Genomic DNA, 55,986 nt, shown 5'->3' on the forward strand with positions numbered 1-55,986 from the left:
GATCCTACCTGTTATTCACTCCACCAGCCTTCCCAGTCCCTTGGCGCTCCCATATCTGCCAGAGACAGCGAGCATTCAGCATGCTGAGCAGGAAAGTTCACCAAGTGTTCCTGTAAGCGCCTGTGCCAATGGGTATTCGGGCAAATAGCCCTGGTCATGTGCCTTAAGATGCTCAGCAGCAGGAAGGGGCGAGCGATCAGCTGTGGCTGATCGTGAAAAGCGTCGCACCAGATTATGCTGCCTTTTTGGGGTAGTTTGGGTTGGTCGATGATATTGCGGTTCCAGAGCCGACTGTGGTGAGCGCAAAGGTTGCGCAGATAGTTCAGCGATCGCAACCAGCTTTGGAAAATTTGCCAATCATGTACGCCGTATTTATGGGCAATACGCTTTTGATCCGGGACTTTCATCATCGCGAAAAGGTGTGAAAGGGTGCCGAAATCCCAGGTTTCGACGGCCACCCAGATCGGCAATCGGAAGCTGTGCTTCTGCCGGTAATGTTTGACGAAGTCCTCTTTGGAGCGGTCTTCCATTCGCTTGGCATGCCCCTGCCAGCTTACGAAAGCTTCTTTACGCTCTTTACCTACAGGCTTGCGCGCAAAAGACTTATGGAATGTTTCCCGTTTCAGGTGTGCGAAAGTATCCTGTTCGCCTAGAACATAAGCAATGTCTACGCGCAGAGCGACTTCCACGCGCTCCAGCGCGTCGGTAAGGTGCAGGCGTAGCTTCTTATCAAAAAGGTAAAGCCGTATGGCATCGTTGAATTCAGTACCAGGCACGAATTGATCCGTGGCCTGGTTGACTGGTCGATGATGTTTATCATGACCGATCGTCTTGAACACGCGAAACGGATACCAATACGCGCTTAATCGGTAATAACCGACGCGCTCCAGATGCTCCAGCGCGGCAGCTTCATCGCTGACTTGTATACCGCGCTGTAATAATATATCCAACTGCTGGTGAAAGGATTTCCAGGGACGCTGATAAACCATCGGAAGACCATCCTTTGAACAACCGTTTGGACCTGCTGAGTTTGTACCACACTGGACTTGCCGGGCCGGGGCTTGAGCCGGTTGCAGAGATCCATGTATCTGTCGACTTTTTCGACAACTGTGTGTTTTGTGAAATCTCTGGAAAACGCTTCCTGTATTGCATTGTCAATCAGTTCTTCTGTTGACGATAAGGGCATTTCGGCCAACTTCACCTCTGGTGGTCATAATGACCCCTCATGTTGCTTGCAGGTGGAGAATCCTCGACTTGCGCGTGGATTCGTCCTGCGCCATCACTGGCTGCTTCTATCGCCAGATTACGCGAAACAGGGCAAAAACGCATGGATATGGCGGGGAAGCCATGACCCTGGCGGCAGGGCCTGTCGCCTATCAGCACCGTTTTGTGTTGGCTAACCCGGCCGGTTGGGCATAAAAAACCCGCCGTGGAAGGCGGGAAAACGTCAGTAGCTCCGGACAGGGCCATGACGTCGGGGGAGGCGCCGCCGGGGGGCCGGCGGCGCAGCGCAATCAGTTACGGATAATAAAGTCGAACGCGCCCAGCGCGGCGTTGGCGCCTTCGCCCATGGCGATGATGATCTGCTTGTAGGGCACCGTGGTGACGTCGCCGGCGGCGAAGATACCCGGTACCGAGGTCATGCCCTTGTCGTTGGTGATGATTTCGCCGTGGGGGCTGAGCTCTACCGGCGAGTCCTTCAGCCATTCGGTGTTGGGCACCAGGCCAATTTGTACGAAAATGCCCTCAAGCGCGACGTGGTGGTCCTCGTCGGTGGTGCGATCCTTGTAGGTCAGGCCGTTGGCGCGGCTGCCGTCGCCGGTGACTTCGGTGGTCTGGGCGTTGAGGATGATGTCCACGTTGTCCATGCTCTTGAGCTTTTTCTGCAGCACGGCGTCGGCGCGCATTTCATCCATGAACTCGAACAGCGTGACGTGGCCAACGATGCCGGCCAGGTCGATGGCCGCTTCCACGCCGGAGTTGCCGCCGCCGATCACCGCGACGTGCTTGCCCTTGAACAGCGGGCCGTCGCAGTGGGGGCAGTAGGCCACGCCCTTGTTGCGGTACTCGGCCTCGCCGGGTACGTTCATTTCTCGCCAGCGGGCGCCGGTGCCCAGCACCAGGGTCTTGCTCTGGAGCGTGGCGCCGGATTCGAAGGTGACTTCGTGTAGCCCGCCTTCGTTCTCGGCCGGGGTCAGCTTCACCGCGCGCTGCAGGTTCATGATGTCCACGTCGTAATCCTTGACGTGTTCTTCCATCGCGGTGACCAGCTTGGGCCCCTCGGTTTTGGTCACCGAAATAAAGTTCTCGATACCCAGGGTATCCACCACCTGGCCGCCGAAGCGTTCGGCGATGAGGCCGGTGCTGATGCCCTTGCGCGCCGCATAGATAGCTGCCGATGCGCCCGCCGGGCCGCCGCCGATCATCAGGGTGTCGAACGCGGCCTTGTCGTTGAGCTTCGCGGCTTCGCGCTCGGCTGCGCCGGTGTCGACCTTGCCGAGAATCTGTTCCAGGCTCATGCGGCCCTGGTCGAACGGCTCGCCGTTGAGATAGACGCTGGGCACCGACATGATCTCCAGCTCGTCGACCTCGGCCTTGTAGACGGCGCCGTCGATCGCTTCGTGGCGAATTCCGGGGTTGTTGATCGCCATCAGGTTGAGCGCCTGGACCACGTCCGGGCAGTTCTGGCACGACAGCGAGAAGTAGGTTTCAAACACCATCTCGCCGTCCAGCGCCCTGATCTGTTCCAGGGTTTCTTCCGAGGCCCTGGGCGGATGCCCGCCGACCTGCAAAAGCGCGAGGACCAGCGAGGTAAACTCGTGGCCGAGGGGAATGCCGGCAAATACCACGCCGGTATCCTCGCCGGGGCGATTGATGGCAAACGACGGTTGGCGCTTGGCTGTACCGTCGGTGGCCAGGGTGATTTTATCGCTCAGGCCGCTGATCTCTTCCAGCAGTTCGGCCAGTTCCCGTGACTTGTCGCCGTCACCGAGGGAGGCTTTTAGCTCGATCGGCTGAGTCACTTTTTCCAGATAGGCCTGTAGCTGCTGCTTCATGTTGGTGTCCAGCATGTCGATCGCTTCCTCGCAGTCGTTGACGGTGTATTAAAACAGGTACGGATACGTCGGGTTATCCGGGCTGGCCTCTGGGCCCGCGTTGGCAGCCGGGTCGGCGTGGCGTATGCCGGGGCGTATCAAGGGCATACGCGTCACGAAGGCACAGGGGTCAGCCCGCCCCGTATCAGGGGGGAGTCGCGTTGGCGGGGCAGGGCACCCGGGAGCCCCCGGGTGCCAGGGATGCCGGCCGGTTTAGATCTTGCCGACCAGGTCCAGCGACGGCGACAGAGTCTCTTCGCCTTCTTCCCACTTCGCCGGGCATACTTCGTTGGGGTTGGCGCGAACGTACTGTGCGGCCTTGACCTTGCGCAGCAGCTCTTCAGCGTTGCGGCCGATGTTGCCGGCGTTGAGCTCGACAATCTGGATCTTGCCGTCCGGATCGACGACGAAGGTGCCGCGCTCGGCAACGCCGTCTTCCTCGATCAGCACTTCAAAGTTGCGCGAGACGGTGTGCGTCGGGTCGGCGATCATCGGATACTGCAGCTTGCCAATGGTTTCGGAGCTGTCGTGCCACGCCTTGTGCGTGAAGTGGGTGTCGGTGGAAACGCTGTAGATTTCCACGCCCAGCTTCTTGAATTCGTCGTAGCGGTCGGCCAGGTCACCCAGCTCGGTGGGGCAGACAAAGGTGAAGTCGGCCGGATAGAAGAAGAAGATCGACCACTGGCCCTTGAGGCTTGCGTCGGTGACGTCGAGAAAGTCGCCGTTGTGGTAGGCGGTGGCGTTAAACGGTTTGACTTCGGTATTGATCAAGGACATTACGCTGTCTCCTGTTGGTGGGGATGTCTCGATAACGTGAGGCTACTTTAACCCCGCGCGCTCGATTAATAAAATTGAGAAAAGGCATTATTAATAATAGTGCAAGGCTATTTATGCCCGATATCCGGAATAGATCAGCTTGCAGGGGATGTCACGACTGGACTCAGAGGACATCGTCGTCGCTGCCGGTGCGTACGCTTTCCAGCTCGCCGCTGAAGGGCGAGACGTCCACGACAACCTGAATCGGCGCGCAGCACTGGTGGCAGTCTTCCCAGGTGGTATAGCTGCCCTGCGACGGGTCAATGTCGAACGTCAGCGGGCTGCCGCAGTAGGGGCAGTGAAAGTCGTATTCCATCAGCGCTGTATCGCTGTGCATAAGGCCTCCGTCGGCTGGCGCCAAAACCCGGGCTCGGGCAGCCATATTAAAACAAACGCATCGCCGGTTGTCGTCGGGCGGACACTGGCAACCGCAGTCGGGTACCATGCGGTATGTCAGCCACGACGAATCATGATGCGAGACGCTGTTGCCGTCATGGGCTGTTCCGCTTTCCCGTCCACGGCTTTTTTCCGTTTATCGTTGGAGCAAAACAATGCGACATATTCTCACACTCGCCGCTGCGGCCACGCTGGCACTACCGCTGGCTGCACAGGCAGCAACCCCCGACATTCAGCCCGGCCAGTGGACGTTTGTCAGCGTCACTACCGTCGAAGGCGATGTGGATGTCCCCGAGCGCAAGGACCGCGAGCGCCAATGCATTAGCGAAGACGACATCGAAAGCGCGGATTTCGGCTTTGTGGAGGAGCAGGAAGGCTGCGAGCTGCTGAATCAGGACATTCGCGCCGACGGTCTGGACTACCGCATGACCTGCACCGCCGATGGGGGCCAGGCCGACATCGACGGCGCCATGCAGTTCATGGGCGACACGATCAAGGGGGATGTCATGATTGATACCCAGTCGCCCGTGGGCAGGATGACCATGAAAACGCATATCGACGGCAACTATCAGGGCGAGTGCCAGAGCGACTAGCTATTCGCCCTGTTCGCGTCTGCTGTCGGGTTCCGGCGCCTGGTCTGCCAGCTCGGCGTCAAGGCGCTGCCTGACGGCGCCGGGGGAACCGCTGCGACGTGCCAGCAGATCGTAGGCCACGGGCACCACGAAGAGGGTGAACAACGTGGCCGCGCTGACGCCGGCGATAATCACCGTGCCGATCACCAGCCGCGAGTTGGCCCCCGGGCCGCTGGACAGCACCAGCGGCACCGCCCCGGCGACGGTAGTGACAGCGGTCATCAGAATGGGCCGCAAGCGGGTGACCGAGGCCTCGACCAGCGCGTCGCGAAAATCCGCGCCCTGGTCGCGCAGCTGGTTGATGAACTCGACAATCAGAATGCCGTTCTTGGTCGCCAGCCCCACCAGCATCACCAGCCCCACCTGACTGTAGATATTCAGCGTTTGCCCGGTGGCGTAGAGCGCCAGCAGCGCGCCGACGATCGCCAGCGGCACGCTGAGCATGATCACCAGCGGATGAATAAAGCTTTCAAACTGGGCGGCAAGCACCAGAAATACTACCAGTACCCCCATGCCCAGCAGGAAGATCGTCGCGCCGCCGGCTTCGCGGAAATCCCGGGAGGCGCCCTTGACGTCGGTTTGCACCGCGTCGGGCAGCTGTTCGGCCACGGTACGGTCGAGATAATCCAGCGCTTCCCCCAGCGAGTACCCCTCGGCCAGGTTGGCTTCCAGGGTGATGGAGCGCAGGCGATTATAGCGGCTAAGCGAGCCCGGCCCGGCGGCGTTGTCGAAGCTGACGAGGTTGGCCAGCGGAATCAGATCGCCGCTGCGCGCCGAGCGCACCTGGAGGCTTTCCAGGCTTTGCGGGTTGGAGCGCGCGTCGCGTTCGCCCTCGACAATAACGTCGTATTCCTCGCCGTTGTTGACGTAGCGCGTGACGCGGCGCCCGCCCAGCAGGGTCTGCAGCGTGCTGCCGATGTCGCTGACCGTGACCCCCAGCGCCGCCGCGCGGTCGTAGTCGATGCTTACCTTCAGCTGGGGCTGGGTTTCCTTGTAGTCGCTGTCCAGCCCCACCAGGCGGGGATTATCGTCGCGCACGTAGTCGATCAGCGTATCGCGCCAGCGGGCAATCTCGGCGTAGCTGCTGCCGCCGAGCACGTACTGCACGGGCTTGCCTGCGCTGCCGCCGAAGCCCTGGCTCATCACCGGAAAGGCGCGCACGCCGGGCAGTCCGCCGAGCCGGTCGCGCACGTCCTGCATGATTGGCTGGATGCCCCGGCGCTCGCCCCAGTCGGCCAGGTTGACGATAACAAAGCCGCTGTTGAAGTTTTCGATGTTGCCCCAGCCCATGGGCGCGCGTAGCTGCAGGCGCTGAATATCGCCCTGGTCGGTCAGCGGCATCAGCCGCGTTTCGATCTCGTTCATGTAGTCGAGCATGTAGTCAAACGTCGCGCCGGGCGGGCCGCTGACAATGATATAAAAGCTGCCGCGATCCTCGTCGGGGGTATATTCCCGGGGCAGCGTTTGCGCCAGCCAGGCGCTGGCCCCCAGCAGCAATACGAAAAGCGCTACCACCATGAACCGCAGGCGCAGAGCGACCCCGAGACAGCGGCGATAGGCGTGGCGGGCGGCGCCCAGCGCGCGGTGGACGCCCTGCGCCAGGCGACCGTCGTGCATGCCGGGGTGCAACACCTTCGAGGCCATCATGGGCGAAAGCGACAGCGCCAGAACGCTGGAGATCACCACCGCGGCGGCCAGCGTCAGGGCAAACTCGGAAAACAGCCGGCCGATATCGCCCTGCAAAAAGCCCAGGGGAACAAACACGGCCACCAGCACCAGGGTGGTGGCGATGACCGCAAAGGCGATCTGGCGTGCGCCGCGCCAGGCGGCCACCAGCGGCGTTTCGCCGTATTCCTGCATGCGCCGGTGGATGTTTTCCAGCACCACGATGGCGTCGTCCACCACCAGGCCGATGGCGAGTACCAGCGCCAGCAGGGTCAGCAGGTTGAGGGTAAAGCCCATGACCAGCAGCGCGCCAAAGCTGCCGATCAGCGCCACCGGCACGGTGACCGCCGGCACCAGGGTGGTGCGCAGGTTGCCCAGAAACAGGAAAATCACCGCCACCACCAGCGCGATGGAGATAAACAGCGTGATGGCGACTTCACGAATGGCGCCGGCAATAAACACCGAGCGGTCAAAGTTGACGTTGAGGGTCATGCCGTCGGGCAGGGTGTCCTGCAGCGAGGCCAGCGTATCCCGCGCGGCGTTGGCAATATCCAGCACGTTGGCGGTGGACTGCTTTTTCAGCCCCAGCCCCACCATCGGGTCGCCGTTGCTGCGGAAAATGGTGCGGTCTTCCACCGCGCCAACCTCGACCCGGGCCACGTCGCCCAGGCGGATCAGCTCGCCGGTGTCGGTCTCTTCCAGCACCAGGGCGCGAAAATCCGCCGGCGTGTTGAAGCTGCGCGGCAGGCGCACGATGAACTGGCGTTCTTTCGACTCGATGGCGCCGCCGGGCAGTTCGACGTTTTCCTCACGCAGGGTATCTTCCACGGCGTTGACCGTGAGCTGCCGGGCGGCCAGGGCATCGGCGTCGAGCCAGACGCGCATGGCGTACTCGCGCCCGCCGCCCACCTGCACCCGGGAGACGCCCGGCAGCACCGCCAGCGGGTCCTTGAGATAGCGATCGGCGTAGTCGGTCAGTTCGGCGGTGGTGTAATCGTCGCCGGTGAGGCCCATCCAGAGCACGGTGTCCGAGTTGGCGTCGGCTTTTTGCACTTCCGGCGGATCGGCTTCGTCGGGCAGGTTGTTCAACGCCCCGGAAATCCGGTCGCGGATGTCGTTGGCGGCCGAATCGATATCCCGCTCCAGGCTGAATTCGACGCTGATGCTGGAGCGCCCGTCGCTGCTCGACGACGACAGGGTTTCGATACCCTCTACGCCGGCGATGCGCTCTTCCAGATCCTGGGTAATGCGCGTTTCCACGATGCTCGCCGAGGCGCCGGGGTAGCGGGTATCAATGCTGACAATCGGCGGGTCGATGGAGGGGTATTCCTGCAGCGCCAGGCGGTCCAGCGACAGCACCCCGAAGGTAACGATCAGCGCGGCGATGACCGTGGCGAGGACCGGCCGCTCGACGGAGATATCGGAAAGCCGCATTTATTCGCCTCGTTCCTGTTCGCCTTCTTCGCCCTGACCTTTTTCTTTCTGGTCCTGTGCGTCCCGACCCTGGCGCAGAATGCTCTGCACGTCGGTGTCGTCATCGAGAATCCCCAGCAGCTCCGGCGTCTGGCCATCGCGCACGCTTTCGATGCCGTGGACGACGACCAGGTCGCCGCGTGACAGGCCGTCGAGGACTTCCACGTTGCCATCGCGCCGGGTGCCGAGCTCGACTCGGCGGCGTTCCACGCGGTTGTCGGCGTCTTCATCCAGCCGCCAGACATGATGGCGACGACTTTCCGACACGATGGCGGCTTCGGGGATGACCAGCGCCTGGCGGCTGGCCGCGTCGAGCTCGACCTGCATCAGCATGCCCGGGCGCAGGCGCTTGCCGGGGTTATCCAGCCGAGCGCGAACGGTGACGCTGCGCGAGACGGGATCAACGCGGGTATCAATGCTGGCGACCTTGCCGGTAAAGGTGCGCTCGGGGAAGGCGGCCGTGGTGGCACGCAGCGAGCTGCCCGGGGCGATGTGCGTCAGACGCACGGCGGGCAGGCTGACGTCCAGGCGCATGACGTCCAGCTTGTCCAGCGTCGCCAGCGTATCTCCCGGCGTGACCAGAGTGCCCACGCTGAGATTGCGCAGCCCCATGCGCCCGGAAAACGGCGCGCGGATGCGGTAGTTGGTCAGCCGTGCCTGTAACGCGGCGGCCTCGGCGTTGGCTTCATCCAGCTGCGCGCGGTTGTCTTCCACGTCGGCGCGGGGAGAGAGGTTGCGCTCCTGCAGCTGAGCGGTGCGGCGCAGGGCGTTTTCGGCCTTGCTGGCGGTGGCCCGGGCGGCGCGCAGCCGGGCGCGCTCTTCCTCGTCATCGAGCTGGAAAAGACGCTGACCGGCCTCGACGTCGTCGCCGTCGTCAAAGTCAATGGCGGTGATCACGTCGGTGACCGTGGCCGAAAGCGTCACGCTCTCGTCGGCCTTGAGCGTGCCCGGCGCGCGGATCGCATCCGACCAGAGCTGCTGGGTCACCCGGGCGCCGATCACCTGCGGGGCCGGCGCGCGGTCCTGCGCCAGCGCGGGCGCGGCGGCAAGCGCGAGCAGCAGAACGCTCAGCCGCGCCCGCCGGCGGATCATGGGCAGGGCGGCGAAAAGCCCTGAGGCTGTTAAACTGGCCGCTTTGTGCATACCGGAGCTGCCTTGTGAAAACCTATGATGTGGTGGTGATCGGCGCGGGCGCGGCCGGGCTGATGTGTGCCGCCCAGGCGGGCTACGCCGGCCGCCGCGTGCTGCTGCTGGACCATGCGAAAAAGGCCGGCAAAAAGATACTCATGTCCGGCGGCGGGCGCTGCAACTTTACCCATCTGGCCACCACGCCGCAGCACTTTTACTCGCGGAATCCGTCTTTCTGCATTTCCGCGCTGAAACGCTACCCGCCCGGCGAATTTGTCGAGCTGGTCGAACGCCACGGCGTCGAATATGTGGAAAAAACCCCGGGGCAGCTGTTTTGCGCCACCTCGGCCAGGGATATTGTGCGGGTGTTGCTGACCGAATGCGAGTGGGCCGGGGTCGACGTGCAGCTCGCAACCCGGGTCGAGCGCGTGGCGCGTCAGGGCGAGGGCATGCGCCTTATGACCTCGCTGGGCAGCATCGACGCGGGCAGCGTGGTGGTGGCGACCGGCGGGCTGTCGATTCCCACCATGGGCGCGACGGGGTTCGGCTACGACCTCGCCCGCGAGTTTGGCCTGGCGGTGCTGCCGACGGCGCCGGCGCTGGTGCCTTTTACCCTGGGCGAGCCGTGGAAGGCCCGGGCGGCCGCGCTCTCCGGTGTGAGTCTGGACGTCAGCGTGAACTGTAACGGACAGCGCTTCAGCGAGCCCATGCTGTTTACCCATCGCGGCCTCTCCGGCCCGGCGATACTGCAGATCTCCAGCGTCTGGCAGCCGGGGGCGGCACTGCAGATAAACCTGCTGCCCGGTGAAGACGCCGAGGCCGCGCTGCGCCAGGCGCGCCACAACACGCCCAAACGCCAGCTGTCGACCTGGCTGGGGGAGCGCTTCCCTCGGCGTCTGGCGCAGGCGCTGCTGGAGTGGTACGGCGAGGCCGGGACAACGATGCCGCTGGCGGAGTATTCCAACGCCGCCCTGGCCGCCTGGGCCGAGCGGTTGAATGCGTGGCGCATCACGCCCACGGGCACCGAAGGCTGGCGCACGGCGGAAGTAACGCTGGGCGGGATCGATACCCGGGCGATTTCATCGCGGGATTTCAGCGTCAACGGGATGCCCCAGCTGCGTTTTGTCGGCGAGGTGCTGGATGTGACCGGCGAGCTGGGCGGTTTCAATTTTCAGTGGGCCTGGGCGTCGGGCGTGGCCTGCGGGCAGGCCTGTTAACCCCGGCTAACGCCGTAGCCGGCGGTACAGCGCGTAGCCGGCCAGCGCCCCTCGGCCCAGCTGAAGCGCGGTGCGCGGGCGGCGCAGTAGCTGCCAGGCCGCGCCGCCGCCGGCGATCAGCAGCGGAGTTTTGTAGCGGACCAGCTGGCGCCAGCCGCGATCCAGGGTCGTCGTGCGGCGCTCGAGGCGCATACCCTCTACCATAAGCTCAAGACGCTGCTGCTCGAGCTGAGCCAGCAGCTCGCGCTTGCGCGCCGCACGCGACAGCTGGCTTCCGGCGTTATCGCTCATCGCGTTTCTGCTCCAGCAGCTCGCGGTCGGTCGCCAGCTGGCCCAGGGTATCTTTCAGCAGGGTGTGGCGCCTGGCCTGGCGAACCGCGATCAGCGCGAGCGTAACGCTTGCCAGCAGCAGAACGCCGGCGCTGGCGCCGATGGCTACCAGCCGGTAGCTGTCCCAGAACAGGGCAATGACCAGCGCCGTCAGCGTGGCCACGCCGAGCAGGAACAGCAGCAGGCTGGCACCGGCAAGAAGCACCAGCGTGAGCAGCCGGGCGCGTTCTTCCTCCAGCTCCAGCACCGCCAGGCGCAGGCGCGTTTCGCCGTTGGCCAGCAGCGTCCCGGCAACGCGCCTGAGGGCATGAAAAACACCCTGTCCGGGGCCGGCGGCCATTAGCGCCGCCCGAGCAGCATACCCACAACCACGCCAGCGGCAGCGCCGATGCCGATGCTGGTCCAGGGGTTGTCGCGCACGTAACGGTCGCAGCAGTCAGCCTGCTGGGTCAGCGATTCGCGCGTGTCGGTGTAAAGCTGCTCGCCTCTGGCTTCCAGGCGTTCGCGGGTATCCTTGAGACGCTTCTCGGCACGCTTGTGCAGGTCCTGCATTTCCGAGCTGGCGTCCTTGGCGGTGGCGTCCACCAGTTCTTCCACGGTATCGCTCAGGTGGCGCAGGTCGTCCTGCAGCTGCTCGGTCCGGGAACTCGAATCGGATGATGTACGGGGCATGATGGCCTCCTCTTGAGACGTGAATAACCGCGTATGGCTTGCGGCCACCAGCATAGCAGCTATGCCGCCCCACCACGAAAGGCAGCGCCGTCGGCCACCGACTGCCTAGCGCAGCAGGCCCGTGGGCGTAAAAAGCGGGTTCAGGCTGAATCCCAGGCTGAGTCGCTGCACCCGGTGATCGTAATCGATCAGGCTTTCGCCGTAGCCGTTGTAATACTGCACGTAGCCGCGCACGCCGTTGAACGCCGGCCAGCTGTAGTCCAGACGGGTGCCCGAATAGCCGGTGTCCGGGTTGCCCCGCAGCTGGATGGAAAACTCCTGGTCGTGGTCAAAGCGCCTGGCCAGACGGACATTGGCGTAGCCCATATAGCGGTGAATATCGGGATTGTCGTCCTCGCCGTCGGACTCGGGAAGCCGCCAGTAGGGCTGAAGGGTCAGCGCCCAGTCGCCGCGCTGCAGGGTGCTTTCCAGGTAGAGGCGGTTCCAGCTGCGCGACAGCGGCGCCGAGCGGCCGTTGGACTGGTGGTTGAGCGAAAGCCGGTTGCGGGTATTGATCCAGCCGAACAGGTTGCTGTCATTGGCAAAGTCGATAAACACTTCCGGCTCGTAGTTGGTTTCCCGAAAGGGCGACGAGGAATCGGTGTTGTAGGCCTGCCACCAGCTGCGCTGGGTATAGCCGAAATACAGATCGCCGTGGCCGTCCAGCAGCCCCTGGGCCAGCGCAAACTTGATGCTGAACTGGAGCTTGACCTCGGTATTGTCGGGTTCGCCGTCGGCATCGATATCGCCAAAGCGCGCGCGATCCGGGTTGCCGTTGTAGCTGACTGGCAGCAGGTAGTTGGTGCGATGCGCGGTCATGGCGAAGGGGTTGTGCTCGGAGGCGTCTTCCAGCTCTCGGCGCTCCCGGTTATCCTGGCGGGCTTTTTGCTCGGGCGGTGTTGGCGTCAGCGCGGCCGGATAGACCGAGGCGGCAAAATGCGGCCGGCGCTGCTTTTCCAGCCGGGCCAGCTCCCGTCCAAGCTCGGCCATCTCGCGGTGGATCGCGTTGATGCGCGACTCCAGCGCCGCCGGATCAGCCGGCTGTGCGGCGGCGGTGCCGGCGTGCGCGGCAGACAGCAGCATCAGGCAGACAGGCAGTACATAGCGGGTCGTCATGGTCATATCATCGTCGGTCGGCAGCGGCCGGGGGCACTCGGTGCCGGTTGAAGTTAAGCGGCGCTGGCTCAGGCAACAAAGCGCCGACGCTGTTTTATCACGCCGCGCGGGGAAGTCAATTCGCGCTCAATCATCCTGCCGCAGCGCGTGCAGTAGCCATTCGCGGTTGCCGTCGCCGCCGGTAATCGGGCTTGGCTGCCAGTGGCGGATAGCAAAACCGCTACGTTGGCAGGCGTTTTCCAGCCGGGTACGCACCGCGCTCTGGTAGCTCGGGTCGCGCACGATGCCGCGCTTGTCGAGCGCGTCGGCATCCAGTTCAAACTGCGGTTTGACCAGCGAGATCAGCTCGCTGCCCGCCGGCAGCAAGGCGGCAATGTCGGGCAGAATCAGTGTCTGTGAAATAAAGGCGACATCCATGACCGCCAGTGTCGGGGCGTGCCGCTCGACCTGTTCCGCCAGACGCTTGGATTCGGTCATGCGGCGCGCATTGATGCCTTCCAGGCAGGTAACTCGGCGGTCGTCGCGCAGCGCGTCGGCCAGCTGCCCGTGGCCCACCTCGATACCGATAACGTGGCGGGCGCCCAGGCGTAGCGCGCAGTCGCTGAACCCGCCGGTGGACTGCCCGATATCGAGCACGGCCCGGCCGTCGAGGCGTTTATCAAGCGTCGTGCATATCGCTTCCAGCTTGAGCCCCGCGCGGGAAACGTAACGCTCCTCGGGATCATCCTCCACGGCCAGCGGGGTTGCGTCGGCGAGCTTTTCGCCGGGCCTGAGCAGCACCTTGCCGGTGTCGGTGCGCCGCACGCGGCCGTTGCGGATCAGCCGCTGGGCGCGAGTCCGCGAGGCGGCAAGCTGACGGGCGACAACAAGCTGATCAAGACGTGGCATCGGGCGGACTCCGGCTATAAAACAGAAACGGAAAGGAAATGGAGGCTGAATAGGGCCTTGATAGAGGACTATCAGGGGGCACAGGGCGGTTGAAACGTGCAGTTTTGTTGAAACGTTGTCGTGAAACGCAGCGCGGCCCGGCTGGCGTGCCCCCTGGCGCTGAAAGCCGTGGTAACGGGCGTCGACGGCGGTAATTTTGCGCCAAAATAGCCGCGCCGGCCAGTCAGATGCCCGCCAAAGCGGATCGCTCACGGAGGCGGGCACCGGGGTGGGCGTATGGCTGTGTTAGGCTTGCGAGCTTTTATGCGGCCGCCTTCGCGATGGTGTGGCGGTGTCGGCCCGCGGGGTAACGGCGCCGGCCACCGCAGGGCCGGGGCCACAAATAGCTGCGTCGCGGCGGTTAATTCGGTAATCTAGGCGCCCGGCGTTTTCATCAGGATAAGTGACATGCAAGCAACGACGTTTCGTTTTCCCTGCCGGGCTGCGCTGCTGGGGCTGCTGATCGGGCTGGGTAGTGGCCAGGCCCTGGCGGAGTCCGGAGATGCCTGGGTGACCGAGGATCTGACGACCTATGTGCGCAGCGGCCCCACCGATGGCTATCGGATTGTCGGCACCCTGACGGCGGGTGAAAAAGTCCAGTCGCTGTCAAGCAAGGGCAACTATACCCGGGTCAAGAGCGAGTCCGGGGATACCGTCTGGATACTCAGCGAAGAACTCGAGGATACGCCCAGCGCCCGGGAAAAACTCCCGCAGCTGGAAGCCCGGGTGGCCGAGCTGACCGACGAGCTCGATAATATCAACGCCACCTGGGAAGAGCGGGTGGCGACCATGAAACAGAACCTGAAGAACCGCGCCGAGCGCATCGACGAGCTCGAAACGCGCAACGACGAGCTGGAAAGCGATGCCGAGACGCTGCGCAAGCAGTCCCGGGAGCTGAACGCGCGGCTTGATACCCAGGAAGAAGACTTGCTGATGCGCTACTTCACCTACGGCGGCGGCGTGGCCGGTGCCGGCCTGCTGGTGGGGCTGATCGTGCCGCATCTGCCGCGGCGGCGTAAAAAGCGCGACCGCTGGTTTCAGTAGCCCTGTTTCAGTAGCCCTGTTTGAGAGCTCTGGCTTTGTTTGAGAACTCTGGCTTTGTTTGAGAACTCTGGCTTTGTTTGAGAACTCTGGCTTTGTTTGAGAACTCTGGCTTTGTTTGAGAGCCAGGGCTTTCCATCACCCATCGTCACGGGACACCGACCATGACCAATCCGTGGATCCAGCGCTGGCGCGAGGGGCGCATCGGTTTTCACCGCACGACGCCGCACCCGGCACTGGAGCACTACTGGCCGACGCTGCAGGTGCCGCCGGCCGGCAAGGTTCTGGTGCCGCTGTGTGGCAAGAGCATGGACATGCGCTGGCTGGCGGATGTCGGGCATCCGGTGCTGGGGGTCGAGTTTGCCCCCGAAGCTATCGAGCAGTTCATGGCCGAGCGCCGCCAGGATGTTCTGCGCTACCGCCAGACCGGCTTTGATATTGCGCGTCAGGGCAGTATCGAGCTGTGGCAGGGCGATTTTTTTCACCTGCACATTCGCCAGGTCGTCGAAGTCGAGGCGTTTTACGACCGCGCCTCGCTGATTGCGCTGCCGCCTCCTACCCGACAGCGCTATGCCTTCCACCTGGCGCAGCTGGTGCCCCCCGGCGCTCGGGGGCTGCTGATCAGCATGACCCGCCGCAATGAAAGCGCCGGCCCGCCCTACAGTGTATCCCCCGACGAAGTCGAGGAACTCTTCTCGCCCAACTTCCGCCTGACGTATCTGCAACAGAGCCCGCCCGACGAGCGCGGCTTTATCGAGAGCGTCTGGGGGCTGGAGCGTCGCGGCCCGGCGGCTTAGCGGGCCAGCAGCGCGCTCATCTCGCCGTCGTTGAAAGCGCGATCCAACGCCTTGCCCAGCAGCTGGTTGAGCATCCGGGTGTTTTTGCCGCTGCCGGGTTTGAACGCGTAGTCCTGATGTCGCCGCGAAGTATAGGTGCCGGTGTAGGTAGCGCCGCCGTTTTGGGCGATGGTTTTCAGCACCCCTTCGAGCCGGGCCTCGTCGATCCCCGGGTTGGCGCCGTCGGCCTGCGCGTAGCTGAGGTTGGCAAGTTCCAGAATCAGCGTCGGGCGGCCTTCGGCTTCGTCATTGACCGGGGTAAAGCCCATGTCGCGCACCGCGCGTTCGGCTTCGCGCTGCAGCTGCGGGATCAGCACATGGCTGCTGACGGTAATCTGCGAGGTGGACATACCGCCGCCGCTGCGGTGGCCGATGACGTCGGTGTCGCGCCCGTCCTGAGCGAAGACCGCCACCTTTTCACCACTGCCCACCTGCGCCACCGGCGCGCTGCGCTGGGGCGTGAGCGTAAGATGCTGGGGGCTGGCGCAGCCGGCCAGCCATACCACCGCCAGCAATAGCGCGGTAGCGGGCAGAAAAAGGCGTCGCTGCATGGCGATCTCCCGTTGGCTGTTTTTGCTTGAATAGGGGGTAAACGTCGAGCCCCGATTCAAGCACGAAGCCTCTGTGCGTTCCAGTACCCGTATCAGGCAGCACGTCCGGTCGCCGGTGCGGCGGGCGCGCTGTCGGCAAAGCGGTGCCAGTGACGCGGATGGGCAAACAGGCGGCGGCCGCGATGCAGGTTGAGCCGCTCGAAATCGGCGTGGCGCACGGTCGCCAGCCAGGGGCCGGGCAGCCAGTCGGCCTCGAGCTCGACGCGCACCTCGGCGCCCACCGGGGAGACGGCGGTCACGGTGACCGGCAGATGGCTTGCGGTTTCGGGCTGTTCGGCCAGGCGTACCTCGTGGGGGCGCAGCAGCAGTTCCTCGCGGCCGTCGGGCAGGTCAACGGCCAGGCGGGCATCGCCGCAGGTGAGTATGCCGTTCTGCACGTCGCCTTCAAGATGATTCACATCGCCCAGAAACTCGAACACGAAGCGGTTTTGCGGCGCGCGGTAGAGGCGTTCCGGGGTGTCGATCTGCTCGATTTTGCCGTCGCTCATGACCACCACGCGGTCGGAAAGCTCCAGCGCTTCTTCCTGGTCGTGGGTGACGAAGACGCTGGTGAAGTTGAGCTCTTCGTGGAGATGGCGCAGCCAGCGGCGCAGGTCCTGGCGCACCTTGGCGTCCAGCGCGCCGAACGGCTCGTCGAGGAGCAGCACGTCGGGCTCCACGGCCAGCGCCCGCGCCAGCGACACCCGCTGCTGCTGGCCGCCGGATAGCTGGGCGGGATAGCGGTCGGCCAGATGTTCGAGCTTGACCATTTCCAGCAGGCGCAGCACCCGCGCGCGGATCTCGCCGCGCGACGGGCGGCTGCGCCGGGGCATGACGCTCAGACCGAAGGCGACGTTATTGAATACGCTCATGTGGCGGAACAGCGCATAGTCCTGGAAAACGAAACCGATGCGCCGGTCGCGGACGTGTACGTGAGTCACGTCGCGCTGGCCGAACAGCAGGCGCGCCGGCGTGGGCGAGTCGCTGCGGTCGGGATTTTCCAGCCCGGCAATAATCCGCAGCAGGGTAGTCTTGCCCGAGCCCGACGGGCCCAGCAGGCCGACCAGCTCGCCTTCGTGAATATCCAGGTTGACCGGTTCCAGCGCCCGGGTGCCGGCGAAGTGTTTACCGATATGTTCCAGTCGAATGCTCATGGATGCGTCTCCCGGCGCGATGCGCGCCATTCCAGGCCGGCCTTGGCCGCCAGGGTTAAAAGGGCGATCAGTGCCAGCAGCGCGGCACTCGAAAAGGCGCCGACCGTGTTGTAGTCCTGATAGAGCTGCTGCACGTTGAGCGGCAGGGTGTTGGTCTTGCCGCGAATGGCGCCGGAGACTACCGATACCGCGCCGAATTCCCCTACCGCCCGGGCGTTGGTCAGAATCACGCCGTACAGCAGCGCCCAGCGGATATTGGGCAGAGTGACCCGGCGAAAGGTGGTAAAACCGCCGGCGCCCAGGGTGACCGCGGCTTCTTCCTCGCGGCTGCCCTGCGATTGCATCAGCGGGATCAGCTCCCGGGCGATAAACGGGCAGGTGACAAACACCGTCACCATCAGAATCCCCGGCCAGGCAAACATCAGCTGAATGTCCTGGGCGTCCAGCCAGGTGCCCACCCAGCCGTTGCGCCCGTAGAGCAGCAGATAAATCAGCCCGGCCACCACCGGCGAGATGGCGAAGGGGATGTCGATCAGCGTTTGCAGCAGGCGCCGGCCGGGAAACGCAAAGCGGGTAATCAGCCAGGCCAGCGCTACGCCGAACACCAGGCAGATGGGAATCGTCAGCGCGGCAATGCCCAGCGTCAGCCAGATGGCATGCAGCGTATAGGCGTCGCTGACGTTCTCCCAGAACACGCTCACACCCTTGGCGAACGCCTGGGCAAAAATAGCCACCAGCGGCAGCAGCAGGAAGAGCGCCGTGAGTACCAGCGCCGCGCCGATCAGCAGCCGGCGCACGCCGGGAGAGTCACCGATGCGTTGCATTAGCCGTTTCCTCCGTGCAGACGGCGGACAAAGCGGCCCTGCCAGATATTGATCGCCAGCAGCAGCGCCAGCGAGATAAACAGCAGCACCGAAGCAATCGCCGAGGCGCCGGCGTAGTCGTATTCCTGCAGCTTGACGAAAATCATCAGCGCGGTGATCTCGGTTTCATACGGCGCGTTGCCGGCGATGAAGATCACCGCGCCGAACTCGCCCAGCGAGCGCACGAACGCCAGCCCGGTGCCGGTGACCAGCGCCGGCCAGAGATGCGGCATGATAACCCGGCGAAAGGCGGCGCCGTCGCCGGCGCCCAGCGACATGGCGGCCTCGTCGACCTCAGCGGGCATATCTTCCAGCACCGGCTGCACCGTGCGCACCACAAAGGGAATGCTGGTGAACGCCATGGCCAGCGCGATGCCTACCCAGGTATAAGCCACCTTGAAGCCCAGCGGTTCGAGCACGCTGCCTGCCCAGCCGCTTTTGGCGTAGAGGGTGGCCAGAGTAATGCCGGCCACCGCGGTGGGCAGCGCGAAGGGCAGGTCCATCAGCGCATCCACCAGGCGCTTGCCGGGAAAGTCGTAGCGCACCAGCACCCAGGCGAGCAGCAGGCCGAAGGCGGCATTCACCAGCGCCGCCGCCCCGGCCGCGCCCAGGGTGGTCAGATAGCTGGCTACCACGCGGGGGTCGCTGATAACGGTCCAGTATTCGCCCGGGGACAGGTTGGCCAGCTGACCGAACAGCCCGGTCAGGGGCAACAGCAGCACCAGCGAGATGAACAGCACGCTGATGCCCATGGACAGGCCGAAGCCCGGCAGCACGCGGGCGCTGCCGGACGATCGCCGGGGGAAGCCGATGGCGGATGAACTCATGGCGTTGGCTTACCGGCGCTGCAGCTGGTCGATCAGACCGCCGCTTTCAAAGTGCTTTTCCATGGCCTGATCCCAGCCGCCGAAGACGTCGTCGACTTCCAGCAGCTCGGTTTCGGGGAACCGATCGGCAAACTCTGCTACCACATCTTCGTTGTTGACGCGGTAGTTGAAGCCCGCCAGCAGGCGCTGGGTGTCTTCGCGGTAGAGGTAGTCCAGATAGCCCTGAGCCAGGTCGGCGTTGTCGTTTTTCTCGGCGTTTTCATCCACCACCGCGACGGGGAACTCGGCGAGAATGCTCACCGGCGGTACCACGACTTCGTAGTCGTCGCTGCCGTACTCGCCGCGAATGTTGTTGACTTCGGACTCGAAGCTGATCAGAACGTCGCCGATTTCGCGCTCGATGAAGCTCGTGGTAGCGCCGCGGCCGCCGGTGTCAAAGACTTCGACGTTGCCCAGCAGGGTCTTCATGTAGTCGCGAATCCTGTCCTCGTCGCCGTCCAGGCGCTGATCCGCCGCGCCCCAGGCGGCCAGATAGGTGTAGCGGCCGTTGCCCGAGGTCTTGGGGTTGGGAAAGACGATTTCCACGTCGTCGTCGGCCAGGTCCGCCCAGCTTTCGATGTTTTTGGGGTTGCCCTTGCGCACCAGAAACGCGGTGGTGGAATAGTAGGGCGAGGCGTTGTTGTCGAATTCGTTTTTCCAGTCTTCATCGACCAGGCCGGCGTCGGCGAGTACCTGAACGTCGGTCACCTGGTTGAAGGTCACCACGTCGGCCTCCAGCCCCTGCATGATCGCCCGGGCCTGGGCGGAAGAGCCGTCGTGGGACTGGCTGACTTCCACGGTTTCATCGTGGTTGTTTTCCCACCAGGTCTCGAACTTGGGGTTGATCTCGGCAAACAGCTCGCGGGCGATATCGTAGGACGAATTCAACAGCTCGCGGTCGGCGGCGTTGGCTACGCCCGAAGCGCTGGCGGCAACGGCCAGGGCGAGCAAACTGCGTTTAAGCGTCTTGGCGGTGCGTACAGGGGTCATGCAAAAGCTCCAGTTAACAGCAGGGGATAGCGTTGGGAGCCAAGATTAAACCGCACTTTGGGGAATTACAATTATGTTTTATATTCTTTTTTAGAATATATGTGTGCCGCTTGCGCTGCCGGCAGGGCGCATTCCCGCCCCGGCGACCGGCTCTGTTACCATGTAGCCCCGTGTGCCGGTCTTCTGTCGGTATCACCGTCCACTGTCCCGTTTTCTCCAGCCGCAAAAGCCCATGACCATGACTGCATCTGCCCCCGAGACTTCCTGTTTATCCGCGACTTCGCGTTCGTTGCGTATTGCGCCGTCGATTCTCTCCGCCGACTTTGCCCGCCTGGGAGAGGAAGTCGACAACGTCCTGGCGTCCGGCGCGGATATCGTCCACTTCGACGTCATGGACAACCACTATGTGCCCAACCTCACCATCGGCCCCGCGGTGTGCAAGGCGCTGCGCCAGCACGGCGTAACGGCGCCTATTGACGTGCATCTGATGGTCAAGCCGGTGGACCAGCTGATTCAGGACTTTATCGATGCCGGCGCCAGTATTATTACCTTTCACCCCGAGGCGTCCGAACATATCGACCGCTCGCTGCAGCTGATCCGCGACGGCGGCTGCCAGGCCGGGCTGGTGCTGAATCCGGCCACGCCGCTGAGTTGTCTCGACTACGTCATGGACAAGCTGGACATGGTGCTGTTGATGAGCGTCAATCCCGGCTTTGGCGGCCAGGCGTTCATTCCGCAAACGCTTGGCAAGCTGCGCGATACCCGGGCCAAACTGGATGCGTCAGGCCAGGACATCCGTCTGGAGGTGGACGGCGGCGTCAGGGTCGACAACATCGCCGAGGTGGCCGCCGCCGGCGCGGACACCTTCGTTGCCGGCTCGGCGATCTTCAAGGCAGCCAGCGCCGACGATCCCCACGCCTACGACTCGGTTATCGCCCGGATGCGCGACGCCCTGGCGTCGATCGGGCACGATGACCCATGAGGCAATAACCGTGCATTCCCTACTCGATAACAAGCGGCTGGTGGCGTTCGACCTGGACGGCACCCTGGTGGATTCGGTGCCTGACCTCGCGGCCGCGCTGGAGCAAACGCTGGCCGCAGAAGGTCTGGCGCGGCCCACGCGGCAGGCTGTTGCCGGCTGGGTCGGTAACGGTGTGCCCAAGCTGGTGGAGCGCGGCCTGGCCTGGGCGCTGGAGCAGCCCGTTGATGAGCTGAATGAGACGCTCAAGACCCGCTCTCAGGCGGCGTTCATGGCGCATTACGGCGCCGCACCGTACCGCCTGACGCAGCTCTATCCCGGGGTTACCGAGACGCTCTCGGCGCTGGGGCAGGCGGGTTTTGTACGGGTGCTGATTACCAACAAGCCCGAGCGCTTTATTGCTCCGCTGCTGGCGCATTTTGGGCTCGAGGAGGCTTTTGCCCTCTGCCTGGGCGGCGATAGCCTGGCGCGCAAGAAACCCGACCCGCTGCCGCTGACCCATGCTGCGGCGACGTTTGGCGTGCCCCCGGGGGCCTGCGTGATGGTCGGCGACTCCCGCCACGACATGGGCGCCGGGCGGGCGGCAGGTTTTGCCACCGCCGGGCTGACCTACGGCTATAATCACGGCGAGCCGATTGCCCGGAGCGAGCCGGACGCGCTGCTGGATTCGCTGGCCGAGCTGCTATCGCCAACTTCCGCGCCGCCTTCTGCGCCTCATTCCACCCCTTGTTTCACCTCTCATGCCACGAGGACTGTCAGACGATGACCCCCGAGCATTTTGCCGAGCTGGCTGACGCCGGCTATAACCGTATCCCCGTTGCCCGTGAGGTGCTGGCGGATCTGGACACGCCGCTGTCGACATATCTCAAGCTGGCCAACGAGCCCTGGACGTTCCTGTTTGAGTCGGTGCAGGGGGGCGAAAAGTGGGGGCGCTATTCGATTATCGGTCTGCCTTGCCGAGAGCGTATCGAGGTCAGCGGGCATAGCGTTCGCCATCTCCGTGACGGTCAGACGCTGGGAGTGACCGAGGTAGACGATCCGCTGGCGTGGATCGAAGCCTTCCAGGCACGCTTCAAGGTGCCCAAGCTCGACCACCGTCCGCGTTTTGACGGCGGCCTGGTAGGGTATTTCGGCTATGAAACCATCCGCTATATCGAGCCGCGGCTGGCGGACAGCGACAAGCCCGACCCCATCGGCGTTCCGGATATTCTGCTGATGGTGTGCGACGACCTGGTGGTGTTTGACAACCTGGCCGGCCGGCTGACGCTGCTGACCCACGTTGAACCCGGCACCACGGCCGTGCTGGAAGAGGCGCAGCAGCGTCTCAAGCACCTGGAAAGCCGGCTGCGCGACGCCTGTGTGCGCCCCGAGCGGCCAGCCGACCGCAACCCGGACCTCCAGGAGAGCGATTTTGTCTCCGGCTTCACACGAGAGGGGTTCAAGCAGGCGGTCAGCGATATCAAGGAGTACGTGCTGGCCGGCGACGTCATGCAGTGCGTGCCGTCCCAGCGCATGTCGGCGCCGTATCGCGCCGCGCCGCTGGACCTCTATCGCGCGCTGCGCGGTCTGAATCCGTCGCCGTACATGTATTACCTGAACCTGGGCGATCACCAGGTCGTGGGCTCCTCGCCGGAAATCCTCACCCGCACCGAAGACGACGAAGTTACCGTGCGGCCGATTGCCGGCACCCGCAAGCGCGGCCGCACCGAGGCCGAGGATCGGGCGCTGGAGGAAGAGTTGCTGGCCGATCCCAAGGAGCTGGCCGAACATTCGATGCTGATTGACCTGGGGCGTAACGACGTCGGGCGTATCAGCCAGACCGGCAGCGTTACGGTGACCGACCGGATGGCAGTGGAATACTACTCCCACGTCATGCACATCGTGTCCAACGTCGTCGGCCGGCTGAAACCCGGGCTTTCGGCGATGGACGCCCTGCGCGCCACCTTTCCCGCCGGCACCGTCTCGGGTGCGTCCAAGGTGCGCGCGCTGGAAATCATCGACGAGGTCGAGCCGGTCAAGCGCGGCATCTATTCCGGCGCGGTGGGCTATCTGTCCTGGCACGGCAACATGGACACCGCCATTGCCATCCGCACCGCGGTGATCAAGGACGGCCAGGTGCACGTCCAGGCCGGTGCCGGCATCGTCGCCGACTCCGACCCCGAGATGGAATGGCAGGAAACTCTCAACAAGGGGCGGGCGCTGATCCGTGCCGTGGCCATGGCCGAGCGCGGGCTGGACGAGGAATAGACCGCCTCGGGGCGCTTTATGCTGATGCAGGGCATAACATTGGCCTGCCGCTCGGGGTACGATAGGGCATCCGGGCGCCACCGTCTTCTGCGGTGGGGCCTGTTTTTTCGCCATGCAGCTTGACGCATGCCATTTTTGCCATGCAATCGGGTAACAGGAAGCGCGTTTTGCAGACTGATACAACCTCTACCGTAGGCATTGTCCGCATGTCGCTGAAGGGCGACATCGAGTATATCAACAGCGGTTTTGAGCACCTGACCGGCCACCGCAGTGAGGACCGCGAAGGCCAGCCGTGGGAACAGCTGCTGGCGCAGCAGACGGGGCTTGATACCCGGCTTGCCACGCTCAAGTCCTTTCTCGACAAGGAACGCGTCTGGGCCGATCAGCTGTGGCTGGCCACCGCGCGCGGGGGGCGCGTGGCATGCCGCGTCACGGCCACGCCGCTGTACGACAACGCTACGCTTTCGGGTGCGGCGCTGGTCTGCAAGCCGATCTCGTCGGATACCCCGGCCCCTTCCCGCTGGACGGGCTGGCTGCAGCGGCTGAACCCTGCCAGCCTGACGTTCAAGACCAGCGTGCTGGGGACGCTGGCCGTCATCATGATTGCCGGCGCCATCGGCGTGGGCAGCCTGCTGTCGAGTAACGCCCAGCAGGCGATCAGCAAAACCGGGGAAAGTATTTCGGCGATTGCCAACCTCAACGCCATCGAAGGCGCCTCGATCAGCGGCCGGCGGGAAATCAACCAGGCCATGGCCGACCTCGATCACATCGAGGACCCGCAGCGCTTCAAGGCGCGGCTGGAAGGCTTTGAAGACGAAATGCTGGGCCACTGGCAGACGTTCCTGGATGCCATGAACCCCGAACTGGGCATTGATACCGACGAGCTCGATGCGCTGCTGCAGGGGCACTACGAAGACGGCATCTACCCGGCCATGCGCTACCTGCTGGACGGCGGTGACCAGGAATCCGCCCGCGAGGTATTCGGCGCCTTTCTCTCCGAGGATGCCGGGGTGTTCAGCCGCAAGCTAAGCGAAATGTCGGAGCTTTATCAGCAGGAAGCCGTCGAGGCGGCCAACCAGAGCGAGCGTTTTCAGCATAGCGTGGCGACCTGGCTGTGGATCGGCGGGCTGATCAGTCTGGTGATATTTCTGGCCACCTGCGTCAAGCTTATCCGCGATATTCGCCGCCCCATGCGCAAGGCGCTGATGTTTGCCATGCAGGTGGCAGCGGGGAATCTCAAGGCGCATCCCCCGCATCAGCAGCATACCGAAATCGGCCGCGTGCTCGACGCCATCGAGCTGATGTCGCTGGCGCTGGAAGGGCTGATTTACCAGGTGCGCCGGGGTGTCGATACGGTGACCCCGGCGGCCGATGGTATCGCCCGCAGCAGCCAGACCATTGCCGCACAGTTCGAGCAGCAGGCCAGTGCCGTGCAGCAAACCGCGGCGGCGATGGATGAAATTTCCACCACCGTGCACCAGAACGCCGACAACGCGCGCTCGGCGGCTACCGCCTCGTCCGATAACGCCGACAAGGTGCAGAGCGCCGGTCAGGACATGCAGGCGCTGTCCACGTCGATGGGCGACATCCATACCCAGACGGCGGCGATGGAAGCGCTGGTACAGCAAATCGACGAAGTCGCGTTCCAGACCAACATCCTCGCGCTCAACGCCTCGGTAGAGGCCGCCCGTGCCGGCGAGCACGGCCGTGGCTTTGCCGTGGTAGCCCAGGAAGTACGCAACCTCGCCCAGCGCAGCGCCGACACCGCGAGCGAAGTCAAAAGCATGATCACCCGCGCCCAGGAAGCCGTTGCCAAGGGCGTCCGGGATACCGAGTCGACCCATACCGTCATGAACGAGATAAAAACCGCCTCGGCGCAGATCAATGACCTGATTGATGAAATCAGCCAGGCCGCCAAGGAGCAGTCGGAAGGCGTGACCCAGGTCTCCCAGGCCATCTCCCAGATCGACGATGCCATTCAGTCATCGTCCAGCGAACTCTCCGGGCTGGATAACTCATCGCAGGCGCTGAACGATGAAGCGCGCGCGCTGACGCGTAACGCCCGGGCCTTTGAAATCCGCTCGGCGGAATTCATGTCGGATGCCGGCCAGCGCGCGCCGGCAGCATCGTTACCGTCTTCCCGGCCCAAAGCTGCGGCACCGTCGGCTTCGCGTTCGGAAGGTAGCCGCCCCGGTGATCATCGGCTGGGCAGCGATGCGGAAGAAGACGATTGGGAAACCTTCTAAGCCCGGGGAGCCGTTAACAGGTCGAAGAGGGGGGCTACGCCAGGGATGGCGTAGATAGCGTCCAGGGAGGGATTCATAGCGCCCCCCCCCTCGCCGACCTGTTGACGGCTCACCCCCGAATGATTGAGATGAAAGACAATAGTTCTTTCAGCCACAGTTCTTTTAGCCACAAAGCGGGCCTTGCGATGTGCAAGGCCCGCTTTTTTATCCGGATAGTGATTCGTTCTGTTGGCGGAAGAGATGAGCCCGCACGCCTGTTACGGCGCTATCACGCCGCCGGCAGCGTGGGCCAGTGCGATCATCGGGGCGGGATACAGGCCCAGCATAATCACCAGCACGGCGGCGCCGAGAACCACCAGCCCGGCGGCGCGCGCGGCCCAGTCGGGCGAGGCATCGCGGCGGTACATGCCCGGCTCGGCCAGGAACAGCGTGACGATCACGCGAAGATAGTAGTACAGGCTGATGGCGCTGCCGGCGATGATGCCCACCACCAGCCACCATTGATGGGCTTCCACGCCCAGCGCGATCAAATAGAACTTGCCGATAAAGCCGGCGGTGGCCGGAATGCCCGCAAGCGAGAGCATGGCGATGGTCATCACCGCGGTGAGATAGGGGCGGCGCCAGAACAGCCCGCGATAGTAGTGCAGCGCGCCGGCATCCCGGCCTTCGGTGGCGCTGGACACCAGAATCACCACGCCGAACGCGGCCAGCGTCGCCGGCACATAGGTGATCAGATACACCCCGCCGGTTTCCGCGGCCAGGCCGTCGGCCACGACCAGCACCAGCAGCATGTAGCCGAAATGGGCAATGGAGGAATAGCCCAGCAGCCGTTTGAGGTTGGACTGGGTCAGCGCCAGCAGGTTGCCCACCAGCATGCTGGCAAGCGCCAGCACCCAGAGAACGGCGTGCAGCCACTCGCCCTGAAAAGCCGGCGCGCTCAACACCAGCCGCAGCATGAGAATAAACACCGCCACCTTGCTGGCCGTGGCGAGAAACGTCGCGGCCGGTCCCGGGCCGCCCTCGTAGACGTCCGGCGTCCAGAGGTGAAAGGGCACCACCGAAAGCTTGAATCCCAGACCCGCCAGCATCAGCCCGGCGCCGGCCAGGCCCCAGGCGCCGGAGCCGCGAACCATCGATGCCATGAGCGCGCTGAGCTCAAGCTCGCCGGTCTGAGCGTAAAGCAGCGCCATGCCGAAGAGCAGAAACGCGCTCGCCGCCGCCGACAGAATCAGGTACTTGATGCCAGCTTCCAGCGAGCGGCGCTCGTGAAAGGCGTAGGCCAGCATGCCGTAAAGCGGCATGGACAGCAGCTCCAGGCCCAGAAACAGGCTGGCCAGATGTCGGCTGGCGACCAGCACCAGCCCGCCGGCCGCCGAGCACAGCAGCAGCAGGTAAAACTCTTCGCGGGCGTTCTGAAACGTCTCGAAATAGGCGTGGGCCAGCACGGCGCAGGCAAGCGTCGATGCCAGTACCAGAATGCCGCCGAGCATGGCCGGGCCGTCGAAGGCCAGCAGCGGCGTGGTCAGCGGCACGACGCGCCAGGCCATGATCTGGGCGGCCAGCGCCAGGCCCAGGCCCATGACGCTCACGGCGACGGTGACGTGATGTTGCCGCCGCCAGGCGATGCCCAGCATCAGGGTAATGGCCGTGGCGCCAACCAGAATCAGCGGAAGATAAGCAACAGCAAGCTTGGGCAACGGCATTATCGAGCCTCCGGCAACGGTGAGCTTTGGGCGTCAAACAGCCGGTGGATATCCTGCATGGCGGCACTGCTGGTATCCAGCAGCGGCTGGGGATAGAGGCCGACCCACAGGATCAGCGCCACCAGGCCCAGCAGCATGCAGAACTCGCGGGTGTCCAGACCCTTCAGCGGCGTATCGCTTTGCGGCGGGCCGTAGTGCACCCGCTGCATCAGCATCAGCGAATACACCGCCGCCAGTACCAGACCCACGCTGGCCAGCGCCACGACCCAGGGCGCGATGGCGAACGTGCCGAACAGCACCATGAATTCGCCGACAAAGTTGGCCGTGGTGGGCATGCCCAGCGAGGCGGCAATCAAAAACAGATAAATGCCCGGCATACTGCCCAGACGCCCCCAGAGGCCGCCCATCTCGTTGATTTGGCGGGTATGCAGCCGCTCGTAGAGCTGGCCGCTGAGAATAAACAGCCCCGCCGCCGAGAAGGCGTGGGCGACCATCAGTACCACTACGCCCTGAAGCGCCAGCTCGGTACCGGCGTAGATGCCGATGAGCACAAAGCCCATGTGGGCGATGCTGGTATAGGCCACAAAGCGCTTGATGTCCTGCTGCCCGCAGGCCAGCACCGCGCCGTAGAAAATCCCCACCAGCCCCAGCGCCATGGCAAAGGGAGCAAACGCCTGGGAGGCCTCGGGGAACAGCGGCAGGGCAAAACGCAGCATGCCGTAGGCCGCCGTCTTGAGCAGAATACCCGCCAGATCCACGCTGCCCGCGGTGGGCGCCTGGGCGTGGGCGTTGGGCAGCCAGCCGTGCAGCGGGATGACCGGCAGCTTGACGGCAAAGGCGACAAAAAACCCGAGCATCAGCCAGAACGCCAGCGTGGGCGACAGCGTGGTCTCCTTGAGCACGGCGTAGCTGAAGGAATACTCGCCGGTGTTGCCGTGGTGGGCAAATACCAGCCCCAGAATCGCCACCAGCATCAAGAGTCCGCTGGCCTGGGTATAGATGAAGAATTTGATCGCCGCGCCGATGCGGGTGCTGCCTTTGGAGCCGCTGTGACCCCAAAGCGCGATAAGAAAGTACATCGGCACCAGCATCAGCTCCCAGAAGAAGAAAAACAGGAACAGATCCATGGCGAGAAAGACGCCGACCACGCCGCCGAGAATCCACAGCAGGTTGAGGTGGAAAAACCCGATACGCCGGACAATCTCGCGCCAGGAACACAGCACCGCGAGCACGCCGAGAAAGCCGGTCAGCGCAATCAGTATCAGCGAGAGGCCGTCCAGCGCCAGGTGAAAGTCGATGCCAAAGCGCTCAATCCAGGGCACCCGGTATTCCACCGCCCACTGGGTGCCGCCGGAGGCGGGCAGGGCAAAATCCAGCTGTAGCCATAGCCCGAAGGCAATCAGCAGCTCGCACAGCATGGTCGCCAGCGCGATCAGGCGCGTGGCCCGGCCGCCCAGCCGCTCTGCCTGCCAGCATAAAAGGCCCCCGACAAACGGGATGACAATAAGCCATACCAGTATCATAAGCGTCTATTCCTTTCAGGTGCCCTGGATGACCAGTGCCAGGCTCAACAGAATCAGCGCCACCCCGGCCACCATGGTGATGGCATAGCCGCGAACGCGTCCGGACTGGGTACGCGAAAGCCCCAGGTGCAGCAGCCGCACCAGCCGGGCCAACAGGCGGAAAAGGCCGTCGAAGAGGTCGCTTTTCAGCAGCCAGACGGTTAGCCGGTAAGGACGCACCAGCGTCCAGTCAAACACCAGGTCAAAGCCCCAGGCGTGATGCCACAGGTGCCAGAGCCCGGCGCCCGGGCCCCGGTTGGCCAAGCGCAGCCAGCCGCGGCGCAGGCCGAACAGCCAGACCCCCAGCGCCATGCCGCCCAGCGCCGTGGCCGCGGCAAGCAGCTCCAGGCTGCTGTGGCCGACGTGCGTGGCGTCACCCGGGCCGGCCGGGAGTACCTCGGCAAGCGGTGGGGTAATCCAGGCGCCGACAAACGTCGACAGACCCGCCAGCACCACCAGCGGCAGGCCGTGGGCCAGGCCGCGACCGGTCTCGGCGTGGCGGGCGTTGTCGCTTTTAGCCGTGCCGTGGAAGGTGCCGATAATCAGCCGCAGGGTGTACAGCGAGGTCAGCAGCGCGCCCACCAGCCCGGCAATCAGCAGCCCCTGCTGGTCGGCGGCCAATGCCTGCCAGAGGATTTCATCCTTGCTGTAAAAGCCGGCGGAAATCAGCGGTAGCGCAGCGAGCGCGGCACCGCCCACCATAAAGCCCGCGTAGGGCAGCGGCAGCTTGCGCCACAGCCCGCCGAGGCGGCGCATATCCTGCTCGTGGTGGCAGCTGATAATGACGGCCCCGGCGGAGAGAAACAGCAGCGCCTTGAAAAACGCGTGGGTCATCAGGTGGAAAATCGCCGTGTCGTACGCACCCACGCCCAGCGCCAGAAACATATAGCCGATCTGGCTCATGGTGGAGTAGGCCAGCACGCGCTTGATATCGGTTTGCGCAAGCGCGGCAAAGCCGGCCATCAAAAGCGTCAGCGCGCCGATCACGCCGGTGACGTAAAGCGCGGTGGGCGCCAGCTCGAAAATGCCGTGCATGCGCGCGATCAGGTAGACCCCGGCGGTGACCATGGTGGCGGCGTGGATCAGCGCCGAGACCGGCGTGGGGCCGGCCATGGCATCGGCCAGCCAGGTGTGAAGCGGCAGCTGCGCCGATTTGCCCATGGCCCCGCCGAGCAGCAGAAAGGCGGCCAGCTCGACGGTGGTATCGCCCGCCTGCCAGGCCTGCGGCGCCAGCTCCAGAATCTCGGCGATGTTCAACGTGCCCAGCCGGGTGAAGAGCAGAAACATGCCCAGGGCGAGAAATACGTCGCCGATACGCGTAATAACAAACGCCTTGAAGCCCGCCCAGCCGTTGGCGCTGTGGGTGTAGTAGTAGCCGATCAGCAGGTAGCTGCACAGGCCCACGCCTTCCCAGCCGAGGAACAGCAGCAGCAGGTTGTCGCCCAGCACCAGCAGCACCATACTGAACACAAAAAGGTTCATGTAGGTGTAAAAGCGCGTGATGCCGTCTTCACCGCGCATGTACCAGGCGGCAAACAGGTGGATGAAAAAGCCCACGCCGGTGATCACCCCGAGCATGGTCAGCGAAAGGCCGTCCAGCGCCAGACTGATACCGGGGGTAAAATCGCCCACGGCAATCCAGGTCCAGAGCGTTAGCTGCTGCGGGCCGGCCGCGGCAAAGCCCAGCGCAAGAGCCGCCGTGGTAAGCGCGGCCAGGCCGATGCTTGCCGTGCCCACCGTCGCACTGGCGCGGTAGCTTAGCTGCCCCCGGGAAAAGGCCAGGATCAGCGTGCCCACCAGCGGCAGCAGAAACGTCAGCGGCAAAAGCGTTGTCGGCTGTGCTATTGAGAGTGTCGTTGCATGTTCCATCATCCGCGCATCCTGCTGGCCACGTCGAGGTTGAGGGTCCTGAAGCGGTGATACAGCTGAATCAGCAGCGCCAGGCCGACGCTGGCTTCGGCGGCGGCCAGGGTAATCACCAGCAGGAACATGGCCTGGCCCTCCGGCTGCTGCCAGCCGGTGCCGGCGACGATAAACGCCAGCCCCGCGGCGTTGAGCATGACTTCCAGGCTCATCAGCACAAAGATCATGTTGCGCCGGAACATGAGCCCGCCAAGCCCCAGGGCAAACAGCACGGCGGCAAGTACCAGGCCGTGTTCCATGGGCACGCCGTTCATACGTCCTCCCCGGCTACGCCGTTGGTCGATGGCTGATGCGCCTGGCCGTTGGCCGGCGTTGACGCGCCGGTCGGCAGATCGCGCGGCGCGGGTGAGGGTGCGGCGACCTTGCCGATGCGCCCGACGTGGGACGCCGTGACCAGCGCGGCGAGCAGCAGCAGCGCGCCGAGCTCCACCAGCAGCAGCCAGGGGCCGTAAAGCAGCGTCCCCACGCCCCTGGCGGTCAGGCCGCCGCCTTCGATCACGGCCTGAATGTCACCGCGCCACAGCAGGCTGACCAGCGTCAGCAATAGCACGGTGGCCAGCACCGAAGGTCCCAGCCAGGTACGCGGCTGCAGCCACTGGCGTTCCTGATCCACCGTCGCCTGGCCGAGATTGAGCATCATCACTACGAACACGAACAGCACCATGATGGCGCCGGCGTAGACGATGATCTCGAGGGCGCCGGCAAAGGGCGCGCCCAGCGCGAAGAACACCAGCGCCACGGCAAGCAGCGATACCACCAGGTAGAGCACGGCATGCACCGGATTGGGATTGGTCATCACCCCCAGCGTTGCCAGTACCGCCATCAACGCGCTGAGATAAAACGCAAGCTCCATGATGTCTCCCCTTGATACCTGTGCCTTGATACCCGTGCCGTCAGGGCAAAAGCGTGGTGACCTTGATGGGTTCGGCCTCGTCCTGAGCCTGACCCTTGTCCTTGCCGCCGATGGCCATGCCCGCCACTTTGTAAAAGTGATAGTTGTGGTCCTTGCCGGGGCCGTTGATCAGCAGGTCGTCCTTCTCGTAAACCAGCTCCTGGCGGTTATATTCCGCCATCTCGAAGTCCGGCGTGAGCTGGATCGCCGAGGTAGGGCAGGCCTCTTCGCACATGCCGCAGAAAATACAGCGCGAGAAATTGATGCGGAAAAATTCCGGATACCAGCGGCCGTCGTCCTGTTCGCCCTTTTGCAGCGCAATGCAGTCCACCGGGCAGGCCACGGCGCAGAGGTTGCAGGCCACGCAGCGCTCCTCGCCGTCGGGATCCCGGGTGAGCACGATGCGTCCGCGGTAACGCGGCGCCAGATAGGGCTTTTCTTCGGGGTAGCTGAGCGTCTCGCGCTTGCGAAACGCGTGCATGAAGATCCTTCCCAGGGTGCTTAGCTGGGACGCGGTGCCTTGCAAGAGCTTTTTATACATGGCGTTCTCCTTCCGTTGACGCTTTGCGGCTCGTTGGTGCGCCGGCTATGCCGGGTTGGCGAGCAGAATGATCGCGCCGGTCACCAGCAGGTTGAGCAGCGTAAGCGGCAAACAGACTATCCAGCCGAAGGTCATCACACGGTCGTAGCGTGGCCGGGGCAGCGCTGCCCGAGCCAGAATAAACAGCAGCAAAAATACGCCGGTTTTTAACGCAAACCAGACGAAGGGCGGCAGCAGCGGCCCGTGCCAGCCGCCGAAGAACAGCGTCACGGTCAGCGCCGAGATCAGCAGCATGCCGACGTATTCGCCGATGAAGAACATGCCGAACTTCATGCTGGAATATTCGATATGGTAGCCGTCGGCCAGCTCCTGTTCGGCCTCGGGCTGGTCGAACGGGTGGCGGTGGGTGGTGGCAAAGCCGGCGATCAAAAAGGTGCAAAAGCCCAGAAACTGCGGGATGACAAACCACAGGCCTGCCTGAGCCTCGACGATCTCGCGCAGGTTGAACGAGCCGGCCGTGGCGACGACGCCCATGAGCGAAAGGCCCATGAACACTTCGTAGGAAATGGTCTGGGCCGATGAGCGCATGGAGCCGATCAGCGCATACTTGTTGGCGCTGGACCAGCCGCCGAGCAGCACCGAATAGACGTTGATGCCGCCCATGGCGAGGAAGAACAGCAGGCCGATGTTCCAGTCCGCCACGCCCAGCGTCGGCGTGATGGGAATAATCACGAACGACAGCAGCAGCGAGGCCATGGCAATGCCCGGCGCCAGCAGGAAAATCGTGCGGTCGGCAAAGGGCGGAATCCAGTCTTCCTTGAAGAAGATCTTGAGCATGTCGGCGATCAGCTGCAGCGAACCGAAGGGCCCGACGCGGTTGGGCCCGTAGCGGTCCTGCCACAGACCCAGCATTCGCCGCTCCACCACGGTCATTACCGCGCTGACCAGCACCGCGACCAGCAGAATCGCCACGGCCTCGAGCATGGCGATCACGGTCGCCAGCAGCGTCGGGTTCAGCCACGCCGGGCGCAGATTATCCAGCATTGCCCAGTCCATCAGCCGTCCTCCTTGCCCGGGGTTTTGCCGGGGGCTTTATCCAGAGTGACCCAGTGGCCGTTCGGCGCCCCCGGCATTACCCCGGCGGGCAGCGTGACCAGCCCGTCGGGCAGGTCCGCCTCGATGTGCAGGGCCAGTGGCAGGCGCGATTCGCCGGCAGTCAGCGTCAGCGTCTCGCCGTCTTCGGCGTCGAGCGCTCGGGCGTCGGCTGCGCTCAGGCGCAGGCAGGGCGTTTGCGCGCGTTCCGCGATCGCGTCGGCGCGGGCAGAGGTTGCCTCGCCGCCGAACAGCCGCGGCAGCACCCACAGCTGAAAGCGGTCGCCCTGGTGGGCAAAGGCGGCGGGAATCCTGTTGGCGGCGGGGTAGCCGCTGCTTGCCGCCTTCACGGTGCCGGCCACACAAATGCCCGGATCGCCGCCGCTCAGGTGGCCGCCGACGCTGTCGGTAAACTTGTTCCACGCCTGGGGCGAGTTCCACCCCGGCGCCCAGGCAAAGGGCACGTTCCGGCGCGGGCGGTCAAAGCCGCTGTAGCCCTCCATGGAAAACTCAAAGGGCGTTTCCGGGTCCTGGGGCATGCGCGGCTCGCTGACGGAGATATCGGCGCGCATCGACGTGCGCCCGCTGTAGCGGTGGGGGGAACGCGCCAGCTTGAGCGTGCCGGGCAGCTCGGCGTGGTCGCCGGCGCTTTCCATACCCGCCAGCGCCGGGTGCGATTCGGCGCAGTCGGCCACCGCTTTTGCAAAGGTGAGCGGTTCGCCGGCGCTGCGCCCAAGACTCGCGCGCAACGCGTCCAGCCAGCGCCAGCCGGCGTGAAGGCGGCATTCCGGGCGCAGGTGGCGCGGATCATAGACCTGGTAAAAGCGCTGGGCGCGGCCTTCCAGGTTGACCAGGGTGCCGTCGGTTTCGGCAAAGCTTGCCGCCGGCAGGCCCAGGTTGGCGCGCTGCCAGGTTTGAGTGCGCTGATGGTCGATCACGATCAGTCCGTCAGCGGCGTCGAGGGTCTCGTCTACCCTGGCTTGCGGCAACCGCTCGTAGAGGTCGTTTTCCAGCACCACCAGCGCATCGGCGTGGCCGAGCGATACCTGCTCCAGGGCGCGTTCCAGCGGCTTGCCGTCCATGAGCGCAAGCCCGGTGCTGTTGGCCTCACGGCGAACCATGAGCAGGCCGCCGTTCTTTTCCCGGCGCGCCAGGGCTCGAACAACGCTGTCGGTGGCGTCGAGAATCGCGGTGGATTCCAGCGAGCCGCCGCTGATGACCAGCGGACGCTCGGCGGCGAGCAGCGCCCGGGCGATCTCTTTGGCGTGCGCTTGAGTAGCCGCATCGAGTCCGTCAACGGCTGGGGCTTCAGCATCAATCTCGTGGGCGATGGCAAAGCCCAGCCGGGCGATATTGTCGGGCGCCAGCCGCATTGAGGCGGCGCTGATACCGTCGAGCTCGGTGGCCGAGGGATAGGCGATATACAGCGGATGATAGCTGTCCTGGGCCAGGGTTTTTACCGCTTCGGCGTTCCAGAGCGGGATGCCGCGCTCTTCGGCCAGCTCCTCGCGGCGCCCCAGCACCGCCTGACGCACGTTGAGGCCCAGGCGGGCGGCGCTGTGGTGCAGATCCTCGCCCAGCACCAGCACCGCGTCGTGGCTTTCCATCTCGCGCGGCGTTGGAGTGGCAAGCGCGCCGGCGGCGTCGATGCCGGCCATGCGCGCCAGGCAGGCCTGTTCGGCGGCGGCGATGCCGGTGGAGAAGTTGTTTTCCCCCACCAGGGTTTTCAGCTGATGATTGCTTTCCAGGCTGGCGCGGGGCGAGCCGATGCCGATGACGCGATCGGCCCGGCGCAGCAGGTCGGCGCCGCGATCCAGCGCCGGGTCAACGTCCAGCGTCTTGACGCCGGCGTCGTGCCACTCGGGCCGGCGCGGGCGATCGTCGCGGTTGATGTAGTCGTAGCCGAAGCGCCCGCGGTCGCAGAGAAAGTAGCCGTTGACCTCGCCGTGGTAGCGGTTTTCAATACGCCGCACGCTGCCGTAGCGCTCGCCGGGGCTGGTATTGCAGCCCACCGCGCATTGATGGCAAACGCTGGGGGCGTACTGCAGGTCCCATTTGCGGGTGTAGTGGCGGGTGTGGGTTTTATCGGTGAACACGCCGGTGGGGCATACCTCAGTGAGGTTGCCGGCAAAGGGACTTTCGAGGACGCCTTCCTCGTGGCGGCCGAAATACAGGTTGTTGTGCATGCCGAACACGCCGAGATCGGTGCCGCCGGCATAGTCGTTGTAAAAGCGCACGCAGCGATAGCAGTTGATGCAGCGGTTCATCTCGTGGGCGACAAAGGGCCCCAGGTACTGGTTGCGGTGGGTGCGCTTGGTAAAGCGGTAGCGCCGCTGGCTGTGGCCGGTCATCACCGTCATGTCCTGAAGGTGGCAGTGGCCGCCTTCGGCGCACACCGGGCAGTCGTGGGGGTGGTAGGTCATCAGCCATTCCACCACCCGGGCGCGGAAGGCTTTGGCATCGTCGTCGTCGATGGCGATCCAGCTATTGTCGGCGGCCGGCGTCATGCACGACATGACGATTTTGCCCTGGGTGTCGTTTTCATCCTTGTACTGTTTGACCGCGCACTGGCGGCAGGCGCCCACGCTGCCCATGGCCGGGTGCCAGCAGAAGTACGGAATATCCAGCCCCAGCGACAGGCAGGCGTGCAGCAGGTTGTCGCTGCCGTCGACGTCGTAGGCGTTGCCGTCCACATGAATCGTTGCCATCAGCTCACCTCTTCCTTTGCCGCCGCTGTATCCGAGCCATCGGCCACGGCGCTACCCCCTTTGGCGTCTTCCTCGACAATGCCCGCCGCAAAGTCGGCGCGGAAATGGCGAATGGCGGATTCCAGCGGCATCGCGGCCCCCGGCGCGTGAGCGCAGAACGTCAGCCCCGGGCCGATGTTGGCGGCGTGTTCCTGCAACAGCTCGATATCGCCGGGGCGGCCTTCGCCGTGTTCGAGGGTCTGGAGTATTTTCGCCGCCCAGGGCAGGCCGTCCCGGCAGGGCGTGCACCAGCCGCAGGACTCCCGGGCGAAGAACTGCTCCAGGTTGCGTAGCAGGGCGACCAGGCTCTGGCGCTGGCTGACCACGGTCAAAAGGCCGGTACCCAGGCGACTGCCGTACTGGCCAACGGTATCGAAATCCAGCGGCAGCTCCAGATGCTCGGGGAGCAGAAAGCCGGTACTGCCGCCGCCGGGCAGCCAGGTTTTCAGGGTGTGACCTTCGCGCATGCCGCCGGCGCGTTCGAGAATGTCCCAGCCCGTGGTGCCGATGGGCAGCTCCCAGAGGCCGGGGCACGCCACCAGCCCGGAAACGCCGTAAAGCTTGGTGCCGCCGTCGTTGCTCAGGTTGCCGGACAGCTCCTGATACCATTCGGCGCCGTGCTGGAGCACCGCCGGGGCGTTGCACAGGGTTTCGACGTTGTTGACCACGGTGGGCTTGCCCCAGGCGCCGGACTGGCCGGGAAACGGCGGTTTGGCCCGAGGGTTGGCGCGCTTGCCCTCCAACGAGTTGATCAGCGCGGTTTCTTCACCGCAGATGTAGCGCCCGGCGCCGGTGTGCAGCGAAATATCGAAATCAAAGCCGCTGCCGGCGACGTCGTCACCCAGCAGTCCGGCCTCACGGGCTTCCTCGATGGCCAGCGACAGCGAGCGCGCCGCGTCGACGTATTCGCCGCGCAGAAAGATATAGCCGTACTTCGAGCGGTTGGCGCGGGCGGAGATGATCATGCCTTCGATCAGCAGGTGCGGCTGCTGCTCCATGAGCAGGCGATCCTTGAAGGTGCCCGGCTCCATTTCATCGGCGTTGCACACCATATAGCCCCGGGGCAGGTTGTCGCCGACCTGGGTCAGGCTCCATTTCACGCCGGCGGAGAAGCCGCCGCCGCCGCGGCCGCGGACGTTGGCGGTTTTCATCGCCTGAATAATGTCGTCCGGCGCCTGCTCCAGGGCGTTCTGCGCGCCGACGTAGCCGTTTTTCTGTCGGTACTCGTCAAGCCCCACGCGCGAGCCGTCGTCGTTGAGCCGCCAGGTCAGCGGGTGGGTATGTTCAAGGCGCTCGCTGGCCGGCTGGCGCAGCTGGCTTTTGTAGCGCAGGCGCGAATTCGAGGGAATCGACGTCATCATGGGTACGCCTCCAGAAGCTCGCTGAGATCATCCGGCGCGATAGGGCCAAAGGTATCGTCGCCGATCATCATCGCCGGGCCGCGATCGCAGGCGCCCAGACAGCAGGTGGGCAGCAGGGTAAAGCGGTTGTCCTTGGTGGTCTCGCCAAAGCCGATGCCCAGCCGCTGGCTCAGCGCTTCGCCAAGCTCCTCAAAGCCGGTAAGAAAGCACGAGCTGCTGTCGCAGACGAGAATCACGTGGCGGCCCACCGGCTGGCGGAAAATCAGGTTGTAAAACGTGGCCACGCCTTCCACCGCGCCAACGCCGACGCCCAGCGCCTCGGCAATCGCGGCAATGGCGGCGTCGGGCACCCAGCTGTGACGTTTCTGGACGATTTTCAGCGCTTCGATACACGCCGCCTGGGGCTGTTCGTAGTGGTCGCGTTCGTCGAGGATGGCACGGCGATCGTCGTCGTGCAGCACAAAGCCGTCACCGTCGGTGGCAATGGGGGCTGTGGTGCCGGCGGCGTCGTAAAGGCGGTCAGTCATTGCTCACACTCCCCTGGTTAACGGTCCACATCGGCCATGACGAAATCAATGCTGCCCAGATGCGCGACCAGATCCGGCACAAAGCCGCCGCGCATCAGCGCCGGAATCTGCTGCAGGTTGGGGAAGCTCGGCGTGCGAATACGCGTGCGGTAGCTCATGGTGCTGCCGTCGCTGGTCAAATAGTAGCTGTTGATACCCTTGGTCGCCTCGACCATCTGCAGCGACTCGTTGGCCGGGAGTACGGGCCCCCAGGACACCTGCAAAAAGTGCGTGATCAGCGTCTCGATGTGTTCGAGCATGCGCTCCCGGGGCGGCGGCGTGGTCAGCGGGTGGTCGGCCTTGAAGTCGCCGGCGGGCATGTGATCGATGCACTGCTGAATAATGCGCAGGCTCTGGCGCATTTCCTCGATGCGCAGCTGGCCGCGGTCGAAGGCGTCGCCGTTGCTGCCCAGCGGCACCTCGAAATCGAAATTCTCGTAGCCGGAGTAGGGGCGCTTTTTGCGCAGGTCGAAATCGCAGCCGGTGGCGCGCAGGTTGGGGCCGGTGATGCCCCAGTCGAAGGCGTTTTGCGTATCAAAGGCGGCGATATGGCGGGTCCGGTCGCGCACCAGCGAATTTTCCATCATGGTGCGCTCGTACTCTTTCAGCCGCGCGGGCATCCAGTTAACAAATTCCTGCATGATGCGGTCCCAGCCCTGGGGCAGGTCCTGCATCAGCCCGCCGATGCGAAACCACGCCGGGTGCATGCGAAAGCCGGTGATCGCTTCGATGACGTGGTAGGCCTTCTGGCGGTCGGTAAAGGTGAAAAACACCGGGGACATCGCGCCCAGGTCCTGCAGGTAGGTGCCCAGAAACAGCAGGTGGCTGGTAATGCGGAACAGCTCCGCCATCATCACCCGCACCGTGGCGGCGCGGTCGGTGACTTGAATGCCGGCAAGCTTTTCCACCGCCAGCACGTAGGGCAGGTTATTCATCACCCCGCCGGTGTAGTCGATGCGGTCGGTGTAGGGAATAAAGCTGTGCCAGGATTGGCGCTCGCCCATTTTCTCCGCGCCGCGGTGGTGGTAACCGATATCCGGCACGCAGTCGATGACTTCTTCGCCGTCGAGTTGCAGCACCACGCGAAACGCGCCGTGAGCGGACGGGTGGTTGGGGCCCAGGTTCAGAAACATGAACTCGGCGCCGTCGCGCTCGCGCTGCATGCCCCAGTCTTCGGGCACGAAACGCAGCGCGTCCTGCTCCTTGTCCTGGCCTTCCACGGTCAGAGTGTAGGGGTCGAACTCGGTGGCCCGGGCGTGATGGTCCTTGCGCAGCGGGTGACCGTTCCAGGTCGGCGGCATGAGAATACGGCGCAGGTTGGGGTGGCCGGCAAAGTCGATGCCGAACATGTCCCAGACTTCGCGCTCATACCAGTTGGCGTTGGGGTAGACCGAAATCACCGTGGGCAGCGAGAGGTCGCGTTCGTCCAGCGCCACCTTGAGCATAATATCGCGATTGCCGCTGACCGAGAGCAGCTGGTAGACCACGGAAAAGTCCGCCGCGGGCAGCCCGTCGCGGTGGCTGCGCATGCGCTCGTCCACGGCCGTCAGGTCGTAGAGCATCTCGAACGGCTCGGAGAGCCGGCGCAGGTCGGCGAGCACTTCAACGATAGCCTCGCGGCGTACCCAGAGCACCGGCATGCCGGTCAGCGTGGGCTGCTCGCAGTAAAGCTTGTCGCCGAAGCGTTCGCGTAGCGTGTGGACAATCGCGGCGGTGGCATCGGTGCTCATGGCTCTGTGCTCACGGTCATGCTGGGTCTCCCCTGGTGAAAGACGGTGCCCTGGTAAGAGGCGGCGCCGCTCGGAGTCGGGCGCTAAACGCTGTCCGGGGTGCGCAGCTCGGTGGCCTGAATCCGCTGATCGCGGTGTTTTTCCCGCTGCGAGGGCATTTCAGCGCGGTAGACGCCCTGGTCGCCGACAACCCAGGAAAGCGGCCGGCGCTCTTCCTGGATGGAATCCTGAAGCAGCTGCAGCCCCTGTAAAAAGGCTTCCGGGCGGGGCGGGCAGCCGGGCACGTAAACGTCCACGGGCAGGAATTTATCCACGCCCTGAACCACCGAGTAAATATCGTACATCCCGCCGGAGTTGGCGCAGGAGCCCATGGAAATCACCCATTTTGGCTCGAGCATCTGGTCGTAAAGCTGTTGAATCACCGGCGCCATCTTCACGAAGCAGGTGCCGGCGACGACCATGAAATCGGCCTGGCGCGGAGAGGCACGGATAACCTCGGCGCCGAAGCGGGAAATGTCGTGGGGCGCGGTAAACGCCGTGGTCATTTCCACGTAACAGCAGGAAAGTCCGAAGTTATACGGCCACAGCGAGTTCTTGCGCCCCCAGTTCACCGCCGAGTTCAGCACCTCTTCGAGCTTGCCGGTGAACACGCTGCGGTGTACCTGCTGCTTCATCGGGTCGTCGACGCGCTGACGCTCGCCCAGCGGGTAGCGATCGCTCTGCTGCGCCGCTGCATCGTCGGCCCGGGTCAGGGTGTATGCCATGTCATGCCTCCCGCCTGAAATCTCAGGGTGCTAGCGGATTGGAACGCTGGCGTTGTGCTGTAGGCGCGAGTCGGCCGCCGTTCAGCCGCGCCGGGCGCTGCCCCGGTGCATTCGCTCGCTGCCGCCGGGAGCCCAGTCGAGGGCGCCCGAACGATAGTCGTAAACCAGCCCGGCCAGCAGAATGAAGATGAAAGTGGCCGCTCCCCAAAAACCGGCCCAGCCGGCGTCACGCACCGAAATGGCCCAGGCAAAGAGGAAAACGGCTTCAATATCAAAGATCACGAACAGCATCGCGACCAGATAAAACTGGATGGAAAAGCGCTGGCGGGCGCTGCCCGCGCCGACGATGCCGCTTTCAAACGGAATCGGTTTGCTGCGTCCCTGGCTACGCCCGCCCAGCAGGGCAGAAGCGCCGAGCATGAACCCGCAAAGCAGGATAACGGCCAGTATAAAAAGCCCGGTGGCCCAGTGTTCGGCGATCAGCTCATTGGCACCGTCAAGTGGCATAAGAAATCCCCGTCATGGTTAAAGGACGAATTTTTAAAAGGCAGCGCTTCAAGGCCGGGTTCAGGTGCCATGCTCGACAGGCGTTGGCCCAAAAATAAGGGAACCCTGGACTTGAAGAAAAGAGGTCGCCAGCGGTCAACCGAGGCCGTTGGGCCGGTCGGCGTTGGCGGCGGTGCATACGGCCGTTGTGGCCGAGAGTATCCGGTGTATGGCGGTGAGCGTCGTTGCCGATACGCTGCCGTTGCCGATAGTTGACGGCTGCCGACGCGACCCTGCCATTTCGTTACCCGTTTATCGTTTGTGCCCCTACTCAAGCATTGATCGGGTCCATGATTCAAGGGCAACCAGGCGGCTGGCCGGGGCTATAGTCGTTGGCCATGTTCGGGGAAGACGGGGGGCAGGTCGACCCAATCCGGATGATATGTGGGTAAACGCTGGCACGTACACCTTGCAGGCGGGTTGCGTTACACTCGTTGGCAAAGCCCTGACAGTGAGTGATGCATGCCCGCTACTGCTCACAAAAGGTCCCTACAAAGCCCACACAAGGCAGGTTTTTGATGGCTGACGCGCCGACGGTTGTCATGATCGATAACTACGACAGCTTTACCTATAACATCGTCCAGTACCTGGGCGAGCTGGGTGCCGAGGTGCTGACCCGGCGCAATGACGCCATTGATTTTGCCGGTATCGAGGCGCTGTCACCGACCCATCTGGTGATTTCTCCCGGGCCCTGCACGCCCGACGAAGCGGGCATCTCGCTGGAGGCGATCCGTCATTTTGCCGGCAAGCTGCCGATTCTCGGCGTGTGTCTGGGACATCAGGCCATCGGCCAGGCGTATGGTGGCCGCGTGGTGCGCGCTCCCGAGGTCATGCACGGCAAGACCTCGTCCATCAGGCATTCGGGGCGCGGCGTGTTTGCCGGGCTGGACAACCCGCTGGCCGTCAGCCGCTATCATTCGCTGGTGGTTGACCGCGACAGCCTGCCCGACTGTCTGGAAGTCACCGCGCGCACGCCGGAGGACGACGTGACTCCCGGCGTGGTCATGGGATTTCGCCACCGCGAGCTGGACGTTGAAGGGGTGCAGTTTCATCCCGAATCGATTCTGACCTGCCAGGGACACGAGCTGCTGGCCAATTTTTTGCAACGCGCTTGAACCGGCGCATCACGAGCACGAGGCCCACGTTTTCATGCAGATGCGAGACGCGATTAATGCGCTGATGCGCCACGAAGATCTGTCATACGATCAGATGCACGAGCTGATGCGCGGCATCATGGTCGGCGATGCCGGCGATGCCCAGGTCGGCGCGCTGCTCATGGGATTGGCCATGAAAGGCGAATCCGCTACCGAGATAAGTGCCGCGGCGCAGGTAATGCGCGATTTGATGAATCGCGTCACGCCGGATATCGACAAGAGCGTGGTGGATATCGTGGGTACCGGCGGCGACGGTGCCAACCTGTTCAACGTCTCCACCGCTTCCAGCTTTGTGGCCGCCGCCGCCGGGGCGCGCGTGGCCAAGCACGGCGGGCGCAGCGTGTCGTCGTCGTCGGGCAGTGCGGACCTGTTCGACGTGGCGGGGATTTTTCTCAATCTCGACGCCGGCCAGGTCGCGCGCTGTATCGAGCATGTGAACGTGGGGTTCATGTTTGCCCCCAATCACCACCCGGCCATGCGCCACGCGGTAGGCCCGCGCCGGGAAATGGGCGTGCGCACGCTGTTCAATATCCTCGGCCCGCTGACCAACCCCGCCGGCGCGCCCAATCAGTTGCTGGGCGTCTACGACCCTGAACTCGTGCCGCTGCTGGCCGAGGTGTTGCAAAAGCTCGGCAGCCATCATGTGATGGTGGTGCACTCCGACGACGGGCTGGATGAAATCTCTCTCGCCGCTCCCACCCTGGTGGCCGAGCTGAAAGACGGCGAGATTACCCGGTATCGCATTACCCCGGAAGAGCTGGGCATTGAACGCCAAAGCCTTGAAGCGCTTCAGGCCGACGGCGTGGAAGATAGTCTACGGCTGGTCAAAATGGCCCTGAGCGGCGAAGGCGCGCCGGCGGATATCGTCTCGCTCAACGCCGGTGCCGCGCTTTACTGCGCCGGCGTGGCGGACTCCCTGAAGGAAGGCGTACGTCTGGCGCGCAATGCCCAGCTCGACAGACTACCGCTGGAAAAAATGCACGAGCTGTCGCGCTTTACGACTCAGTTCAAACCCCAATCCCAGTGAGATGAGACCATGAGCGACCAGGCCACACCCACCGTGTTACCCCGCATTCTGGCGTGCAAGGACAGAGAAGTCAGCGAGCGCCGTCAGGCCGTTCCGGAGGCCGACCTTGTGGCGCTGGCGGAACAGCAGCCCGCGCCGCGCGGCTTTATCAGGGCGCTGAACGCCCGCATGGCGGCGGGAGACGCGGCGGTGATCGCCGAGATCAAGAAGGCCTCGCCGTCGAAAGGGGTGATCCGCGAGGATTTTGCCCCGGCCGGGATTGCCAAAAGCTACGCGGAAGGCGGCGCAGCCTGCCTGTCAGTACTCACCGATGCGGATTTCTTCCAGGGCCACGAGGACTACCTGATCGCCGCTCGGGACGCCTGCGCGCTGCCGGTGATCCGCAAGGACTTCATCACCCACGGCTATCAGGTCACCGAATCCCGGGCCATCGGCGCCGACTGCATCCTGCTTATCGTCGCCGCGCTGAGCGATGAGCAACTGGCTGACCTCAACCGCCGGGCGCACGCGCTGGGCATGGACGTGCTGGTGGAAGTCCACGACGCCGAGGAGCTGGAGCGTGCCCTTGAACTCGATCTTGAGCTTGTCGGCATCAACAACCGCAACCTGCATACCTTCGAGACCACGCTCGACACCACGCTGGCACTGCTCGAAAAAGTGCCCGAAGGCGTCACGGTAATCACCGAATCCGGCATCCATACGCCGGAAGACGTCGCCAAAATGCGCGACCATCGCGTTAACGGCTTTCTGGTGGGTGAGGCTTTTATGCGCGAGGAAGACCCCGGCAAGGCGCTGGAAGGAATGTTTTTCCGCTAATGTTTTTTATGGCAGTGCTGATTGATAATAATAGGTGCATGCCATAAAGACAGCAGACGCTCGTCAGAGATATATTGGCGTGCGCTTTTATACCGGGAAGCCGTGGTGGCTGCCATCCGGCATTTCGATATCCAGTCGTATACGTCCGCCAATGGTTTCAACATAGCGTTTAAGTGAGCTTAGGCGCAGGTTCTGACCGTTTTTTTCCAGTCCCGCTACGGTTGGTTGCCTGACACCCATGGCATCAGCCATTTGTGCCTGCGTCATATCAACCAGCTGGCGCAGTTCGGCAAGGCGTAGATCCAGCAGTACTTCGTCAGCTTTTTCTCGTGCCGCAGCGATGACTTCCGGCTGTTCACTCGCCAACAAGTCGTCCAGATTGCGTGCCATGATGCTTACCTCATATCAGGTTTTTCAGGTGGGCTGCATATTCCTGATCCGCAATAGGGATCATCACGTCGTAGAAATGTTTGTCATTACCCCCTTTATCGCCTGCACAAAGCAAAATGCCGTTACGATGGGGGTCAAATGCATAGAAAGCCCTGATCGGACGGCCCTGGCTTTGAATGCGTAACTCTTTCATATTGCGATGCCGTGAGCCATTGAGCGTATCCGCGTATGGCCGTGTGAGCATGGGTCCCAGTTCATGCAGCAGGAAAATAGCGGTCAGAACATTCTCGCGGTCAGCCGCTTTCAGCGCGTGATACCAGTTTTCGAATCTCTCCGTCTGCTGTATCAACCACATTATAGCCTCCTTGCTATAGGTTTAAATCTATATAGCTTTTATCCTATTGTAAAGCTTTCCTCTGGGTTGGTTGTTGTGGCTGAAAGGTATCTCTGTGCTGCTCAACCGCTGCGCTTCATTGCTGTAAGCAGGGCCTGTAGCGGATGGGGCAGGGTGGCGTTTGAGAAGCGGCTGGCCTGACTGCGGCAGGAGTAGCCGGTGGCCAGAAGGCGGCCGGGGCTTTCTTCGGCTTCGACCATGGGCTGCCAGGATTGGGCGTAGACGGTTTTCGACGTTTCGACGTTGCGGGTTTCGTGCCCGTAGGTGCCCGACATGCCGCAGCAGCCGCTGGCGAGCGTTTCAAGCTCCAGGCCGAAGGCGGCGAACACCTGCTGCCAGGCTTCGGGCGCTCGGGGCTCGCTGGTCTTTTCGGTGCAGTGGGAAAGCAGGCGGTAGCCGCCGGCAACGCCGTTAAGCGGCGCGGCCGGCAGGGTGTGCAGCCGCTCGACAAGCCATTCCTGCAGCAGTTGCACCGGCGGCACGGCGTCGTCCCCCAGCGCTTTAACGTATTCCTGCCGATAGCACAGCGTCATCGCCGGGTCGATGCCCACCAGCGGCACGCCGAAGCCCGCCAGGGTGCGCAGGCGCCGCGCCTGTTTTTCCGCCGTGCGGTTGAACGCGCCCAAAAAGCCCTGGACGTTGAGCGATTTGCCGTTGGCGGCGTAGGGCATGACGAATACACGCATATCAAGCCGGGACAAGAGCTCGATGACGTCCATGACCATTTGCGCTTCAAAGTGGGTGGTGAAGGCGTCCTGGACGATAATGACGCTTTTCGCGCGCTGCTGTTCGGTAAGCAGGCCAAGCGCGGTGGGGGTGGCGGGGCTGACGCCCCAGGCCTTGAGCTGTTTTTTCAGGCTGGCGCGGGAAATCGTCGGCGAATCGCTCATGCCCACCCCGCGGCGCATCAGGGCGTCCACCAGGCGGCTGGTGATCAGGCCGTTGTACAGCGGCGCGACGTTGGCAAGCGTCGGCAGCATGAATTCGGTGGTGCCGATCAGATAGTCACGCGGCGGGCGCAGGTAGCGGCCGTGGTAGACCTCGAGAAACTGCGAGCGAAACTGCGGCACGTTGACCTTCACCGGGCACTGGCTGGCGCAGGACTTGCACGCCAGGCAGCCGGCCATGGCCTCGTAGACCTGGTGGGAATAGTCGTCGCGGCCGCGGCGGCTCAGGGTGTTGTAGGCGCGCAGCGGCAGGTGGGCGATAAAGCCCCAAACGCCCTCGGTTTTTTTCCTGCGCGATTCTTCCACCACGTCGACGCCGGCGGCGTTTTGCAACCGTAGCCATTCGCGTATCAGGCTGGCGCGGCCCTTGGGCGAGTGGATGCGCTGGCGGGTCGCCTTCCAGGACGGGCACATGGGGTCGTCGACGTCGTGGTTGTAGCAGGCACCGTTGCCGTTGCAGTACACCGCCGCGTTATAGGACTGCCAGGCGCGCTCGTCAATGGTGCGGTCGAGCTCGCCGCGGGTAGTCACGCCGTCGATGGCCAGCAGCGCCGGGTCGCTTTCCCGGGCGATGAGCCCGCCTTCGTGACGCGGCGAGGCGATCTTGCCCGGGTTGAGCTGGTTGTGCGGGTCGAAGGCGGCCTTGACCCGCTGCAGGCTGGGGTACAGCTCACCGAAGAATTTGGGCGTGTACTCCGAGCGGATGCCCTTGCCGTGTTCGCCCCACAGCAGGCCGTGGTAGCGGTGGGTCAGTTCGGCGACTTCGTCGGAAATCTCACGGATCAGCCGCGCCTGGTCGGGATCTTTCATGTCGATGGCCGGGCGTACGTGAAGCACACCGGCGTCGACGTGGCCGAACATGCCGTATTCAAGCGCGTGACGGTCGAGCACGGCGCGAAAGTCGGCGATGTAGTCGGCCAGGTGTTCCGGCGGCACGGCGGTATCTTCAACAAACGGAATCGGGCGCTTTTCGCCCCCGGCGTTGCCCAGCAGGCCCACCGCGCGCTTGCGCATGGCGTAGACCCGCTGAATCGCGTTGCGGCCCTGGGCCAGGGTGTAGCCTAGCCGCGAGACGCTGGCATCGTCGGCCAGGTGGCGGGTAAAGGCCGCCACGCGCTCGGCGAGTCTGTCCGGATCGTCATCGTTGAACTCCACCAGGTTGATGCCGCGAATGGGCGTGTCGCCGTCGGGGAAGAACTCGGCCGCGCCGTTCCAGACGACATCCTGCATGGCCAGCAGCAGCACGCTGTCGTCGATGGTTTCAATCGAAGTGGGCGCGGCATCGCTTGCCATCAGCGCCGTGGCATCCCCGAGCGCCTCCATGAAGCCGGCGTAGCGCACGTTGACCAGCGTTGAATGCCCGGGAATGGGCAGGACGTTGAGCACCGCCTCGTTCAGCAGCCCCAGCGAGCCTTCCGAGCCGCACAGCAGGCTGTTGATATCCAGGCGCTGTTCCGCATCGCGCAGGTGGGCCAGGTCGTAGCCGGTCAGGCAGCGGTTGAGCGGCGGGAACTTCTCGGCGATCAGTTCGCCCTTGCGGTCGATGATGTCGGCGGCGGTGCGGTGAATATCGCCGATCCTGCCATCCCGGGCGCTTTGTTCGCGTTCTGCATCCGGCTCAAGGGCGCGGCTGGTCAGACGCTTGCCGCCCAGCAGTACGGTGTCGAGCTCGAGCACGTGATCCCGGGTCTTGCCATATTCGCAGCTGCCCTGGCCGCTGGCGTCGGTGGAAATCATCCCGCCGACGGTAGCGCGGTTGGAGGTGGACAGGTCCGGGGCAAAAAACAGCCCGTAGGGCTTGAGCGCGGCGTTGAGTTGGTCCTTGACCACGCCGGCCTGAACCCGTACCTGGCGGTTTTCCGCGTCGATCTCGAGGATGTCGTTCATGTGCCGGGAGACATCCACCACCAGCCCGTCGGTCAACGACTGGCCGTTGGTGCCGGTGCCCCCGCCTCGCGGCGCCAGCGCAATGTTGCGGTGGGGCATTTCACCGGCGAGCTTGGCGATGCGGTCAAGGTCCTCGGCGTGGCGAGGGTAAAGCACTGCCTGGGGCAGGCGCTGATAGATGGAGTTGTCCGTGGCGAGCACGGTGCGGTTGGCGTAGTCGGGGGCGATATCGCCGTCGAAACCGCTGGCCTTGAGCGCCTCCAGAAAGCGCACGTAGTCGGCGCTGACGTGCTCAAGGGGAACCGTATGCCGAGTCAGGGATGCAATCATGTTGAGAGTACGCCGTTATCGCCCGCCGGACCGGGCCGCTGAAAAGTGGACGAAGATGAGTAAGATGGACAAAAAAGGTGGACGAGGGTGACAGACACAGAGTTTAACGCAGCCGCCAGGGCGCTGCACACGCGCCCGGAGCCGGCGCTCAATCCGCCGTATCGTCCAGTGCTTCGCTGACGATGGCGCTCGACGCTTCCGACATGGGCAGTTCGAGCGCCAGTTCGTGCGCCCGGGGCGACATCTTGCGCCAGGTTTTCTGCACGATGCGGATCATGCGCTCGCGCTCGATGGTGCGGGAAAAGTCGGCGAAGTAGTTTTCCAGAAACGCCAGGCAGGCGCAGTCTTCCAGCGTCTGTACCTCGGCGTCGCGCTTGAGCCCCTTTTTGTTGATGATGCTGGCGGTGCGCTCGGCGTCGTCTTCGCTGTAGCCGGCCTCAACCATGAGCCGGGCGGCGGTCTCGCCGGCGCGTTTGCCCTGGTCGCGGCGCCAGGTCAAATAGCCCGTGCGGCCGTCGGGGTAGTCGGCCCGGGGCACCTGCCAGCGCTCCAGATGCTGGGCGCGCACGGCCAGGCGCAACGGTTCGGACGGCGCGCTTTCCAGCTGGGCAAGCCAGGCGGTCATGCGCCGGGCGTAGACCAGCTCGGCGGGTTCGGTTGTGTCGTGGATCTCGACGGTTTTGGGATCGTCGCGGTGTAGGTCGTCCAGCGCGTTGAACACGCGGATGAAAGGCGTGGAAGACGAAGTGCGGGTCATGGCGGCTCGCTGTGATGGCTTGAATCGATGGATATCAGTGACGGGTATCGATGACCAACCATAGCTCCACGGCGGGCTTTTGCCTACAATAATGGCCTTTGTCACGGGCGTGCTGCGTCGCGTGTCTTTACTCTCAGCCCGGAGGATATTACATGCTCGACCCGAAACTGCTGCGCGGTGATCTGGAAGCGGTGGCACAACAGCTGGCCCGCCGTGGCTTCAGTCTGGACGTTGACGGACTTACTGCGTTGGAGTCCCGCCGCCGCGAGCTGCAAACCCGCACCGAGGAGTTGCAGGGCGAGCGCAATACCCGCTCAAAGGCGATCGGCAAGGCCAAGGCCAACGGCGAGGACATTCAGCCGCTGCTGGACGAGGTGAGCGATCTGGGCGACCGGCTGGATGCGGCCAAGCAGGCGCTGATGGATGCGCAGGCCGAGTGGGACGATGCGGTCAGCGGGATTCCCAACCTGCCCCACGACAGCGTCCCCGAGGGGGAGAGCGAAGACGACAACGTCGAGCTACATCGCGTCGGCACGCCCCGCGACTTTGATTTTGACGTTCTGGATCACGTCGATCTGGGCCGGAAGTCGGGCTATCTCGATTTTGACCTGGCGGTCAAGCTTACCGGCGCGCGCTTTGCCGTTATGCGCGGCCCGGTAGCACGGCTGCACCGGGCGCTGGCGCAGTTCATGCTGGATACCCAGACGCTCGCGCACGGCTACGAAGAATGCTACGTGCCCTACATCGTCAACCGTGACTCGTTGAGGGGCACCGGCCAGCTGCCCAAGTTCGGCGAGGACCTGTTCCGCCTGGACGACGAGCGCGAGTTTCACCTGATTCCCACCGGTGAAGTGCCGCTGACCAACTTCGTCCGCGACGAAATCGTCGAGGCCGATGCGCTGCCCATGAAACTCACCGCGCACACGCCGTGCTTCCGCAGCGAGGCGGGCTCTCACGGCAAGGATACCCGGGGCATGATCCGTCAGCACCAGTTCGACAAGGTGGAAATGGTGCAGATTGTCGAGCCGGAGCACAGCTACGCGGCTCTGGAAGACATGCGCGGCCATGCCGAGGCGCTGCTTCAGGCGCTGGATCTGCCGTATCGCGTGGTCACGCTATGCACCGGTGATATGGGCGCCAGCGCGGCGAAGACCTATGATCTGGAAGTCTGGCTGCCCAGCCAGGAGACCTACCGCGAGATTTCCTCGGTGTCCAACTGCGAGGATTTTCAGGCGCGGCGGATGCAGGCCCGCTACCGCAAGCCGGAGGCAAAAAAGCCGCAGCTGGTGCATACGCTCAACGGCTCCGGCCTGGCGGTCGGGCGCTGCCTGCTGGCGGTGCTGGAAAACCACCAGCAGGCCGACGGCTCGGTGACCATTCCCGAGCCGCTGCGTGGCTACATGGGCGGCGCGGCGTCGATCGCGCTTTAATCGTCGGGCGCAGCTTTTAACCTCCACTCGACGTTGACCCCGGCATTGATGTCGATAGTGCCGGGGCGATAGTCCGCCTCCCGAGTCGACGAGGTCGACTGGCGTTGCGCATCGGCCCTCACGCTCATCATGCGCGGCGTAAAGCCGGGCGAGCGGGTTTCCTCGATGCGCTGTACGCGGCCCAGCTTCACATCCAGCGTTTCCGCCATCAGGCCGGCCTTGTGGCGGGCTTTTTCCAGTGCCTGGGCGAGGGCGTCATCGGTTGCCGCCTGGCGGTCCTTGAGGTCCAGGCTGACGCCGTCAAGACGGTTGACGTTGGCCGCCATCAGCGCGTCGAGCACCTTTTCCAGCCGATCAAGGTCGTTCAGTTCCACGGTAACCGGGCGCTCTACTCGCGTGCGCGTCAGGGTTTTGTGGCTTTCCTCGCTATTGTCACGAGTCGAGACCTCCTGTTCGCGCCGGGGAAAGACACGCAGCGAGCCGGCGTTAACCGCTTCGTCCGGGAGGTCGTCTCCCAGGGTGTCAAGCAGTTCTGCCGCGCGCTGTTCCAGGGTATTGCGCGCTTGCTGGCGGGCTTCCTGCTGTTGCTGGCGCTGCGGCTTTGCGGTCGGATCGAAGGCGGGCGTTTCTTCCCACAGACGGGCGCGGATGGTGGCCTGGTCGGGTGCGACCTGTATGCTGGACTGCGCCTGCACCTGAAGACCGGCATCCGGATCGGCGCTGGCCGGCGAGGCGACGGCAAGCGTGGTCAGCGCCAGCGTGGCGCACATCAGCGTAGGCGGCAGGGCCCGTTGAATCAGCGGGCGATGCCGGCGGCGTGGTGTGACTGCCAGGTTATTCATAAATGAATCCTCCCGGGTGGTTGAGCATGCCGTAAAGCGGCGGTTGCTCGGACTCGTTGTTTGCGTCGGTTTTCAGGCAAGCAGTAACGTCTGAGGCACCCGGAAGCCGCGTAAAGTTCGACTTGCACAATCATTGCGGGTTTTGCCCCATAGGTTTCGGCATGCCGGCGGCGGGGCGCGGGTGTGTCGCGGCCCGAGTCTGCGACATGCAAGCGTAGCGCGGCATGAGTTTGTACGGCGCCCCAAATCACGCGATCATGCGCATGCCAATCATCAGAGACGCCCGATATGCTCAACGAATCCGATCAGAGCTACCGCAGTATACCGCTGAATGCCACCCTGGCGCTTGCCGCGCTGGTGGTGATTATCGGCGGCATGAAACTGGGCGCCGGCCTGCTGGTTCCGCTGCTGCTGGCGTTTTTCATCGCCGTGGTGTGTACCGAGCCGATCAACTGGTTGCACAGCCGAGGGCTGCCCATGCGCCTGGCCGTACTGCTCACGCTGTTGGTGCTCATGGGGCTGGTGACGCTGCTGGGCTTTCTGGTCGCCAACAGCTTCAGCACCTTTGTCGAGGCGCTGCCGGATATCGAAACCCGGCTGCGTCAGGCCTACTGGCAGATTCTGAACCGGCTGTCGTCTCTGGGACTCGCTATTGATCCCGAAGAAATCAAGGCGCTGTTCGGCGGGGCGGGCGATACGTCCTGGGTGTCCAGCCTGCTGGGCGAAGTGGGCAACTTCTTCATGCAGAGCATGGTGGTATCGCTGCTGGTGGTCTTCATGATGTTCGAGACGCTGAATTTTCGTAACAAGGTGTCGCTGGCGTTGGCCAATCCGGCGCCGAGCCTCCAGCGTTTTGCCGAGTTCAGCGTTACGCTCAAGCGCTATCTGGCGGTCAAGACGATCATCAGCCTGATGACCGGCATCCTTATCTGGCTGGCCTGCCTGCTGGTGGGCGTCAAGTTTGCCCTGCTGTGGGCGGTGCTGGCGTTTGCACTGAATTTTATTCCCAATATCGGCTCGGCGATTGCGGCGGTGCCGCCGGTGCTGCTGTTGCTGGTGAGCCAGGACGGCGGGCTGTGGGAAGCGTTTCTGCTCTCGCTGGTCTATCTGGGGGTCAATTTCGTGCTTGGCAACCTCCTGGAGCCGCGGCTGATGGGGCGGGCGCTGGGGCTGTCCACGCTGGTGGCGTTTTTATCGCTGGTGGTATGGGGCTGGATTTTCGGCGTCGTCGGCATGCTGCTGTCGGTTCTGCTGACCATGACGCTGAAAATCGCCCTGGACAGCCATCCGCAAACCCGCTGGATGGCGCACCTGCTGGGGCCGGGGGCGCATATTCAAGGGGAAGAAAAGAGTCGGCGCCTGCGTCAGGCGAGGCAACCGCCGTCGAAACGCCAGCCTTGAATGGCATGGATGGCGTCATTGACGGAAACGGCTGCAGGCAGCAGATGACGATAGGGGTCATGGAGCCAGGGGTGATGGCGCCAGGGGGAATGGAGTTAGAGGGGATGTCGGTAGGGGCGATGGCAGCAGATCAGCGAAGACCGGCTTGACGCCTACCGCTGACGCATGGCCGCTGGCGCGGCCATGCGTCGGACCCGTTGCCGATCGTTGGGCGATCAGGCGTTCTGGTCGAGGAACTGGCCGAGCTGCGACTTGGACTGGGCGCCGACCAGCGAGGCCACCTTGGTGCCGGACTTGAACAGCATGACCGTGGGCACGCCGCGCACGCCCTGCTCGGCGGCGATTTCCGGCGCGTCGTCCACGTTGACGCTAACGACCTTGATGCTGTCGTCGCGCTCGTCGGCGATCTCGTCAACCACCGGTGCCATCACCTTGCAGGGGCCGCACCAGGGGGCCCAGAACTTCAGCAGTACCGGGTGTTCGGCGTTAAGGACTTCCTGTTCGAAATTGGCGTTGGTGACATCAACATTGGACATGGGGGTTCTCCCGTTGGCGTTGCTTTGGGTGTGTCGTTACCGCGTCTGAAGCAACGGCTCCAGGCGTATTGAAAGCGCTTTTTTCACCGCGCCAAGCCGACAAATGTTAGCGGGCAAGGCCGGGGCTGGCAAATTTGCGCGAGTCGGCTCCGGCGTATCGAGCGTCAGACGGCTGCGCCGGCAAGCGAAATCGCTGGCATTATATATGCTTTAAAAGTATTATAAATATGTTTTTTATTCTGCTTTAAAGATTTTATCAGGCGACAGCCGCGCCAGAGGGCTGCCGCCGGGAAAAAGGCCGGGCCATGAAGTTACAGCAGCTACGCTATATCCGCGAAGTCAAGCGACACAACCTGAACGTATCCGCCACGGCGCAAAGCCTTTTTACCTCGCAGCCGGGGATTTCCAAGCAGATACGCCTGTTGGAAGACGAGCTGGGTGTCGAGATCTTTGCCCGCAGCGGTAAACACCTGACGCGTGTGACGCCGGCTGGCGAGTCCATTATTGATCTGGCCGGCCAGGTGTTGCGGCTGACGGACAATATCAAGGGCGTGGCTCAGGAGCACAGCGACGAGCGTTGCGGCAGCATGGCCATTGCCACTACTCATACCCAGGCGCGCTATGCGCTGCCGCCGGTGATTACCGAGTTTACCCACCAGTACCCGGATGTAGCGCTGCACATGCAGCAGGGCACCCCCCGGCAGATTGCGCAAATGGTCAGCGAAGGGCAGGCCGATTTTGCCATTGCCACCGAGTCGCTGGAGCTGTTCACCGACCTGGTGTTGCTCCCCTGCTACCGCTGGAACCGCTGCGTGCTGGTACCCCGGGATCATCCGCTGGCGCACCGGGACGCGCCGTTGACGCTGGAGGAGCTCGCCGAACACGCCCTGGTGACCTACGTTTTCGGCTTTACCGGACGCTCTCAGCTGGACGATGCCTTCAATGCCCAGGGCCTGGTACCCAATGTGGTGCTGACCGCAGCGGACGCCGACGTGATCAAGACCTATGTTCGGCTGGGCATGGGCGTCGGCATCGTCGCCGACATGGCGGTGGATGAAACCCTCGACGATGACCTGGTGGCTCTCAAGGCCGACCACCTTTTTGCCAGCTCGACCACCCGGATCGGCATTCGTCGCGGCACCTTCATGCGCGGCTATATGTACGATTTTCTGACCCGCTTTGCGCCGCATCTGACCCGTGATCTGGTCGACGCGGCGCTGACGGCCGGGCCGCGCCATGAAAAATCGCTGTTCGATTCGATTCGGCTGCCCGAATATTAGCCCCGGCGGTTTAGCGCGAGCCGGGCTTTCAGCGACTCAGTGCGCCAGGTGAAGGCCGCACTCGCGCTTTTCCTCTCCCTTGGTCGGGTCGAAATAGTCGAAGTTGTTGGGCAGGTCGTGTTCGACCAGGTAATCGTGCATCTGCCTGGCGCTCCAGTGCAGCAGCGGCGCGATCTTCAGCAGGCCTTCATTGCCCGGGGTGACCGGCTGCATGCCCGCACGTTCGGCGGTGTCCTCGGCGCGCAGGGCGGTGAACCAGACGTCGGGGCGCATTTCGCTCAGCGCGCGCTCGAACGGTTCGAGCTTGACCTCTCGGGTAAAGGCGGCGTGGTGGGGGTCGTCAATGCCCGGCGCCTGACCGTCCAGAGCTTCGCGGTGCGCCCGGGTACGCCGAGGCACGTAGCCGGTGATGTTGAGGTCGAGCCGCCGAATCAGCTCATCGGCAAAGCGGTAGGTCGCCGGCGTATTGTAGCCGCTGTCCATCCACAGCACGGGGATATCCGGTTTGACCCGGGTGACCAGATGCAGGATGACCGCCTCAAAGGGGCGGAAGTTGGTAGTGCAAACGGGCTGGTCGCCCTGATTCAGCGCCCACTCCACCAGCGCCTGAGGCTGCTGGCCGAGATCGCGGTTGATGCTGTCCAGGTCGGGTAGCGCCATGTCCATTCCTCTTGCCGTGGCGGGTAGGCCGCAAAGGCTAGCAAAGACAGCGCCTGGCGCCCCAATATCGTTTTGTTTGGCATTTATACGCCCCTCGCCATCTTGATCGGCTCTCGCCCCGATCCTGCATATTTCCATATCCCCGTATCCCTGTATTCCCGTATTCCCATCTCGCTCCTGTCCCGTTATTGCGCTTCTGTTGATACGACGCCTGTTTTATCCGGCGATTTGTTGACAATGTTGGCCCCTGGTGTTGGCAGAGTGCCACCAAAGGGGAATGAAGCGCGCGCTTTACGCGCTTGACGGTCAAAAAGCCGGGCGCTAAAGTTCCCTTATTGCCTAATTGTTGACAATATAACGATGCCAGCTTCCCGAGACAGCGCCCAGCACACCGCCTTGCCCTCCGGCTCGCCCGCACCGGCCTCCGTTTCGCCTGGCGGTGCCGACGCCGGCACGGTGCCGGAAAAACGCACGCTTGCCGAGCGCGTGTTCGATCAGCTGCAGGACGCCATTGTGCGCGGCGAGCTGGAGCCGGGCAGCAGAATTACCGAGCCCGGGCTCGCGGCGACCTACGGTATTTCGCGCGGACCGCTGCGCGAGGCCATGCGTCGGCTGGAGGGCCACCGGCTGATCGGGCGCGTGCCCCATGTGGGCGCGCGGGTGGTCAAACTTTCCATGCCCGAGCTGCTGGAGCTGTTCGACGTGCGCGAAGCGCTGGAAAGCATGGCTGCACGGCTCGCCGCGTCGCACATGACGGCGGACGAAATTGCCGGGCTGCGCCAGGTACTGGCCGTGCACGAAAGCCAGGATGATCTGCAGCGCGGCGAGGCATACTACCAGCGGGAAGGGGATCTCGATTTTCACTACCGCATTGTGCAGGGCAGCCACAATCAGATGCTGGTCAACCTGCTGTGCGACGACCTTTATTACCTGGTGCGCGTATATCGCACCCAGTTCAGCGCCAGCGGCGCGCGCCCGCAAAAAGCCTTTGTCGAACATCACCGCATTGTCGATGCCATCGAAGCCGGCGATGCCGAGCTGGCCGAGCTGTTGATGCGTCGTCACGTCAGCGCTTCCCGGGCCAACGTAGCCGAGCGCTATGCAACAACTCTGCAGGATGCTTCGTCGACCAACCGAGGATAAGCTCATGACAGCACTGACACCCGGCGCGCGGTTCCGCGCAGCGCTCAACGCCAACCGTCCGCTACCGATTCTGGGGACCGTCAACGCCTATACCGCGCTGATGGCCGAGCGCGTGGGCCACCAGGCGATCTATTTATCCGGCGGCGGCGTGGCCAACGCCTCCTTCGGCCTGCCGGATCTGGGCATGACCACCATGAACGACGTGGTCGAGGACGCCCACCGCATCTGCGGCGCCACCGATCTGCCG

At 63.8% G+C, this 55,986-nt stretch carries 52 protein-coding genes (1 of these 52 only partly in view); 16 read left to right on the forward strand and 36 right to left on the reverse strand.

Annotated features, from left to right (window positions below):
- Positions 1–11 precede the first annotated feature (11 nt).
- From C793_RS0105545 to C793_RS0105560, 4 genes are all read right to left on the reverse strand, one after another.
- Entirely contained in the window at positions 12–989 is a 978-nt protein-coding gene (locus C793_RS0105545; RefSeq protein ID WP_017429949.1) for an Abi family protein, read from the reverse strand.
- Positions 990–1,514: 525 nt separating this feature from the next.
- Positions 1,515–3,071 (reverse strand): alkyl hydroperoxide reductase subunit F, encoded by a 1,557-nt coding sequence (gene ahpF, locus C793_RS0105550; RefSeq protein WP_017429950.1) that lies wholly within the window; start codon positions 3,069–3,071, stop codon positions 1,515–1,517.
- 237 nt (positions 3,072–3,308) lie between these two features.
- Complete coding sequence (gene ahpC, locus C793_RS0105555) at positions 3,309–3,872, reverse strand: alkyl hydroperoxide reductase subunit C (RefSeq protein WP_017429951.1); 564 nt, start codon at positions 3,870–3,872, stop codon at positions 3,309–3,311.
- A gap of 163 nt (positions 3,873–4,035) precedes the next feature.
- Positions 4,036–4,248 carry a zinc ribbon domain-containing protein gene (locus C793_RS0105560; protein ID WP_017429952.1) on the reverse strand — a complete coding sequence of 71 codons (213 nt, stop codon included), beginning with the start codon at positions 4,246–4,248 and terminating at the stop codon, positions 4,036–4,038.
- Between the two features lie 214 nt (positions 4,249–4,462).
- Here C793_RS0105560 and C793_RS0105565 point away from each other — a divergent pair, with 214 nt between their 5' ends.
- On the forward strand, positions 4,463–4,900 hold the full coding sequence (locus C793_RS0105565) for a DUF3617 domain-containing protein (RefSeq protein ID WP_017429953.1): 438 nt from the start codon (positions 4,463–4,465) through the stop codon (positions 4,898–4,900).
- On the opposite strand, the gene C793_RS0105570 is transcribed toward C793_RS0105565, so the two are convergent.
- Both C793_RS0105570 and C793_RS0105575 read right to left on the reverse strand, forming a co-directional pair.
- Positions 4,901–8,038, reverse strand: coding sequence for an efflux RND transporter permease subunit (locus C793_RS0105570; RefSeq protein WP_017429954.1), 3,138 nt, complete (start codon positions 8,036–8,038; stop codon positions 4,901–4,903).
- On the reverse strand, positions 8,039–9,220 hold the full coding sequence (locus C793_RS0105575; protein ID WP_017429955.1) for an efflux RND transporter periplasmic adaptor subunit: 1,182 nt from the start codon (positions 9,218–9,220) through the stop codon (positions 8,039–8,041).
- A gap of 14 nt (positions 9,221–9,234) precedes the next feature.
- Between C793_RS0105575 and C793_RS0105580 the strand changes: the two genes are divergently transcribed.
- The gene (locus tag C793_RS0105580; protein WP_017429956.1) at positions 9,235–10,422 is read left to right on the forward strand and encodes a BaiN/RdsA family NAD(P)/FAD-dependent oxidoreductase; all 1,188 of its coding nucleotides are present in this window, start codon (positions 9,235–9,237) and stop codon (positions 10,420–10,422) included.
- Between the two features lie 6 nt (positions 10,423–10,428).
- Here the strand turns inward: C793_RS0105580 and C793_RS0105585 are convergent, their stop codons facing one another.
- From C793_RS0105585 to C793_RS0105605, 5 genes are all read right to left on the reverse strand, one after another.
- Positions 10,429–10,713, reverse strand: coding sequence for a YqjK family protein (locus C793_RS0105585; RefSeq protein ID WP_017429957.1), 285 nt, complete (start codon positions 10,711–10,713; stop codon positions 10,429–10,431).
- Entirely contained in the window at positions 10,703–11,092 is a 390-nt protein-coding gene (locus C793_RS0105590) for a phage holin family protein (RefSeq protein WP_017429958.1), read from the reverse strand. The genes C793_RS0105585 and C793_RS0105590 overlap by 11 nt, the downstream gene beginning before the upstream one ends.
- Positions 11,092–11,424 (reverse strand): ElaB/YgaM/YqjD family protein, encoded by a 333-nt coding sequence (locus tag C793_RS0105595; RefSeq protein ID WP_017429959.1) that lies wholly within the window; start codon positions 11,422–11,424, stop codon positions 11,092–11,094. The genes C793_RS0105590 and C793_RS0105595 overlap by 1 nt, the downstream gene beginning before the upstream one ends.
- 105 nt (positions 11,425–11,529) lie before the next feature.
- On the reverse strand, positions 11,530–12,579 hold the full coding sequence (locus tag C793_RS0105600; protein WP_026106133.1) for a phospholipase A: 1,050 nt from the start codon (positions 12,577–12,579) through the stop codon (positions 11,530–11,532).
- 126 nt (positions 12,580–12,705) lie between these two features.
- The gene (locus tag C793_RS0105605) at positions 12,706–13,467 is read right to left on the reverse strand and encodes a TlyA family RNA methyltransferase (protein WP_017429961.1); all 762 of its coding nucleotides are present in this window, start codon (positions 13,465–13,467) and stop codon (positions 12,706–12,708) included.
- 447 nt (positions 13,468–13,914) lie between these two features.
- Between C793_RS0105605 and C793_RS0105610 the strand changes: the two genes are divergently transcribed.
- Positions 13,915–14,550, forward strand: a complete 636-nt coding sequence (locus tag C793_RS0105610; RefSeq protein WP_017429962.1) for a TIGR04211 family SH3 domain-containing protein — start codon at positions 13,915–13,917, stop codon at positions 14,548–14,550.
- 161 nt (positions 14,551–14,711) lie between these two features.
- Entirely contained in the window at positions 14,712–15,344 is a 633-nt protein-coding gene (locus C793_RS0105615; protein ID WP_017429963.1) for a class I SAM-dependent methyltransferase, read from the forward strand.
- Here C793_RS0105615 and C793_RS0105620 read toward each other — a convergent pair.
- From C793_RS0105620 to cysP, 5 genes are all read right to left on the reverse strand, one after another.
- On the reverse strand, positions 15,341–15,934 hold the full coding sequence (locus C793_RS0105620; protein WP_017429964.1) for a YajG family lipoprotein: 594 nt from the start codon (positions 15,932–15,934) through the stop codon (positions 15,341–15,343). The two genes, C793_RS0105615 and C793_RS0105620, sit on opposite strands and share 4 nt — an antisense overlap.
- A gap of 92 nt (positions 15,935–16,026) precedes the next feature.
- Complete coding sequence (locus tag C793_RS0105625; RefSeq protein ID WP_017429965.1) at positions 16,027–17,127, reverse strand: sulfate/molybdate ABC transporter ATP-binding protein; 1,101 nt, start codon at positions 17,125–17,127, stop codon at positions 16,027–16,029.
- Positions 17,124–17,951, reverse strand: a complete 828-nt coding sequence (gene cysW, locus C793_RS0105630) for a sulfate ABC transporter permease subunit CysW (protein ID WP_017429966.1) — start codon at positions 17,949–17,951, stop codon at positions 17,124–17,126. Before cysW ends, C793_RS0105625 begins: the two co-directional genes overlap by 4 nt.
- The gene (gene cysT, locus C793_RS0105635; RefSeq protein WP_017429967.1) at positions 17,951–18,817 is read right to left on the reverse strand and encodes a sulfate ABC transporter permease subunit CysT; all 867 of its coding nucleotides are present in this window, start codon (positions 18,815–18,817) and stop codon (positions 17,951–17,953) included. The genes cysW and cysT overlap by 1 nt, the downstream gene beginning before the upstream one ends.
- Before the next feature lie 9 nt (positions 18,818–18,826).
- Entirely contained in the window at positions 18,827–19,846 is a 1,020-nt protein-coding gene (gene cysP / locus C793_RS0105640) for a thiosulfate ABC transporter substrate-binding protein CysP (RefSeq protein WP_017429968.1), read from the reverse strand.
- Positions 19,847–20,084: 238 nt separating this feature from the next.
- Between cysP and rpe the strand changes: the two genes are divergently transcribed.
- The 4 genes from rpe to C793_RS0105660 all read left to right on the forward strand — a co-directional run bounded on the left by rpe (position 20,085) and on the right by C793_RS0105660 (position 25,318).
- Positions 20,085–20,828: a ribulose-phosphate 3-epimerase gene (rpe, locus tag C793_RS0105645; RefSeq protein WP_051038342.1), complete on the forward strand. Its 744-nt coding sequence runs from the start codon at positions 20,085–20,087 to the stop codon at positions 20,826–20,828.
- Positions 20,818–21,591, forward strand: a complete 774-nt coding sequence (locus C793_RS0105650) for a phosphoglycolate phosphatase (protein ID WP_017429970.1) — start codon at positions 20,818–20,820, stop codon at positions 21,589–21,591. Before rpe ends, C793_RS0105650 begins: the two co-directional genes overlap by 11 nt.
- Complete coding sequence (gene trpE / locus C793_RS0105655) at positions 21,588–23,072, forward strand: anthranilate synthase component I (protein WP_017429971.1); 1,485 nt, start codon at positions 21,588–21,590, stop codon at positions 23,070–23,072. Before C793_RS0105650 ends, trpE begins: the two co-directional genes overlap by 4 nt.
- A 167-nt stretch (positions 23,073–23,239) precedes the next feature.
- Complete coding sequence (locus C793_RS0105660) at positions 23,240–25,318, forward strand: methyl-accepting chemotaxis protein (protein WP_017429972.1); 2,079 nt, start codon at positions 23,240–23,242, stop codon at positions 25,316–25,318.
- A 257-nt stretch (positions 25,319–25,575) separates the two neighbouring features.
- Here the strand turns inward: C793_RS0105660 and nuoN are convergent, their stop codons facing one another.
- The 13 genes from nuoN to ndhC all read right to left on the reverse strand — a co-directional run bounded on the left by nuoN (position 25,576) and on the right by ndhC (position 40,706).
- On the reverse strand, positions 25,576–27,021 hold the full coding sequence (nuoN, locus tag C793_RS0105665) for an NADH-quinone oxidoreductase subunit NuoN (RefSeq protein WP_017429973.1): 1,446 nt from the start codon (positions 27,019–27,021) through the stop codon (positions 25,576–25,578).
- Positions 27,021–28,544, reverse strand: coding sequence for an NADH-quinone oxidoreductase subunit M (nuoM, locus tag C793_RS0105670; RefSeq protein ID WP_017429974.1), 1,524 nt, complete (start codon positions 28,542–28,544; stop codon positions 27,021–27,023). Before nuoM ends, nuoN begins: the two co-directional genes overlap by 1 nt.
- A gap of 15 nt (positions 28,545–28,559) precedes the next feature.
- Positions 28,560–30,455 carry an NADH-quinone oxidoreductase subunit L gene (gene nuoL / locus C793_RS0105675; RefSeq protein ID WP_017429975.1) on the reverse strand — a complete coding sequence of 632 codons (1,896 nt, stop codon included), beginning with the start codon at positions 30,453–30,455 and terminating at the stop codon, positions 28,560–28,562.
- Positions 30,452–30,760 (reverse strand): NADH-quinone oxidoreductase subunit NuoK, encoded by a 309-nt coding sequence (gene nuoK, locus C793_RS0105680; RefSeq protein ID WP_017429976.1) that lies wholly within the window; start codon positions 30,758–30,760, stop codon positions 30,452–30,454. The genes nuoL and nuoK overlap by 4 nt, the downstream gene beginning before the upstream one ends.
- Positions 30,757–31,359 (reverse strand): NADH-quinone oxidoreductase subunit J, encoded by a 603-nt coding sequence (gene nuoJ, locus C793_RS13570; RefSeq protein ID WP_017429977.1) that lies wholly within the window; start codon positions 31,357–31,359, stop codon positions 30,757–30,759. The genes nuoK and nuoJ overlap by 4 nt, the downstream gene beginning before the upstream one ends.
- Positions 31,360–31,399: 40 nt before the next feature.
- Positions 31,400–31,939 carry an NADH-quinone oxidoreductase subunit NuoI gene (gene nuoI / locus C793_RS0105690; protein ID WP_017429978.1) on the reverse strand — a complete coding sequence of 180 codons (540 nt, stop codon included), beginning with the start codon at positions 31,937–31,939 and terminating at the stop codon, positions 31,400–31,402.
- A gap of 45 nt (positions 31,940–31,984) precedes the next feature.
- A complete protein-coding gene (gene nuoH, locus C793_RS0105695; protein ID WP_017429979.1) occupies positions 31,985–32,995 on the reverse strand; it encodes an NADH-quinone oxidoreductase subunit NuoH in 1,011 nt (336 codons plus the stop codon).
- On the reverse strand, positions 32,995–35,739 hold the full coding sequence (gene nuoG / locus C793_RS0105700) for an NADH-quinone oxidoreductase subunit NuoG (protein WP_017429980.1): 2,745 nt from the start codon (positions 35,737–35,739) through the stop codon (positions 32,995–32,997). The genes nuoH and nuoG overlap by 1 nt, the downstream gene beginning before the upstream one ends.
- Positions 35,739–37,139: an NADH-ubiquinone oxidoreductase-F iron-sulfur binding region domain-containing protein gene (locus C793_RS0105705; protein WP_017429981.1), complete on the reverse strand. Its 1,401-nt coding sequence runs from the start codon at positions 37,137–37,139 to the stop codon at positions 35,739–35,741. Before C793_RS0105705 ends, nuoG begins: the two co-directional genes overlap by 1 nt.
- Entirely contained in the window at positions 37,136–37,666 is a 531-nt protein-coding gene (gene nuoE / locus C793_RS0105710; protein WP_017429982.1) for an NADH-quinone oxidoreductase subunit NuoE, read from the reverse strand. Before nuoE ends, C793_RS0105705 begins: the two co-directional genes overlap by 4 nt.
- 17 nt (positions 37,667–37,683) lie before the next feature.
- The gene (nuoC, locus tag C793_RS0105715; RefSeq protein WP_017429983.1) at positions 37,684–39,435 is read right to left on the reverse strand and encodes an NADH-quinone oxidoreductase subunit C/D; all 1,752 of its coding nucleotides are present in this window, start codon (positions 39,433–39,435) and stop codon (positions 37,684–37,686) included.
- A gap of 83 nt (positions 39,436–39,518) precedes the next feature.
- A complete protein-coding gene (locus tag C793_RS0105720; protein ID WP_017429984.1) occupies positions 39,519–40,199 on the reverse strand; it encodes an NADH-quinone oxidoreductase subunit B in 681 nt (226 codons plus the stop codon).
- Between the two features lie 81 nt (positions 40,200–40,280).
- The gene (gene ndhC / locus C793_RS0105725) at positions 40,281–40,706 is read right to left on the reverse strand and encodes an NADH-quinone oxidoreductase subunit A (RefSeq protein WP_017429985.1); all 426 of its coding nucleotides are present in this window, start codon (positions 40,704–40,706) and stop codon (positions 40,281–40,283) included.
- Between the two features lie 557 nt (positions 40,707–41,263).
- Between ndhC and C793_RS0105730 the strand changes: the two genes are divergently transcribed.
- From C793_RS0105730 to trpC, 3 genes are read left to right on the forward strand one after another with little or no spacing between them, the layout of a single operon-like run.
- Positions 41,264–41,860, forward strand: coding sequence for an anthranilate synthase component II (locus tag C793_RS0105730; protein WP_017429986.1), 597 nt, complete (start codon positions 41,264–41,266; stop codon positions 41,858–41,860).
- A gap of 34 nt (positions 41,861–41,894) precedes the next feature.
- Positions 41,895–42,926 carry an anthranilate phosphoribosyltransferase gene (gene trpD / locus C793_RS0105735; RefSeq protein ID WP_017429987.1) on the forward strand — a complete coding sequence of 344 codons (1,032 nt, stop codon included), beginning with the start codon at positions 41,895–41,897 and terminating at the stop codon, positions 42,924–42,926.
- A gap of 9 nt (positions 42,927–42,935) precedes the next feature.
- Positions 42,936–43,742, forward strand: a complete 807-nt coding sequence (trpC, locus tag C793_RS0105740) for an indole-3-glycerol phosphate synthase TrpC (protein WP_017429988.1) — start codon at positions 42,936–42,938, stop codon at positions 43,740–43,742.
- Positions 43,743–43,829: 87 nt separating this feature from the next.
- On the opposite strand, the gene C793_RS0105745 is transcribed toward trpC, so the two are convergent.
- The 4 genes from C793_RS0105745 to C793_RS0105760 all read right to left on the reverse strand — a co-directional run bounded on the left by C793_RS0105745 (position 43,830) and on the right by C793_RS0105760 (position 48,447).
- Positions 43,830–44,132, reverse strand: a complete 303-nt coding sequence (locus tag C793_RS0105745) for a helix-turn-helix domain-containing protein (RefSeq protein ID WP_017429989.1) — start codon at positions 44,130–44,132, stop codon at positions 43,830–43,832.
- Positions 44,133–44,142: 10 nt separating this feature from the next.
- Entirely contained in the window at positions 44,143–44,487 is a 345-nt protein-coding gene (locus C793_RS0105750) for a type II toxin-antitoxin system RelE/ParE family toxin (RefSeq protein WP_017429990.1), read from the reverse strand.
- A 101-nt stretch (positions 44,488–44,588) separates the two neighbouring features.
- A complete protein-coding gene (gene ydiJ / locus C793_RS0105755; RefSeq protein WP_017429991.1) occupies positions 44,589–47,690 on the reverse strand; it encodes a D-2-hydroxyglutarate dehydrogenase YdiJ in 3,102 nt (1,033 codons plus the stop codon).
- A gap of 148 nt (positions 47,691–47,838) precedes the next feature.
- Positions 47,839–48,447, reverse strand: a complete 609-nt coding sequence (locus C793_RS0105760; protein ID WP_017429992.1) for a DUF4202 domain-containing protein — start codon at positions 48,445–48,447, stop codon at positions 47,839–47,841.
- A 152-nt stretch (positions 48,448–48,599) separates the two neighbouring features.
- Here C793_RS0105760 and serS point away from each other — a divergent pair, with 152 nt between their 5' ends.
- Positions 48,600–49,877 carry a serine--tRNA ligase gene (serS, locus tag C793_RS0105765; protein ID WP_017429993.1) on the forward strand — a complete coding sequence of 426 codons (1,278 nt, stop codon included), beginning with the start codon at positions 48,600–48,602 and terminating at the stop codon, positions 49,875–49,877.
- Here serS and C793_RS0105770 read toward each other — a convergent pair.
- Complete coding sequence (locus tag C793_RS0105770; RefSeq protein WP_017429994.1) at positions 49,874–50,719, reverse strand: SIMPL domain-containing protein; 846 nt, start codon at positions 50,717–50,719, stop codon at positions 49,874–49,876. The genes serS and C793_RS0105770 overlap by 4 nt on opposite strands.
- A gap of 288 nt (positions 50,720–51,007) precedes the next feature.
- Here C793_RS0105770 and C793_RS0105775 point away from each other — a divergent pair, with 288 nt between their 5' ends.
- Entirely contained in the window at positions 51,008–52,120 is a 1,113-nt protein-coding gene (locus C793_RS0105775; protein ID WP_017429995.1) for an AI-2E family transporter, read from the forward strand.
- Between the two features lie 215 nt (positions 52,121–52,335).
- Here the strand turns inward: C793_RS0105775 and trxA are convergent, their stop codons facing one another.
- Complete coding sequence (gene trxA / locus C793_RS0105785) at positions 52,336–52,656, reverse strand: thioredoxin (RefSeq protein ID WP_017429996.1); 321 nt, start codon at positions 52,654–52,656, stop codon at positions 52,336–52,338.
- A gap of 305 nt (positions 52,657–52,961) precedes the next feature.
- Between trxA and cysB the strand changes: the two genes are divergently transcribed.
- Positions 52,962–53,936 carry an HTH-type transcriptional regulator CysB gene (cysB, locus tag C793_RS0105790; protein ID WP_017429997.1) on the forward strand — a complete coding sequence of 325 codons (975 nt, stop codon included), beginning with the start codon at positions 52,962–52,964 and terminating at the stop codon, positions 53,934–53,936.
- Positions 53,937–53,972: 36 nt separating this feature from the next.
- On the opposite strand, the gene C793_RS0105795 is transcribed toward cysB, so the two are convergent.
- A complete protein-coding gene (locus C793_RS0105795; RefSeq protein ID WP_017429998.1) occupies positions 53,973–54,596 on the reverse strand; it encodes a phosphoadenosine phosphosulfate reductase domain-containing protein in 624 nt (207 codons plus the stop codon).
- A gap of 360 nt (positions 54,597–54,956) precedes the next feature.
- Between C793_RS0105795 and C793_RS0105800 the strand changes: the two genes are divergently transcribed.
- On the forward strand, positions 54,957–55,739 hold the full coding sequence (locus C793_RS0105800; protein ID WP_083871902.1) for a GntR family transcriptional regulator: 783 nt from the start codon (positions 54,957–54,959) through the stop codon (positions 55,737–55,739).
- 4 nt (positions 55,740–55,743) lie between these two features.
- Positions 55,744–55,986: the 5' portion of a methylisocitrate lyase gene (gene prpB, locus C793_RS0105805; RefSeq protein ID WP_017430000.1), read on the forward strand. 648 nt of this gene lie beyond the right edge of the window; the window shows 243 of its 891 coding nt (coding positions 1–243); its start codon is at positions 55,744–55,746; the stop codon falls past the right edge of the window.

The organism is Vreelandella jeotgali Hwa, from assembly GCF_000334215.1.
GTDB lineage: Bacteria > Pseudomonadota > Gammaproteobacteria > Pseudomonadales > Halomonadaceae > Vreelandella > Vreelandella jeotgali.

What these genes read in the sequence shown, in the direction of transcription:
- C793_RS0105545 (WP_017429949.1), bottom strand. Translation starts at nt 989, where the DNA reads ATGGTTTATCAGCGTCCCTGGAAATCCTTTCACCAGCAGTTGGATATA.
- ahpF (WP_017429950.1), bottom strand. Translation starts at nt 3,071, where the DNA reads ATGCTGGACACCAACATGAAGCAGCAGCTACAGGCCTATCTGGAAAAA.
- ahpC (WP_017429951.1), bottom strand. Translation starts at nt 3,872, where the DNA reads ATGTCCTTGATCAATACCGAAGTCAAACCGTTTAACGCCACCGCCTAC.
- C793_RS0105560 (WP_017429952.1), bottom strand. Translation starts at nt 4,248, where the DNA reads ATGCACAGCGATACAGCGCTGATGGAATACGACTTTCACTGCCCCTAC.
- C793_RS0105565 (WP_017429953.1), top strand. Translation starts at nt 4,463, where the DNA reads ATGCGACATATTCTCACACTCGCCGCTGCGGCCACGCTGGCACTACCG.
- C793_RS0105570 (WP_017429954.1), bottom strand. Translation starts at nt 8,038, where the DNA reads ATGCGGCTTTCCGATATCTCCGTCGAGCGGCCGGTCCTCGCCACGGTC.
- C793_RS0105575 (WP_017429955.1), bottom strand. Translation starts at nt 9,220, where the DNA reads ATGCACAAAGCGGCCAGTTTAACAGCCTCAGGGCTTTTCGCCGCCCTG.
- C793_RS0105585 (WP_017429957.1), bottom strand. Translation starts at nt 10,713, where the DNA reads ATGAGCGATAACGCCGGAAGCCAGCTGTCGCGTGCGGCGCGCAAGCGC.
- C793_RS0105590 (WP_017429958.1), bottom strand. Translation starts at nt 11,092, where the DNA reads ATGGCCGCCGGCCCCGGACAGGGTGTTTTTCATGCCCTCAGGCGCGTT.
- C793_RS0105595 (WP_017429959.1), bottom strand. Translation starts at nt 11,424, where the DNA reads ATGCCCCGTACATCATCCGATTCGAGTTCCCGGACCGAGCAGCTGCAG.
- C793_RS0105600 (WP_026106133.1), bottom strand. Translation starts at nt 12,579, where the DNA reads ATGACGACCCGCTATGTACTGCCTGTCTGCCTGATGCTGCTGTCTGCC.
- C793_RS0105605 (WP_017429961.1), bottom strand. Translation starts at nt 13,467, where the DNA reads ATGCCACGTCTTGATCAGCTTGTTGTCGCCCGTCAGCTTGCCGCCTCG.
- C793_RS0105610 (WP_017429962.1), top strand. Translation starts at nt 13,915, where the DNA reads ATGCAAGCAACGACGTTTCGTTTTCCCTGCCGGGCTGCGCTGCTGGGG.
- C793_RS0105615 (WP_017429963.1), top strand. Translation starts at nt 14,712, where the DNA reads ATGACCAATCCGTGGATCCAGCGCTGGCGCGAGGGGCGCATCGGTTTT.
- C793_RS0105620 (WP_017429964.1), bottom strand. Translation starts at nt 15,934, where the DNA reads ATGCAGCGACGCCTTTTTCTGCCCGCTACCGCGCTATTGCTGGCGGTG.
- C793_RS0105625 (WP_017429965.1), bottom strand. Translation starts at nt 17,127, where the DNA reads ATGAGCATTCGACTGGAACATATCGGTAAACACTTCGCCGGCACCCGG.
- cysW (WP_017429966.1), bottom strand. Translation starts at nt 17,951, where the DNA reads ATGCAACGCATCGGTGACTCTCCCGGCGTGCGCCGGCTGCTGATCGGC.
- cysT (WP_017429967.1), bottom strand. Translation starts at nt 18,817, where the DNA reads ATGAGTTCATCCGCCATCGGCTTCCCCCGGCGATCGTCCGGCAGCGCC.
- cysP (WP_017429968.1), bottom strand. Translation starts at nt 19,846, where the DNA reads ATGACCCCTGTACGCACCGCCAAGACGCTTAAACGCAGTTTGCTCGCC.
- rpe (WP_051038342.1), top strand. Translation starts at nt 20,085, where the DNA reads ATGACTGCATCTGCCCCCGAGACTTCCTGTTTATCCGCGACTTCGCGT.
- C793_RS0105650 (WP_017429970.1), top strand. Translation starts at nt 20,818, where the DNA reads ATGACCCATGAGGCAATAACCGTGCATTCCCTACTCGATAACAAGCGG.
- trpE (WP_017429971.1), top strand. Translation starts at nt 21,588, where the DNA reads ATGACCCCCGAGCATTTTGCCGAGCTGGCTGACGCCGGCTATAACCGT.
- nuoN (WP_017429973.1), bottom strand. Translation starts at nt 27,021, where the DNA reads ATGCCGTTGCCCAAGCTTGCTGTTGCTTATCTTCCGCTGATTCTGGTT.
- nuoM (WP_017429974.1), bottom strand. Translation starts at nt 28,544, where the DNA reads ATGATACTGGTATGGCTTATTGTCATCCCGTTTGTCGGGGGCCTTTTA.
- nuoL (WP_017429975.1), bottom strand. Translation starts at nt 30,455, where the DNA reads ATGATGGAACATGCAACGACACTCTCAATAGCACAGCCGACAACGCTT.
- nuoK (WP_017429976.1), bottom strand. Translation starts at nt 30,760, where the DNA reads ATGAACGGCGTGCCCATGGAACACGGCCTGGTACTTGCCGCCGTGCTG.
- nuoJ (WP_017429977.1), bottom strand. Translation starts at nt 31,359, where the DNA reads ATGGAGCTTGCGTTTTATCTCAGCGCGTTGATGGCGGTACTGGCAACG.
- nuoI (WP_017429978.1), bottom strand. Translation starts at nt 31,939, where the DNA reads ATGTATAAAAAGCTCTTGCAAGGCACCGCGTCCCAGCTAAGCACCCTG.
- nuoH (WP_017429979.1), bottom strand. Translation starts at nt 32,995, where the DNA reads ATGGACTGGGCAATGCTGGATAATCTGCGCCCGGCGTGGCTGAACCCG.
- nuoG (WP_017429980.1), bottom strand. Translation starts at nt 35,739, where the DNA reads ATGGCAACGATTCATGTGGACGGCAACGCCTACGACGTCGACGGCAGC.
- C793_RS0105705 (WP_017429981.1), bottom strand. Translation starts at nt 37,139, where the DNA reads ATGATGACGTCGATTCCCTCGAATTCGCGCCTGCGCTACAAAAGCCAG.
- nuoE (WP_017429982.1), bottom strand. Translation starts at nt 37,666, where the DNA reads ATGACTGACCGCCTTTACGACGCCGCCGGCACCACAGCCCCCATTGCC.
- nuoC (WP_017429983.1), bottom strand. Translation starts at nt 39,435, where the DNA reads ATGAGCACCGATGCCACCGCCGCGATTGTCCACACGCTACGCGAACGC.
- C793_RS0105720 (WP_017429984.1), bottom strand. Translation starts at nt 40,199, where the DNA reads ATGGCATACACCCTGACCCGGGCCGACGATGCAGCGGCGCAGCAGAGC.
- ndhC (WP_017429985.1), bottom strand. Translation starts at nt 40,706, where the DNA reads ATGCCACTTGACGGTGCCAATGAGCTGATCGCCGAACACTGGGCCACC.
- C793_RS0105730 (WP_017429986.1), top strand. Translation starts at nt 41,264, where the DNA reads ATGGCTGACGCGCCGACGGTTGTCATGATCGATAACTACGACAGCTTT.
- trpD (WP_017429987.1), top strand. Translation starts at nt 41,895, where the DNA reads ATGCAGATGCGAGACGCGATTAATGCGCTGATGCGCCACGAAGATCTG.
- trpC (WP_017429988.1), top strand. Translation starts at nt 42,936, where the DNA reads ATGAGCGACCAGGCCACACCCACCGTGTTACCCCGCATTCTGGCGTGC.
- C793_RS0105745 (WP_017429989.1), bottom strand. Translation starts at nt 44,132, where the DNA reads ATGGCACGCAATCTGGACGACTTGTTGGCGAGTGAACAGCCGGAAGTC.
- C793_RS0105750 (WP_017429990.1), bottom strand. Translation starts at nt 44,487, where the DNA reads ATGTGGTTGATACAGCAGACGGAGAGATTCGAAAACTGGTATCACGCG.
- ydiJ (WP_017429991.1), bottom strand. Translation starts at nt 47,690, where the DNA reads ATGATTGCATCCCTGACTCGGCATACGGTTCCCCTTGAGCACGTCAGC.
- C793_RS0105760 (WP_017429992.1), bottom strand. Translation starts at nt 48,447, where the DNA reads ATGACCCGCACTTCGTCTTCCACGCCTTTCATCCGCGTGTTCAACGCG.
- serS (WP_017429993.1), top strand. Translation starts at nt 48,600, where the DNA reads ATGCTCGACCCGAAACTGCTGCGCGGTGATCTGGAAGCGGTGGCACAA.
- C793_RS0105770 (WP_017429994.1), bottom strand. Translation starts at nt 50,719, where the DNA reads ATGAATAACCTGGCAGTCACACCACGCCGCCGGCATCGCCCGCTGATT.
- C793_RS0105775 (WP_017429995.1), top strand. Translation starts at nt 51,008, where the DNA reads ATGCTCAACGAATCCGATCAGAGCTACCGCAGTATACCGCTGAATGCC.
- trxA (WP_017429996.1), bottom strand. Translation starts at nt 52,656, where the DNA reads ATGTCCAATGTTGATGTCACCAACGCCAATTTCGAACAGGAAGTCCTT.
- cysB (WP_017429997.1), top strand. Translation starts at nt 52,962, where the DNA reads ATGAAGTTACAGCAGCTACGCTATATCCGCGAAGTCAAGCGACACAAC.
- C793_RS0105795 (WP_017429998.1), bottom strand. Translation starts at nt 54,596, where the DNA reads ATGGCGCTACCCGACCTGGACAGCATCAACCGCGATCTCGGCCAGCAG.
- C793_RS0105800 (WP_083871902.1), top strand. Translation starts at nt 54,957, where the DNA reads ATGCCAGCTTCCCGAGACAGCGCCCAGCACACCGCCTTGCCCTCCGGC.